The sequence below is a fragment of the Herbaspirillum sp. C9C3 genome (assembly GCF_013359625.1).
Classification (GTDB): Bacteria; Pseudomonadota; Gammaproteobacteria; order Burkholderiales; family Burkholderiaceae_D; genus Herbaspirillum.
The window spans coordinates 228,171-284,703 of record NZ_JABFMQ010000001.1 but is presented as its reverse complement, the minus strand read 5'-3'; the positions used below and the strand labels follow the sequence as shown (position 1 = coordinate 284,703).

General features: G+C 62.8%; 53 protein-coding genes and 1 tRNA gene (2 of these 54 only partly in view). 21 read left to right on the top strand and 33 right to left on the bottom strand.

The features are described 5' to 3' along the window. Positions 1–272, bottom strand: partial view of a ribosomal protein S18-alanine N-acetyltransferase gene (gene rimI, locus HNO82_RS01375; protein WP_299539719.1) — the 5' portion only. Its footprint begins 229 nt before the window's first position; 272 of the gene's 501 nt are visible here — the first part of the coding sequence; the start codon lies at positions 270–272; its stop codon lies off the left edge, out of view. Continuing rightward, complete coding sequence (gene tsaB / locus HNO82_RS01370; protein WP_008328322.1) at positions 269–988, bottom strand: tRNA (adenosine(37)-N6)-threonylcarbamoyltransferase complex dimerization subunit type 1 TsaB; 720 nt, start codon at positions 986–988, stop codon at positions 269–271. The genes rimI and tsaB overlap by 4 nt, the downstream gene beginning before the upstream one ends. Positions 989–1,099: 111 nt before the next feature. Here tsaB and HNO82_RS01365 point away from each other — a divergent pair, with 111 nt between their 5' ends. Continuing rightward, positions 1,100–1,528, top strand: coding sequence for a thioredoxin family protein (locus HNO82_RS01365; protein ID WP_008328321.1), 429 nt, complete (start codon positions 1,100–1,102; stop codon positions 1,526–1,528). Positions 1,529–1,564: 36 nt separating this feature from the next. Here HNO82_RS01365 and HNO82_RS01360 read toward each other — a convergent pair whose 3' ends face one another. Then, the gene (locus HNO82_RS01360; protein ID WP_175342487.1) at positions 1,565–2,476 is read right to left on the bottom strand and encodes a LysR family transcriptional regulator; all 912 of its coding nucleotides are present in this window, start codon (positions 2,474–2,476) and stop codon (positions 1,565–1,567) included. Between the two features lie 251 nt (positions 2,477–2,727). Between HNO82_RS01360 and HNO82_RS01355 the strand changes: the two genes are divergently transcribed. The 3 genes from HNO82_RS01355 (at position 2,728) to HNO82_RS01345 (ending at position 5,023) form a co-directional block, all read left to right on the top strand. After that, positions 2,728–3,006 carry a DUF4148 domain-containing protein gene (locus tag HNO82_RS01355; RefSeq protein WP_175342486.1) on the top strand — a complete coding sequence of 93 codons (279 nt, stop codon included), beginning with the start codon at positions 2,728–2,730 and terminating at the stop codon, positions 3,004–3,006. Positions 3,007–3,532: 526 nt separating this feature from the next. Further along, entirely contained in the window at positions 3,533–4,786 is a 1,254-nt protein-coding gene (locus HNO82_RS01350) for an aspartate kinase (protein WP_034350259.1), read from the top strand. 143 nt (positions 4,787–4,929) lie between these two features. After that, positions 4,930–5,023 (top strand) — tRNA-Ser (locus tag HNO82_RS01345). 328 nt (positions 5,024–5,351) lie between these two features. On the opposite strand, the gene sodC is transcribed toward HNO82_RS01345, so the two are convergent. The 6 genes from sodC to rph all read right to left on the bottom strand — a co-directional run bounded on the left by sodC (position 5,352) and on the right by rph (position 12,290). Next, the gene (gene sodC, locus HNO82_RS01340) at positions 5,352–5,888 is read right to left on the bottom strand and encodes a superoxide dismutase family protein (RefSeq protein ID WP_175342485.1); all 537 of its coding nucleotides are present in this window, start codon (positions 5,886–5,888) and stop codon (positions 5,352–5,354) included. 267 nt (positions 5,889–6,155) lie between these two features. After that, the gene (locus HNO82_RS01335; RefSeq protein WP_034350580.1) at positions 6,156–8,228 is read right to left on the bottom strand and encodes a putative bifunctional diguanylate cyclase/phosphodiesterase; all 2,073 of its coding nucleotides are present in this window, start codon (positions 8,226–8,228) and stop codon (positions 6,156–6,158) included. 5 nt (positions 8,229–8,233) lie between these two features. After that, complete coding sequence (locus HNO82_RS01330; RefSeq protein WP_034350257.1) at positions 8,234–9,433, bottom strand: EAL and HDOD domain-containing protein; 1,200 nt, start codon at positions 9,431–9,433, stop codon at positions 8,234–8,236. Positions 9,434–9,575: 142 nt separating this feature from the next. After that, positions 9,576–10,820 (bottom strand): radical SAM family heme chaperone HemW, encoded by a 1,245-nt coding sequence (gene hemW, locus HNO82_RS01325; protein ID WP_175342484.1) that lies wholly within the window; start codon positions 10,818–10,820, stop codon positions 9,576–9,578. Beyond that, a complete protein-coding gene (rdgB, locus tag HNO82_RS01320; RefSeq protein ID WP_175342483.1) occupies positions 10,817–11,407 on the bottom strand; it encodes an RdgB/HAM1 family non-canonical purine NTP pyrophosphatase in 591 nt (196 codons plus the stop codon). The genes hemW and rdgB overlap by 4 nt, the downstream gene beginning before the upstream one ends. 154 nt (positions 11,408–11,561) lie before the next feature. Continuing rightward, entirely contained in the window at positions 11,562–12,290 is a 729-nt protein-coding gene (gene rph / locus HNO82_RS01315) for a ribonuclease PH (RefSeq protein ID WP_175342482.1), read from the bottom strand. A gap of 347 nt (positions 12,291–12,637) precedes the next feature. Here rph and HNO82_RS01310 point away from each other — a divergent pair, with 347 nt between their 5' ends. From HNO82_RS01310 to HNO82_RS01295, 4 genes are all read left to right on the top strand, one after another. Continuing rightward, the gene (locus HNO82_RS01310) at positions 12,638–13,552 is read left to right on the top strand and encodes a YicC/YloC family endoribonuclease (RefSeq protein ID WP_175342481.1); all 915 of its coding nucleotides are present in this window, start codon (positions 12,638–12,640) and stop codon (positions 13,550–13,552) included. Positions 13,553–13,616: 64 nt separating this feature from the next. After that, entirely contained in the window at positions 13,617–14,255 is a 639-nt protein-coding gene (gene gmk, locus HNO82_RS01305; RefSeq protein ID WP_008328301.1) for a guanylate kinase, read from the top strand. 74 nt (positions 14,256–14,329) lie between these two features. Further along, positions 14,330–14,533 (top strand): DNA-directed RNA polymerase subunit omega, encoded by a 204-nt coding sequence (gene rpoZ / locus HNO82_RS01300; protein WP_008328299.1) that lies wholly within the window; start codon positions 14,330–14,332, stop codon positions 14,531–14,533. A 35-nt stretch (positions 14,534–14,568) separates the two neighbouring features. Further along, positions 14,569–16,830, top strand: a complete 2,262-nt coding sequence (locus HNO82_RS01295) for a RelA/SpoT family protein (protein WP_008328297.1) — start codon at positions 14,569–14,571, stop codon at positions 16,828–16,830. Positions 16,831–16,905: 75 nt separating this feature from the next. On the opposite strand, the gene HNO82_RS01290 is transcribed toward HNO82_RS01295, so the two are convergent. Next, a complete protein-coding gene (locus HNO82_RS01290) occupies positions 16,906–17,877 on the bottom strand; it encodes a LysR family transcriptional regulator (RefSeq protein WP_008328295.1) in 972 nt (323 codons plus the stop codon). A gap of 143 nt (positions 17,878–18,020) precedes the next feature. On the opposite strand from HNO82_RS01290, the gene HNO82_RS01285 reads away from it, so the two are divergent. Beyond that, positions 18,021–18,629: an FMN-dependent NADH-azoreductase gene (locus HNO82_RS01285; protein WP_175342480.1), complete on the top strand. Its 609-nt coding sequence runs from the start codon at positions 18,021–18,023 to the stop codon at positions 18,627–18,629. 72 nt (positions 18,630–18,701) lie between these two features. Here HNO82_RS01285 and HNO82_RS01280 read toward each other — a convergent pair whose 3' ends face one another. Together HNO82_RS01280 and greB are read right to left on the bottom strand one after the other, a co-directional pair. Continuing rightward, positions 18,702–20,042 carry a DUF3422 family protein gene (locus HNO82_RS01280; protein ID WP_008328292.1) on the bottom strand — a complete coding sequence of 447 codons (1,341 nt, stop codon included), beginning with the start codon at positions 20,040–20,042 and terminating at the stop codon, positions 18,702–18,704. Between the two features lie 91 nt (positions 20,043–20,133). After that, complete coding sequence (gene greB, locus HNO82_RS01275) at positions 20,134–20,691, bottom strand: transcription elongation factor GreB (RefSeq protein WP_175342479.1); 558 nt, start codon at positions 20,689–20,691, stop codon at positions 20,134–20,136. Between the two features lie 192 nt (positions 20,692–20,883). Here greB and HNO82_RS01270 point away from each other — a divergent pair, with 192 nt between their 5' ends. Further along, positions 20,884–21,771 carry a methylglyoxal synthase gene (locus tag HNO82_RS01270; protein WP_008328288.1) on the top strand — a complete coding sequence of 296 codons (888 nt, stop codon included), beginning with the start codon at positions 20,884–20,886 and terminating at the stop codon, positions 21,769–21,771. A gap of 7 nt (positions 21,772–21,778) precedes the next feature. Continuing rightward, positions 21,779–22,393, top strand: a complete 615-nt coding sequence (locus HNO82_RS01265; protein WP_175342478.1) for a hypothetical protein — start codon at positions 21,779–21,781, stop codon at positions 22,391–22,393. A gap of 92 nt (positions 22,394–22,485) precedes the next feature. Here the strand turns inward: HNO82_RS01265 and HNO82_RS01260 are convergent, their stop codons facing one another. The 4 genes from HNO82_RS01260 to HNO82_RS01245 form a co-directional block, all read right to left on the bottom strand. Then, the gene (locus HNO82_RS01260; protein ID WP_175342477.1) at positions 22,486–23,844 is read right to left on the bottom strand and encodes an EAL and HDOD domain-containing protein; all 1,359 of its coding nucleotides are present in this window, start codon (positions 23,842–23,844) and stop codon (positions 22,486–22,488) included. 148 nt (positions 23,845–23,992) lie between these two features. Continuing rightward, positions 23,993–24,880, bottom strand: a complete 888-nt coding sequence (locus tag HNO82_RS01255; protein WP_008328283.1) for a 23S rRNA (adenine(2030)-N(6))-methyltransferase RlmJ — start codon at positions 24,878–24,880, stop codon at positions 23,993–23,995. Positions 24,881–25,093: 213 nt separating this feature from the next. After that, entirely contained in the window at positions 25,094–26,830 is a 1,737-nt protein-coding gene (locus HNO82_RS01250; protein WP_175342476.1) for a ClcB-like voltage-gated chloride channel protein, read from the bottom strand. Then, complete coding sequence (locus tag HNO82_RS01245) at positions 26,823–27,224, bottom strand: winged helix-turn-helix domain-containing protein (RefSeq protein ID WP_175342475.1); 402 nt, start codon at positions 27,222–27,224, stop codon at positions 26,823–26,825. The genes HNO82_RS01250 and HNO82_RS01245 overlap by 8 nt, the downstream gene beginning before the upstream one ends. A 145-nt stretch (positions 27,225–27,369) precedes the next feature. On the opposite strand from HNO82_RS01245, the gene modA reads away from it, so the two are divergent. Genes modA through HNO82_RS01230 form a run of 3 tightly spaced genes read left to right on the top strand, consistent with a single transcriptional unit; the run spans position 27,370 to position 29,542 of the window. Beyond that, the gene (gene modA, locus HNO82_RS01240; RefSeq protein WP_175342474.1) at positions 27,370–28,140 is read left to right on the top strand and encodes a molybdate ABC transporter substrate-binding protein; all 771 of its coding nucleotides are present in this window, start codon (positions 27,370–27,372) and stop codon (positions 28,138–28,140) included. A gap of 21 nt (positions 28,141–28,161) precedes the next feature. Beyond that, positions 28,162–28,836: a molybdate ABC transporter permease subunit gene (modB, locus tag HNO82_RS01235; protein ID WP_175342473.1), complete on the top strand. Its 675-nt coding sequence runs from the start codon at positions 28,162–28,164 to the stop codon at positions 28,834–28,836. A gap of 37 nt (positions 28,837–28,873) precedes the next feature. Next, complete coding sequence (locus HNO82_RS01230; protein ID WP_175342472.1) at positions 28,874–29,542, top strand: ABC transporter ATP-binding protein; 669 nt, start codon at positions 28,874–28,876, stop codon at positions 29,540–29,542. 138 nt (positions 29,543–29,680) lie between these two features. Here HNO82_RS01230 and aceA read toward each other — a convergent pair whose 3' ends face one another. Further along, positions 29,681–30,985 carry an isocitrate lyase gene (gene aceA, locus HNO82_RS01225; RefSeq protein WP_034333643.1) on the bottom strand — a complete coding sequence of 435 codons (1,305 nt, stop codon included), beginning with the start codon at positions 30,983–30,985 and terminating at the stop codon, positions 29,681–29,683. Between the two features lie 187 nt (positions 30,986–31,172). Here aceA and HNO82_RS01220 point away from each other — a divergent pair, with 187 nt between their 5' ends. Both HNO82_RS01220 and HNO82_RS01215 read left to right on the top strand, forming a co-directional pair. Then, positions 31,173–31,373 (top strand): hypothetical protein, encoded by a 201-nt coding sequence (locus HNO82_RS01220; RefSeq protein ID WP_175342471.1) that lies wholly within the window; start codon positions 31,173–31,175, stop codon positions 31,371–31,373. 106 nt (positions 31,374–31,479) lie between these two features. Further along, positions 31,480–33,711, top strand: a complete 2,232-nt coding sequence (locus HNO82_RS01215; RefSeq protein ID WP_008328268.1) for an FUSC family membrane protein — start codon at positions 31,480–31,482, stop codon at positions 33,709–33,711. A gap of 75 nt (positions 33,712–33,786) precedes the next feature. Here HNO82_RS01215 and rraA read toward each other — a convergent pair whose 3' ends face one another. The 5 genes from rraA to HNO82_RS01190 form a co-directional block, all read right to left on the bottom strand. Beyond that, entirely contained in the window at positions 33,787–34,287 is a 501-nt protein-coding gene (rraA, locus tag HNO82_RS01210) for a ribonuclease E activity regulator RraA (RefSeq protein WP_008328267.1), read from the bottom strand. 57 nt (positions 34,288–34,344) lie between these two features. After that, complete coding sequence (locus HNO82_RS01205) at positions 34,345–36,093, bottom strand: sensor domain-containing diguanylate cyclase (RefSeq protein WP_175342470.1); 1,749 nt, start codon at positions 36,091–36,093, stop codon at positions 34,345–34,347. A gap of 450 nt (positions 36,094–36,543) precedes the next feature. Next, on the bottom strand, positions 36,544–39,132 hold the full coding sequence (clpB, locus tag HNO82_RS01200; protein WP_175342469.1) for an ATP-dependent chaperone ClpB: 2,589 nt from the start codon (positions 39,130–39,132) through the stop codon (positions 36,544–36,546). A gap of 105 nt (positions 39,133–39,237) precedes the next feature. After that, positions 39,238–39,612 (bottom strand): fluoride efflux transporter CrcB, encoded by a 375-nt coding sequence (gene crcB / locus HNO82_RS01195; RefSeq protein WP_008328263.1) that lies wholly within the window; start codon positions 39,610–39,612, stop codon positions 39,238–39,240. A gap of 19 nt (positions 39,613–39,631) precedes the next feature. Next, complete coding sequence (locus tag HNO82_RS01190) at positions 39,632–40,612, bottom strand: LysR family transcriptional regulator (RefSeq protein WP_008328262.1); 981 nt, start codon at positions 40,610–40,612, stop codon at positions 39,632–39,634. A 212-nt stretch (positions 40,613–40,824) separates the two neighbouring features. Here HNO82_RS01190 and HNO82_RS01185 point away from each other — a divergent pair, with 212 nt between their 5' ends. From HNO82_RS01185 to HNO82_RS01170, 4 genes are all read left to right on the top strand, one after another. Continuing rightward, positions 40,825–42,288, top strand: coding sequence for an efflux transporter outer membrane subunit (locus HNO82_RS01185; RefSeq protein WP_175342468.1), 1,464 nt, complete (start codon positions 40,825–40,827; stop codon positions 42,286–42,288). Beyond that, entirely contained in the window at positions 42,285–44,489 is a 2,205-nt protein-coding gene (locus HNO82_RS01180) for an FUSC family protein (RefSeq protein ID WP_175342467.1), read from the top strand. The genes HNO82_RS01185 and HNO82_RS01180 overlap by 4 nt, the downstream gene beginning before the upstream one ends. Continuing rightward, positions 44,479–44,679: a DUF1656 domain-containing protein gene (locus tag HNO82_RS01175; protein WP_008328259.1), complete on the top strand. Its 201-nt coding sequence runs from the start codon at positions 44,479–44,481 to the stop codon at positions 44,677–44,679. Before HNO82_RS01180 ends, HNO82_RS01175 begins: the two co-directional genes overlap by 11 nt. 64 nt (positions 44,680–44,743) lie before the next feature. After that, positions 44,744–45,718, top strand: coding sequence for an HlyD family secretion protein (locus tag HNO82_RS01170; protein WP_175342466.1), 975 nt, complete (start codon positions 44,744–44,746; stop codon positions 45,716–45,718). A 53-nt stretch (positions 45,719–45,771) separates the two neighbouring features. Here HNO82_RS01170 and HNO82_RS01165 read toward each other — a convergent pair whose 3' ends face one another. From HNO82_RS01165 to thrC, 9 genes are all read right to left on the bottom strand, one after another. Next, entirely contained in the window at positions 45,772–46,059 is a 288-nt protein-coding gene (locus HNO82_RS01165) for a helix-turn-helix domain-containing protein (RefSeq protein WP_008328257.1), read from the bottom strand. Then, positions 46,060–47,349, bottom strand: coding sequence for a type II toxin-antitoxin system HipA family toxin (locus HNO82_RS01160; protein ID WP_175342465.1), 1,290 nt, complete (start codon positions 47,347–47,349; stop codon positions 46,060–46,062). Positions 47,350–47,424: 75 nt separating this feature from the next. Next, entirely contained in the window at positions 47,425–48,771 is a 1,347-nt protein-coding gene (locus HNO82_RS01155; protein ID WP_008328255.1) for an Nramp family divalent metal transporter, read from the bottom strand. 64 nt (positions 48,772–48,835) lie between these two features. Then, positions 48,836–49,288 (bottom strand): molybdopterin synthase catalytic subunit MoaE, encoded by a 453-nt coding sequence (gene moaE / locus HNO82_RS01150; protein WP_175342464.1) that lies wholly within the window; start codon positions 49,286–49,288, stop codon positions 48,836–48,838. Between the two features lie 89 nt (positions 49,289–49,377). Then, entirely contained in the window at positions 49,378–50,031 is a 654-nt protein-coding gene (locus tag HNO82_RS01145) for a class I SAM-dependent methyltransferase (protein WP_175342463.1), read from the bottom strand. Between the two features lies 1 nt (position 50,032). Further along, entirely contained in the window at positions 50,033–50,290 is a 258-nt protein-coding gene (gene moaD / locus HNO82_RS01140) for a molybdopterin converting factor subunit 1 (RefSeq protein WP_008328251.1), read from the bottom strand. 29 nt (positions 50,291–50,319) lie between these two features. Next, positions 50,320–51,162, bottom strand: a complete 843-nt coding sequence (locus tag HNO82_RS01135; protein ID WP_175342462.1) for a DUF817 domain-containing protein — start codon at positions 51,160–51,162, stop codon at positions 50,320–50,322. Between the two features lie 16 nt (positions 51,163–51,178). Further along, positions 51,179–52,468, bottom strand: coding sequence for a molybdopterin molybdotransferase MoeA (locus HNO82_RS01130; RefSeq protein ID WP_175342461.1), 1,290 nt, complete (start codon positions 52,466–52,468; stop codon positions 51,179–51,181). Positions 52,469–52,625: 157 nt separating this feature from the next. Further along, positions 52,626–54,086 carry a threonine synthase gene (thrC, locus tag HNO82_RS01125; protein WP_175342460.1) on the bottom strand — a complete coding sequence of 487 codons (1,461 nt, stop codon included), beginning with the start codon at positions 54,084–54,086 and terminating at the stop codon, positions 52,626–52,628. 331 nt (positions 54,087–54,417) lie between these two features. Between thrC and HNO82_RS01120 the strand changes: the two genes are divergently transcribed. Then, on the top strand, positions 54,418–54,855 hold the full coding sequence (locus HNO82_RS01120; protein WP_175342459.1) for a surface-adhesin E family protein: 438 nt from the start codon (positions 54,418–54,420) through the stop codon (positions 54,853–54,855). A gap of 87 nt (positions 54,856–54,942) precedes the next feature. Here HNO82_RS01120 and HNO82_RS01115 read toward each other — a convergent pair whose 3' ends face one another. Both HNO82_RS01115 and HNO82_RS01110 read right to left on the bottom strand, forming a co-directional pair. Further along, positions 54,943–56,253: a homoserine dehydrogenase gene (locus HNO82_RS01115; RefSeq protein ID WP_175342458.1), complete on the bottom strand. Its 1,311-nt coding sequence runs from the start codon at positions 56,251–56,253 to the stop codon at positions 54,943–54,945. A gap of 72 nt (positions 56,254–56,325) precedes the next feature. Then, positions 56,326–56,533, bottom strand: partial view of a pyridoxal phosphate-dependent aminotransferase gene (locus tag HNO82_RS01110; RefSeq protein ID WP_034350244.1) — the 3' portion only. It continues 1,022 nt past the right edge of the window; the window shows 208 of its 1,230 coding nt (coding positions 1,023–1,230); its start codon lies off the right edge, out of view; its stop codon occupies positions 56,326–56,328.

The window sequence follows — 56,533 nt, the reverse complement described above, 5'->3', positions numbered from 1 at the left end:
GCCACGCTGATGTTGAGCAGGTGGGCCTCATCGACGGCCAGCATGACCAGAAAATAACCCAGCAATTCGCCGTGTACGTCTCGCAAGGTCTGCGCCTGGTAGCCACTGTAGAGCGAATCCTGAAAGTTGCCACGCGTCCAGGGGTGCGAATAGACGGCCTCTTCGATACGCACCACCGCATCCAGGTCGCTGGCGCCCATGGCCGCAAATTGCAGGCGTCCATAGCGCGGATGCGATACGGACCGGGGCAACGCCGGGTCCTCCGGCATCATGCCGCCCCCTTGGCGGCATCGCGCACCTCGCGTTCGGCCGTGGTCAGGGCGACCTTGTTGCGCAGGTAGAGCGGCTGCGCCTGCTGCGCCGGCAAGGCGACGCCCGCGCTGAAATGGACCTGGCCCAGGGTCGCCACCTGGCGCGCATGCGGCATGGCCAGCGGATGCACGCTGGCAAAGGCGGCCTCGCAGAAACCGGTACTGAAATGCGTGGCATGCACCGACAAGCCGTTGCCGCAGGCATGGGGCCGACCCTCCACCGGCACCTGGGCGGCCGATGACAAGGCCGGCGCGGCCAGGACATCCCAGCCGCCATCGGCGCGGGCCCGGTAGCGGGCCCAATAGACCTCCCCCATGCGGGCATCGAGGATGGCCAGCACATCGGCGGCCTCCGGTGTTTCATCGCGGCAGGCCTGGGCCGCCGCTTCCAGGGTGAGCACCGGCACCACCGGACGGTCGCAACCAAAGGACAAGCCCTGCACCACACCGCACGCGGTGCGCACGCCGGTGAAGGAGCCCGGCCCGACGCCAAAGGCCAGCGCATCGCATTGCGACAGCGCCAGGCCGGCATCGGCCAGCAATTGCTGGATCATGGGGAGAATGGCATCGGAATGGGTCTGGGCGCCGGAGGATTGACGCGCAATCAGTTCGCCCCGGTAGAGCAAGGCCGCCGAGGCCAGCTCGGTGGAGGTTTCAATGGCAAGAATCGTGGACATCCCGCTATTTTACCGTGCGGCGCGCAATTGTTCGGTTCGTTCGCATCCATCGTGAGCCTTTGTGCGGCAGCGCAAAACCCTGCGCCGCGAAGGGGGTAAAATAGGCGCGCCATGTCCTACCAGAAATTAGACCAAACCAACCGCCGCCACCTCGCCGAGGCGCTTCGCAACGACACCTGGGTCGTGGCTTGCCTGTGTGCGAACTGGTGTGGCAGCTGCCGTGAATATGAAGCTGCTTTCCAGGCCTGGGCGGCGCGCTATCCGCAACATCATTTCGTCTGGATCGATATCGAGGACCAGGCCGACCTGGTCGGTGATCTCGACATCGACAACTTCCCCACCCTGCTCATCGAACGTGGCGCCACGGTGGCCTTCTTCGGCCCCATGGAGCCAGATACCCGGCTGGCCGAGCGTATCCTGCTGGCCCAGGTCGACAAGAGCGACGCCGATCTGCAGCGCGAAGCCGCCAGCTCCGCCGAACGACGCAGCTGGCAGCAAGACTGCAGCCTGCTGGGCAAGCTGGCCGATGTGATCGGCTAAGCACTTGTGTTGCCTGGAGCGCTCGGCATCGGGGCGTCAGGTCAGCCAGGGATCGGTTTCGGGATGCGGGAAACGGGCGCTGATGAAATCGGCAAAACTGCGCACCTTGGCCGAGAGCAGCCGGCGGCTCGGATAGACCATCGAAATGACCACCTGCCCCATGTCGAAGTCCGGCAGCACCTGCACCAGCTTGCCGCAACGCAGATCATCACCCAGCGAGTAGGAGGGGCGCATCACGATGCCCATGCCCGCCAGCGCCAGGTCGCGCAGCAACACGCCGCTGTTGGAGACCACCTTGCTGACGATGGGCACATCCATCACCCCGGCCTCGGTATTGACATGCCAGTGATGGCGCAAATATTCATGCGAGAAGTTCAGGCAGCTGTGACGCGACAGATCTTCGGGCTGTTCGGGCGCACCGGCGCGGGCCAGGTAAGCAGGTGAAGCACAAAGGATCACCTTGGCCACACCCAGTTGTCGCACGATCATGCTGGCGTCGAACTTTTGCAAGCTGCTGAAGAATCCGATGTCGATGCCCTCCTCCACCAGGTCGATGGAGCGGTCTGACAGATAGATGTCCAGCCCCACCTCGGGATAGCTGCCGCTGTAGGCAGCCAGCATCTCGCCCAATTGCGATTGCCCGAAACCGGCATTGGAGTAGATCGCCAAGGTGCCGGCCGGGCGCTTGGTTTCCATCGATACCAGGGCCTCGGCATCATCGACCTCGGACAGGATCATGCGGACCCGCTCCAGATACGCTTGTCCGGCCTCGGTCAGGGACAGCCGGCGCGTGGAGCGGTTGAGCAGGCGCGTACCCAGGTGCGCCTCAAGATCTGCAATGAAACGGGTCGCCACGGCATTGGAGATGTCCAGCAACTCGGCCGCCCGCACGAAACTACCCTGCTCGACCACCTTCGCAAACACCCGCATTGATTGCAACCGATCCATTTTTCAAGTCCCCGATTGTTCCACAAAGAGAAATAGTCAATTCCGATTAAACCTATTTTTCTTCGTCTTCGCAATATTTACACTTCAGTCATCGGTTGGCGCAACGCAGCAAAGCAACAAGCCCAGCGCCAGCCGACTTCACCTGATCGCCCACGAGTGGGCTTTCCCACAAGGAGAGCATGGCTCGTTCCCACGACTCGTCGGCCTTTGGAGAAGAACAACCACCACTTATCCAGACAGAGGACATTATCATGAACATCAAGAACATCGTCGTTGCCGCCTCCCTGCTCGCCGCCGCCGGCGCCGCCATGGCTGAAGCCCCGTATCCGCCGGAAACCCCGTTCCACTCGACCCGGACCCGCGCCGACGTCAAGGCCGAGCTGCAACGTGCCCAAGCCAGTCACGAGATTGCCCTGCGCAATGAATACCCTGTCATCCGCCAGGCTCCCTCGCAACTGAGCCGCCAGGATGTCGCAAGCCAGGTGCAACAGGCCAGCAGCGCAGCCCAAAATCTGTACAACGGCGCCTGATCGAAGCGATCCGCATCCGCTATCCGGATGAACCGATTCCGTCAGGGCAGTGTTCCGCACCGGCGCATCCCCCGCGTTGTACCTGAATGAACGCGAACGAGTGCCAGCCGCCTGCGTCCGAACCGCCGTGCCAGGATGACGTGACAGCCCAGCAAAGCATCACCAGCAGTACCGCAGTCTCCGTACCGCAGCACCATCTGCCATGCCGCCAGCCTTGAACGGGCGCATGACAGCTGGTGCACCAGACCTCCTCCTTCATCCTGCCCCACCCGCTTTTCTTCACCTGACACGCCCTTGACGCACCTGACGTGCATTGTTGCCGTGTGCGCAAGCGCAATCATGCGCGCCGCAGTGTGTCGATGCACTTTTCTTGCTGCAACGCGTCATGCAAAAATCCCTGCAAAACCGTGTGCAATCGCGCTTTTCCTTGAGATTTTGGCGCACCGCATGTAAAGTCAAGGGTTTGTTCCTTCCGGCCTAGCTCAGGGTTTTCTTGTCAAAGTCGGGCCACCTTTTTTTATCCCCTATGGCTTTATACGTTCACAAATACGGCGGCACCTCGATGGGCTCGATCGAGCGCATCCAGAATGTCGCAAAGCGCGTTGCCAAATGGCACGACGCCGGCCATCAGATCGTTGTCGTGCCTTCGGCGATGTCTGGTGAAACCAACCGCCTCCTGGGCATGGCCAAGGAAATCATGGCCCAGCCCGACGGCCGCGAGCTGGACATGCTGGCCTCGACCGGCGAACAGGTCTCGGTGGCGCTCTTGGCCATTGCCCTGCAGGCGCTGGGCAAGCAGGCTGTCTCCTATGCCGGCTGGCAAGTGCCCATCAAGACGGACTCGGCCTTCACCAAGGCGCGTATCCGCTCCATTGATGACGCCAAGGTGCGCAAGGATCTGAACGCCGGCAAGGTCGTCATCATCACTGGCTTCCAGGGGGTGGACGCCGACGGCAACATCACCACCCTGGGCCGTGGCGGCTCGGACACCTCGGCCGTAGCCGTGGCCGCAGCCATGAAGGCTGCCGAATGCCTGATCTACACCGACGTGGATGGTGTCTACACCACCGACCCGCGCGTGGTGAGCGACGCCCGCCGCCTGAAGACCGTGACCTTCGAGGAGATGCTGGAAATGGCCTCCCTGGGTTCCAAGGTCCTGCAGATCCGCTCCGTGGAATTTGCCGGCAACTACAAGATGCCGACCCGGGTGCTGTCGTCGCTGACCGACCCGCTCACGCCGCTGGCCGAAGAAGCCGCCTCCGGCACCCTGATTTCGTTTGAGGAAGACAAGAACATGGAACAAGCAACCATCACCGGCATCGCCTTCAGCCGCGACGAAGCCAAGATCACCGTGCTGGGCGTGCCCGACCGTCCGGGCATCGCCTACCAGATCCTGGGCCCGGTGGCCGATGCCAACATCGAAGTGGACATGATCATCCAGAACCAGTCGGTGGAAGGCAAGACCGACTTCACCTTCACGGTCCCGCGCGCCGAATACGCCAAGGCCGTGGAAGTGTTGAACAGCAGCGTCAAGGCGCACATCGGTGCGGCTGCCATCAATGGCGACACCAAGGTCTCCAAGGTCTCGGTGGTGGGCGTGGGCATGCGCAGCCATGTGGGTATCGCTTCGCAGATGTTCCGCACCCTGTCCGAAGAAGGCGTGAACATCCAGATGATCTCCACCTCGGAAATCAAGATCTCGGTACTGATCGACGAGAAGTACATGGAGCTGGCCGTGCGCGCTCTGCACAAGGCTTTCGACCTGGACAGCGCCAAGTAAATCAAGCGCCGTTCAAGGCGAAGACCGTAGCGGTGAAAAAACGGTGATTATTTGCAAGACCACTGTTGACCGGATGCAAATGAGAAGATATTATCTCGGTCTTCGCTGAGGCAACGCAGCAATGCGATAACCGCCTTCGGTGTGGAGACGTGGCCGAGTGGTCGAAGGCACTTCCCTGCTAAGGAAGCATACGGGCTTAAACCTGTATCGAGGGTTCGAATCCCTCCGTCTCCGCCAAGCATTACTAAGCCCCTGTTTTTACAGGGGCTTTTTTATTTGGTTTTCGGATGTGGAGTCGTCCGCAGGCCCCCTCCCTTTTTCAGTAAAAGGCCCATGCGAATCCCCAGCGGAATCCATCAATCTCGCCACGGCGCCTATTATTTTCGCCATCGCTTGATCTGGAAGCCAAACCAAGGACTCGGCATTCCTGCAGAAAGCTTGATCAAGCCGCCCAAAGCAATTGCCGCATAGCCAGTCATCGGAAACTACAGCTAGTTATCTTGAAGATTGATGGCAACGCTCCACCTGCTCCCGGCCCCATACTCAGGCCCGGAAGGCCACATCCCTACTGGATCACACCACACGCCAGTCGCGCACCCCCACCACCCAACGCCGCCGGATGATCCGCGTGATTATCCCCGCCCACATGCACCATCAGCGCATGCCCACGGACCTGATCCAGGGTCTTCAGGCGCGGTGCCAGCACCGGATAGTTGGCCTTGCCGTCAGCCGTAACGTAAAGCGCCGGCAAATCGCCCAGATGCCCCTGGCCGTACGGACCTTCATGCTGACCGGTCTGCTGCGGATCCCAGTGACCACCCGCAGCCAGTGCCGCCTCCATCTTTCCATCCTTTTCCTGCGGCGCGCAGGAAGCGTTCTGATGCAGATGGAAGCCGTGCACACCGGCAGGCAAGCCCGACAACGCCGGCTGGAATACCAATCCATAAGGCGTCTGGCTGATGGTCACCTCCCCCGCCGGGGAGACCGCCCCCTGGCCATTGACCAGGTTCAGCGCCACCTTGACAGACTCACCGGCAGCCATGGCGACCGAAGCCGCAGATGCGCCGGCCAACAGGGCCAGCAATGTTATACGTTGTTTCATGGTCATTCTCCTTCGTTGGTTGAAAGGTGAAGAATAAGCACTGACACGGCAGCACACGGAAAACCGGCGAAATCCGCGATGAAATCTGGACAACATTCTCCCCTCAGACCGAAAAAGTTCTAGAGAATGCCCGAAGGTATCAAGTTTCCGGCAACACGCTCCCGCGCTCCCGGACCAGGCCCAGGCAGAGGACAAATCGTCAGTTGAGGAAGACAGCAGGAAGCCGACCAGCGAGAAGGCGCTGCCCGCTCACTGGCATCATTGGCATCATTGGTCAGGAAGACCGGTGGCAGGCGGGATCGTATCCGGTGCGACGTTGAGCTTGCGCCCCTCCAGCAGCATGGCATGGAAGTCCGCAGCAGGAATCGGGCGCGAGAACAGGAAGCCCTGCAATTCATTGCAACCGGCCTCGCGCAGGAAGTTGAACTGTTTTTCAGTCTCCACGCCTTCAGCAATGACCTTGTGGCGCAATTGCTTGGCGATGCCGATGATGGCGCTGGCAATGGCGCAGTCATTGGTATCGTCCGGAATGCCCATGGTGAAGGAACGGTCAATCTTGAGCGTATTGATGGGGAAACGCTTCAGATAGGACAGACTGGAATAGCCGGTGCCGAAATCATCCAGCGAAATCGTGATACCCAGACTACAGATCTTTTCCATGATGGAAATGACGCGATCGGTGCTGTGCATCAGCATGCTTTCGGTGATTTCCAGCTCCAGCCAGTCGCCGCTGAGCGAATGGCGGTTCAGGGCGGCACGCACGCGATCCGGCAGCGAGCGGGTGAATTCACGCGCCGTCACGTTCAGGGCGATGCGGATCGGCGCCAGGCCGGCATCCCGCCATGAACGCGCCTGTCGGCACACGGCATCCAGTACCCAGTCACTGAGCTGGACGATCAGACCCGTTTCTTCAGCAATCGGGATGAATTCGCCCGGCAGCAGCAGTCCGCGCTCCGGATGCTGCCAGCGCACCAGGGCTTCGCCACCGGTGATGGCCAGGGTGTTCATATCCACCTTGGGCTGGTAATACAGCAGCAGTTCGTTGTATTCGAAGGCATGCAGCAGGCCGGTTTCGATGCGCAACAGGTCCAGCGTGTTGCGGTTCATCTCTTCGCTGTAGTAGACGTAGCCGCCTTCATTGTTATCGCCGCCCTGCTTGGCACGATACATGGCGATGTCGGCCAGTCGCAGCAGGGTTTCGGTATCGGTGGCGTCTTCCGGATACATGCTCACGCCAATGCTGGCGCCCACGCGCAGCTCATGGCCGTCGATGAAGAAGGGATCATCAAATACGGCCAGCAGTTTCTGGGCGACGAAGCCGGGGTGATAGTCCTTGTCGATGTCGAACAGCGCCACCGCGAATTCATCAGCCCCCAGGCGCGCCACCACGTCCTGCTCGCGCAAGGCACGACGCAGGCGAATGGCCACTTCCACCAGCAGCATGTCGCCGGCGACGTGACCCAAGGTGTCGTTGATGGGCTTGAAACGGTTCAGGTCGATGAACATCACGCAGCCGTGCATGTCTTCATGACGCGCTTCCGTGAGCGCCTGGTCGACCGTGCGCGTGAGCAAGGTGCGGTTGGGCAGTCCGGTCAGGGCGTCGTAATAGGCCAGGTGATGAATCAGCTTTTCGGCATTCTTGCGTTCGGTGATGTCGTTGAGATAACCGATCAGACCGATCGGATGGCCATTCTGGTCGCGCATGACCGACAGAGACAGACTGGCCCAGAACACCTCGCCGGACTTCTTGCGGCGACGCACTTCCATTTCGCGGCCGCCCTGCTCCAGGAACAGGTCGTGCAGGCAATCCTCTTGCTCTTCGTTCTCATAGAGGAACAGCACATTGCGACCGATGGCCTCCAGCGCACTGTAACCGAAGAGCTGCTCGGCGCCCCGGTTCCAGCTGGTGATGAAACCAGCCGGGTCCATGGTGATGACGGACTCGTGCATCTGATTGAGGATCTGCGCCTGCTGCTCCAGCTTGGCCTCGATCTGGTCCAGCGAGCGGGCGCGCTTGTCGGTCTCGGCGCGACGCTGCATCAGTCGGCCCAGGAAGGCCGCCAGCATGGTCAGGCGGGTGCGCTCCAGCTCGGTGTAAGGACGGGTCAGGGCCGGGAAGACGAAGTAACCGAACTGGGCGCCCTCATGCTCCACCGCCTGGCACAGCCCGTTGGGCGCTTCCATTGGCGGGCTGAGGACATAGCGTCCACCGGGACGCTTGAGAAAACCCGACGCAATCCCTCCGAGTGCGGCATGCAGGGCCATGCCCTGCAGGCTCTGCATGGCGTCCAGCAGTGCCGAACAGCATGCCAGATCGTCAGTGCCCACGGAGGAAATCATCGTCATCACGCCTCAGTACTGACGCGTGTAGCCCAATTGAAGGCCTGGATCAGACAACGGCAATACACCTCGGCATCAAGGCCGGCCGCATCCAGATCCACGTGGCGCAGCGGAATGCGGCCATCTTCGGAGCGCTCGACCACGTCCAGCAGCTTGCCCAGCCGACCGCTGCGATGCACCAGCGCATTGACGATATCCACCGGCAGCTTGAGCGGCTCGATGATGTCGTTGAGCGGCATGCCCAGCAGGATGTCCAGCAGCGAGAACATGCCGGTGATGAAGGCCCGATCCAGTTCTTCCTGGGTGCAGGTGACCTTCTGTGCCATCGCCTCCATCATCGCCGCACGGGCTGCCGCGCGCGGCAGCAGCGGATTGGCCGACTCGTCGCCGGGGAAGCGCGCATACAACAGCAATTGCAGCCAGCGCTGCAGCTGGCGACGGCCCAGCAGGTTGATGGCCTGGGTGAAATTGGTGATATGCGCCGAGAAGCCGAAGGCGGCCGAGCTGACCAGCTTGAAAAGCTGATAGGACAAGGCCGGATCCTGCTTCAACAGGGATTCCAGTTCATTGGCGTCGGCATCGCGCGCCACCAGCTCAAGCAGCTTGAGCAGGCGCGCACGGGAAATGGAATTCTTTTGCGACAGGCGGCTGTCGGGATGCAGGGCGTAGTCGCCCGAGAACCAGCGGAAACCTTCCACCCGGCAGGCATCGAACTGAATCGCATCGCCCACGTTCTCGGCCAGATGCGGACCGCGCAGGCGTTGCAGCCATTGACCCGTTTCAGGCAGGTGGCCGACACCGGCGTCCAGCGCCATCGATTCGACGAAGGGGAAGACACTGGCCCCCTGTGCCGGCAAGCCATCAGCGATGATGGCAAAACCCCGGCTGTAGAGCCAGTCCAGGGCATCGATCTTGCCGGGATCGACGCAATGTTCGACCGGCACGCGCAATGCGAGCTGACCTTGCGGAATCTCGTGCTGGAATTCCGGCGCGAAGACGGCCGGATCACGCACCGGGATGATGCAGCTCAGGCCGCCCAGTGCGTCATGCAGGTCAAATTCATTGAACAGGCGAGACAGCAAGGCATTGTCGTCTTCCACCGCAGGTGAAATGTGCAGCGACAACGCGGTCCAGACGTGATGAACGTCCGCAACGGGCTGCAAAAACACGAGTGGAAATGGAACGCTTTTATCCTGAACAGCCATATTTTTATCGTGGCGCGCCGCATCGATTTGCTGAGACGCTCTGCAATGTTAAAAGAATATTAACAAGTTTCCCAGCAGAATACTTAATTAAAATTAAATTTTTTCTAAATATACCTGATAAAAGCCACCTTGCAACATGGCTTTACTCTGACAAGAAAATTTCCTGCAAATCATTCAGAAAACGACGTCCGAGATCGCTTGGCCGGATCAAAGCGTGATCGCGATACAACATGCCTTTCTGCTCGGCCAGGTCGAGCGCTTTCCCGATCTGGTTCAAGCTCATGCCGGTACGCTCGGCAAAGAGATTCGGTGAGAATCCTTCGGTCAGGCGCAAGGCATTGAGCATGAATTCGAAGCCCAGGGCATCACGACCGATTTCGGCTTCCTCTTGAATGTGGGTACCGGCCCGGACATGGTCCAGATAGGCCTGGGGATGCTTGTACCGCATCTGGCGCACGATGCGATGCGGGAAGGATAGCTTGGAATGCGCCCCCGCACCGATGCCGAGGTAGTCGCCGAACTGCCAGTAATTCAGATTGTGCCGGGCGCGGCGCTTGGGCTGGGCGTAAGCCGAGACTTCATAGTTGGCGTAGCCGGCAGCATTGGTCAGCTCGGCGATCATGTCCTGCATGTCGGCGCTGGTGTCGTCATCCGGCACCGGCGGCGGATACTTCGCAAAGAGCGTGTTGGGCTCCAGCGTCAGGTGGTACAGCGACAGATGCGGCGGTGCAAAGCCGATGGCCGTGGCGATGTCGGTGCGGGCCTCTTCCAGGGTCTGCTGCGGCAGCGCGTACATCAGGTCGAGGTTGAAATTGTCGAAGTTGGCGTGCGCGATCTCCACCGCCTTGCGCGCCTGATCGCCATCATGGATGCGCCCCAGGGCATGCAGATGCCGGCTGTTGAAGCTCTGGATGCCAATGGAGAGGCGGTTGACGCCGCTGTCCCGATAGGAGCGGAACTTGTCAGCCTCGAAGGTCCCCGGATTGGCTTCCATGGTGATCTCGATGTCGTTATCGAAGGGCAGCAAGGTGCGCAGATCGGACAGCAGGCGGTCCAGGCCGGCCGCCGACAGCAGGCTGGGGGTGCCACCACCGATGAAGATGGTGTGGATCTTGCGTCCCCAGATCAGCGGCAGTGACTGCTCCAGATCACTGCGCAGCGCATCCAGATAAGCCTCTTCCGGGAAACTGCCCTTCACTTCATGGGAATTGAAGTCGCAATAAGGGCACTTGCGCACGCACCAGGGGAAATGCACGTAAAGCGACAAAGGCGGCAAGGCCGTCAGCTGCAGGCTGCCCGGCTTCAAAAAGGCCAGCGCGGCCTGGGCCGGGCCGCTGGCCGCTCGGCTGGCCGGGATATCGGCCGGTACCGGCTTGATCGGGATCATGCCAGCTTCCCGACCAGGGCACGCAGGGCTTGCCCACGATGGGAGACGGCATTTTTCTCGGCCGCCGTGAGTTCGGCAGCGGTCTTGCCCAACGCAGGCAGCAGGAAGTACGGGTCATAGCCAAAACCGCCCTGCCCGCGCGGGTGATCGATGATCTCGCCCTTCCAGAGGCCATCGGCGATGACCGGCTGCGGATCGTCGGCATGACGCACATAGACCAGCACACAATAGTAATAGGCGGACTTGTCGGCATGCGCTGCCAGCTCGGCGATGAGCCTGGCGTTGTTGTTGGCGTCCGACTTGGGCTCGCCGGCATAGCGGGCGGAGTATACGCCCGGCGCACCGCCCAGGGCATTGACGCAGACCCCGGAATCATCGGCCAGCGCCGGCAGGCCGGTCAGGCGGGCGGCATGGCGGGCCTTGGCCAGCGCGTTCTCGACGAAGGTGCCGAAGGGCTCCTCCGCCTCGGGTACGTCGAACTCGCCCTGGGGGCGGACGTCCAGTCCGATCTCGCCCAGGAGACTGGCGAATTCCTTCAGTTTGCCGGCGTTGTTGGACGCCATCACGATCTTTTGCTTGGGCTGCATGTCTGGTCCTGATCTCTACGGAGCGCGCGGGATGGGCATCTTCGCCACCGCGTCTCCAATGAAAAACGCCATGTCGGTGTGGCACATGGCGTTTTTGTTCATATCGCTTCTCAACCGCATTGTACGGCGATTTGCGCCGGGACGTGGCCGGGGCTTACAGGCCCAGGGCCTGCTTCTGCAAGCCGTTGAGCGTGGTGATGCCCTGCTGGGCCAGGTCCAGCAGGCTGTTCAAGGTGGCGCGATCGAACGCCACACCTTCGGCGGTGCCCTGCACTTCGACGAAGTGGCCGCCATCGGTCATGACCACATTCATGTCGGTATCACAATCCGAGTCTTCCAGGTAGTCCAGATCCAGCACCGGCACGCCCTGGTAGACGCCCACCGAGATCGCCGCCACGAATTGCTTGACCGGAATGGTCTCGATCAGGCCGCGCGACTTGAGCACGTTGAAAGCGTCATAGGCTGCCACCATGGCACCGGTGATGGCGGCGGTGCGGGTACCGCCATCGGCTTGCAGCACGTCACAGTCCAGTTGCAGGGTGCGCTCGCCAAAAGCTTCCAGGTCGAAGGCGGCGCGCAGGGCGCGGCCGATCAGGCGCTGGATTTCCTGGGTGCGACCGGACTGCTTGCCCTTGGCGGCTTCGCGGTCCATGCGGGTATGGGTGGAGCGCGGCAGCATGCCGTACTCGGCGGTCAGCCAGCCTTGTCCCTTGCCCTTGAGGAAGCCGGGGACCTTTTCCTCGATGGAGGCGGTGCACAGCACGCGCGTATCACCGAACTCTACCAGCACCGAGCCTTCGGCGTGCTTGGTGTACTGGCGGGTCAGGCGCACGTCGCGCAATTGCGAAACGCTGCGGCCGCTGGGGCGGTGGGAAGTGGTCATGGTGTTCCTTGTCTTGGTCTGAGCGTGGCTGGTCCGGTGGCGGGCCGGCCCACGGGCGCACAATGCGGCTTGTCGGGGGCCAATCGCCGCCAAAAACCGGCCGATTGATGTTTTTGATAGCGCGGCGCCGCCAAACTTCATTAAAATGCGGGCTCCGACCGGGTGGCACCCGGGCAGGCCGCAAGCAGCGCCGGAACATTCAAGTCCGGCATTGTAAAGGAACACGATGCCTGCCGTCGCGGCATCGGTCATCGAACATAGTCCCTGCCCCTCGCCCACCCCACCCGCAACACGATCCGCCGGCGCGCCCTGGCTGCGCCGTCCGCCCGCTTTATGGAGTCCCGACCTTGACCATCTACAGCATGACCGGCTATGCCGTCACCACCCGTGAAACCACTGCCGGCACGGTCACCCTGGAAATGAAGAGCGTCAATTCGCGCTTCCTCGACCTGCAATTCCGCATCAACGATGACCTGCGCGCAGTCGAACCCATGCTGCGCGAAGCCATCATGGGCCGGCTGGTGCGTGGCAAGGTGGAATGCCGTCTGTCTTTCGGCCGCAAGGTCGCCAGTGGCAACAGCCAGGCCCTGAACCACACCTTGATAGGCCAGCTGGCCAGCCTGCAAGACCAGCTGCGCGCCCAGTTCCCCGATGCCGCGCCGCTGTCGATCAATGAGCTGCTGCGCTGGCCCGGCGTGATGGAAGAAGCCGAAATCAGCCAGGACACCCTGCAAGCCGACATCCTGTCCACCATGCAGCAGACGCTGGACGCCTTCGTCGAATCGCGCGCCCGTGAAGGTGCTGCCCTGCAAGCCGTGATACTGGCGCGGGTGGATGCGATGGAAGCCATCGTGGCCCGCATCACCCCGCTGGTGCCGCTGCTGGTAGAGCAATTCCAGCAGAAGGCTACCGAACGCATGACCGAAGCCCTGGGTCTGGCCTTGCAGACCCAGAACGGCGCCGCCCCGGTGGCCACCCGTGAAGAGTCGCTGGAACGCATCCGCCAGGAAGTCACCCTCTACGGCATCCGCATCGACATCGCCGAAGAGCTGGCGCGTCTGTCGGCCCACCTGGGCGAAACCCGCCACATCCTCAACAAGGGCGGCCAGGTCGGCAAGCGCCTCGATTTCATGATGCAGGAACTGAACCGCGAGGCCAACACGGTGGGTTCCAAGGCCGCCGTCAAGGAACTGGCCGATGCCTCCATGGAACTGAAGCTGCTCATCGACCAGATGCGCGAGCAGGTGCAGAATCTGGAATGACGCTGCCACGGCCCCATTCCGCCCCGACCTTGATCAGTTAAAAGACATTTTCAGCGAGGACCCCATGCCCGTCCAAAAACCCACTTCCGGTAGCCTCTTCATGGTGGTCGCCCCATCCGGCGCCGGCAAATCCACCCTGGTCAACGCCCTGCTCAAGCAGGAACCGGCCATCAAGCTGTCGATCTCCTACACCACCCGCCCGCCGCGCCCGGGCGAGGAACATGGTCGTGAATATTATTTCACTGATGCCGAAGATTTCCTGAAGCGTCAAGCAGAAGGCGAATTCCTCGAATGGGCCGAGGTGCACGGCAATTACTATGGCACTTCGCGCCTGATGATTGCCGACCAGATCGCCAACGGCACCGATGTGCTGCTGGAAATCGACTGGCAGGGTGCGCAGCAGGTCAAGAAACAGTTTTCCAATGCGATCGGCATCTTCATCCTGCCGCCTTCCATTGCGGCGCTGGAAGAGCGCCTCAAGAAGCGCGGACAGGATGAACCCCACGTCATCACGCGCCGCATCCTGGCCGCGGGCGGCGAAATCGCTCACTCGCCGGAGTTCGAATATGTTATTATCAATCAAGAATTTGCCGTTGCTTTGTCCGAACTGACGGCAATTGTCCAGGCCGCCCGCTGCCGCTTCCCGCAGCAAGCCGCCCGCAATGCCTACCTCTTCACCCAGCTGGGCATCCACGCGAGCTGAGCGGCACGAGGCGAACCAGCCACCGGCGCCGGACCCATCAATCCACAAGCAAGACCGTCATTCAGGAGTATCACATGGCCCGCATTACCATCGAAGATTGCCTCAAGCAGATCCCCAACCGTTTCCAGTTGACCCTGTCGGCCACCTACCGCGCCCGCCAGCTGCTGCAAGGCCACACCCCCAAGGTGGAAGCCAAGGACAAGCCGACCGTGACCGCCCTGCGCGAAATCGCCGCCGGCAAGGTCGGCATCGAGATGCTCAAGAAGGTTCCGGCCTGACCCTGCTCCGTCCATGAAGCTGATAACGGACCAGTATGAGCCTCACCACTACCGACTCCACCTTATCAGCCGCTGCTAGCTCCAAACGTGCCGCCGGTTCCGGCCGCACCGCATCTCTCCCTGAAGTCGCCCCGACCGCCCACAGCGGCGTGGCGACTTTTGCGCATCTGATCCCCAAGCTTGAAGAGTACCTGACCCCTTCCGAACTGAAGAAGGTCAAGGAAGCCTATCGCTTCGCCGATGAGATGCACCTGGGCCAGATGCGCAAGTCCGGCGAGCCCTATATCTCGCATCCGCTGGCGGTGGCCGAGATCTGCGCTGAATGGAAGCTGGACGCCCAGGCCATGATGGCCGCCTTCCTGCACGACGTCATGGAAGACCAGGGCGTCAAGAAGGAAGAGCTGATCGAACGCTTCGGCGCCTCGGTCGCTTCGCTGGTGGATGGCCTGTCCAAGCTGGACAAGATCGAATTCCAGAGCCAGGTCGAAGCGCAGGCGGAGAACTTCCGCAAGATGCTCCTGGCCATGGCGCGCGACGTACGGGTGATCCTGGTCAAGCTGGCCGACCGCCTGCACAACATGCGCACGCTGGGCTCCATGCCTCCCGAGAAGAAGCGCCGTATCTCGCGCGAGACCATGGAAGTCTACGTGCCCATCGCGCACCGTCTGGGCCTGAACAACATCTATCGCGAGTTGCAGGAGCTGTCCTTCTCGCACCTGTATCCGCTGCGCCACCGCACCCTGTCCAAGGCAGTCAAGGCCGCGCGCGGCAACCGCCGCGAAGTGGTGACCAAGATCATGGAATCGGTCACCAGCACCCTGATCGCCGCCGGCATCCCGGCCCAGGTCGATGGCCGCGAAAAGACCCTCTACGGCATCTACCGCAAGATGCGCAACAAGCACCTGAGTTTCTCGCAGGTGCTGGACGTCTACGGTTTCCGCGTGGTGGTGGACAGCTTCGCCAACTGCTATGTGGCGCTGGGTACCCTGCACTCGCTGTTCAAGCCCATGCCGGGCAAGTTCAAGGACTACATCGCCATTCCCAAGCTCAATGGCTACCAGTCGCTGCACACCACCCTGATCGGCCCCTACGGCACGCCGGTCGAGTTCCAGATCCGCACCACCGACATGCACCGCGTGGCCGAGTCCGGCGTGGCCGCCCACTGGCTCTACAAGGACGACGAGGGCAGCCTCACCGACCTGCAGCAGCGCACCCATGCCTGGCTGCAGTCGCTCTTGGACATCCAGAAGCAGACCGGCGATTCGGCCGAGTTCCTGGAGCACGTCAAGGTCGACCTGTTCCCCGATTCGGTCTACGTCTTCACGCCCAAATCGAAGATCATCGCCCTGCCCCGTGGCGCCACGGCGCTCGATTTCGCCTACAGCATCCACACCGACATCGGCGACCAGACCACCTCGGCCATCATCAACCACGAACCGGCCGCGCTGCGCTCGGAGCTGCACAACGGCGACATCGTCGAGATCATCACCTCGCCGACCTCGCGCCCCAGCCCCAACTGGCTGGGCTATGTACGCACCGGCAAGGCGCGTTCGGCCATCCGCCACCGCCTGCGCACGGCCAATCGCGTCGAGTCACAAGCCGTCGGACGCCGCTTGTTGGGCAACGCTCTTCATACGCTGGGCATTGAACCTGAACTTCCTTCCCATATCGTCGAGCGACTGCTCAACGAATCCAGCGCCAAGACCATGGATGACCTGTATGCCGAGATCGGCATCGGCACCCGCATGGCGCCGCTGGTGGCGCGCCACATCATGACCATGATGGATACCGGCGTGAGCGTGCCGCAGCTCGATCCGGAAGGTCACATGCTGCCCAACAAGCCCGATCCGGTGGTGATCACCGGCAGCGAGGGAGCCTCGGCGCAACTGTCCTCCTGCTGCATGCCGATCCCGGGTGATCGCTTGACCGGCTACCTCAAGCCGGACCAGACCCTGATCGTACACACCCAGGAATGCGACACCGCCAAGCGCCTGCACGAGAAGGAACCCGACCGCTGGATCGATCTGGTCTGGGGCCACGACCTGAACCGTCGCTTCGATTGCCGCATCACCATCCTGATCCACAACGAGCGCGGTACGCTGGCGCGCATTGCCGCCGAAATCGGCGAATCGGACGCCAACATCGTGTCGGTGGCCATGGATGACGAAGGGGGCAATGCCTCGATGAAGTATCTGCGCTTCACCATCCAGGTTGAGGATCGCGTCCATCTGGCGCGCCTCATGCGCGGCATCCGCAAGATTGACAGCGTGGCGCGTATCCTGCGCGAACGCGGCTGAGCCGTCTTGCCTGCCCGCCATGACAAACGCCCGCTGACTGCGGGCGTTTGTCATTGAGCCGGGCCAGGCGGTCGTTCAGGCCACCGCCTTGACCGGCACCGAAATGCCCTTGCCCTCGTCTTCCAGAATTTTCTGGCAAGCCTGCGCACCTTTGTCGGCGATGCCGCGCTCGAGCTTGTCGGCGAAGAATTCGATGAGTGCGCTCACCGCGCTGGGCAACTGGCGCCGGTGCACGTACACCGCATAAAAGCCCATGGTGTCGCGCTGGTAATCCGGCAGGATGTTGACCAGGCTACCGCTGCGCAGATCTTCGGAGGCCAGCATGGTCGGCAGCAGCGCAATCCCCAGGCCGGAGCGCGCGGCCCGCAATTGCCCCTGTGCCGTATTGATGCACAGGCGCGGCACCACCCGCACGCTTTCCGGACCGTGCGGCCCTTCCAGCTTCCACACCGTATGCTGCGGGGCCTGCGAGGTCGCCAGGCAGGCATGTCCGACCAGATCGGCCAAGGTCTGCGGCGTGCCCCTGCGTTCCAGATAACGCGGGCTGGCAATCAGGGCCATGTGACTTTGCACCAGCTTCCTCGCCACCAGGCTGGAATCAGGCAGGACACCGCCGCGAAAGGCCAGATCGATACCCTCGGCAATCAGATCGGCACGACCATCGTTGAGCACGAACTCCAACTGCACCTTGGGATACAGATACATGAACTCGTGCATCCACTCGATGGAAAAATTGTCGAAGAAATCCACCGGCGCCGCCACCCGCAGGCTGCCGGAGGGCTCGCCCTGGCTTTCGGTCAGGCTGACGCTGGCGTGTTCGATGTCTTCCAGACCCGGCGCGCAGCGCGCGAAGAATTCGCGTCCCGCCGCGGTCATGTTGAGCTGGCGCGTGGAACGTTGCAGCAGCCGCACCCCCATGGCCGCCTCCAGCGCCTGCAAGCGGCGACTGATGGTATTGGGCGGCATGGACAGCTTGCGCCCGGCCGCTGCAAAGCTGCCGGCGCGCACCACATGGACGAACAGCCAGATGTCGTTGAGGTCTAGCATGGCGATAGTCGATTCCCACCAAAAATGGATCAGTGAAATGCGATTCTCGCATCTATTGGAAGAAATGAAAACTGGGTATCGTTGACCCCAATGCAAACGCCCTCATTGGAGGCGTTGCCCACCGAACAACGAAAGGACATACCATGAGCACTCTCCTGCACATCGACTCCAGCGCTCGCAGCGGCGGTTCCATCTCCCGTCAACTGACCGCTTCCTTCACCCAGCAATGGCAAGCCAAGAACCCCGGCGGCAAGGTGGTGCACCGTGACCTGGCGGCCAATGCCCTGCCGCACCTGAGCGAATCGCTGCTGGGTGCCTATTTCACCCCGGCTGACGCTCGCAGCGCCGAGCAGGCAGAAGTGATCAAGCAGTCCGACGCCCTGGTGGACGAGTTGCTGGCCGCCGACACCATCGTCATCGGCGTACCGATGTACAACTTCGCCCCGCCGTCGACCCTGAAGGCCTGGATCGATCACGTCTTCCGCGCCGGCCGTACCTTCAAGTACACCGAGACCGGCCCGGTCGGCCTGGCCACCGGCAAGAAGGCCGTCATCATCCTCTCGCGCGGCGGCAAGTATTCCGAAGGCCCGATGGAAGCGCTGGACTTCCAGGGCAAGTACCTCAAGGGCGCGCTGGGATTCATCGGCATCACCGATGTGGAACTGGTGGTCGCAGAAGGCGTATCCATGGGTGAAGAAGCCGCCAAGGCAGCCGTGGCCGACGCGCAAGCCAAGATCAACGCTGCGGTCTGATCCTCGCCTGAACAATTCCCTGCAACGGGGCGCGCCGCCAACGCGGTGCGCCCCGTTGGCTTTGGAGCGTCTTCAATGGTTGCCCAGGTCCTTGTGCATGCGCCGCAAGCCCAGCCAGACGCAGGCCGCCACCACCGGCACCACCAGGCCCGTGGCCAGGTCGGGATTGATGGGCAGCCCCGCCGCCTTGGCCGCCTTGCCGGCATAACCCAGCAGGCCGATCACGTAATACGAGATTGCCGCCACCGACAGGCCCTCCACCGCCTGCTGCAGCTTCAGTTGCTGGGCGGCCCGGGCATTCATGGATTCGAGGATCTGGCGGTTCTGGCGCTCCTGCACGATGCCAATGCGGGTACGCAGCAGGTCGTTGGTATGGGCGATGCGCTCGGCCAGTGCTTCCTGGCGACGGGCGATGGCCTGGCAGGTGTTCATGGCCGGGGCCAGGCGACGCTCCATGAATTCGCCGATGGTGGGCACCCCTTCGATGCGCTGCTCGCGCAATTCCTCGATACGCGCCTGCACCAGACGGAAATAGGCCTGCGAGGCCGAGAAGCGATAGCTGTTTTCCAGCGACAGCTTTTCGATCCGCGCAGCCAGCCCGGTGATCCTGCGCAGGATGCGCTCATCTTCGGCCATCTCCTCGGGCGTGCCGCTGGTGGATTGCTCGGACTGCACCATGGCGGCCGTCAGGGCGGCCAGATCACCTTCGATCTCGTTGAGCAAGGGACCGGACTGCTGGGCATGCGGCAAGCCCAGGAGCGCCATCATGCGGTAGGTCTCGATCTCCAGGATGCGTTGTGCCAGACGTCCGCCCTGCAGTTCACGCAGGCCGATGTCACGTACCACGAAACGCGAGAAACCATCCGACTGGATCTGGAAATCGGTCCAGATCTCGCCACCCTGCAAGACCTTGCTGGAACTCATCAGCTTGCCCTCGAAGATGCGCTGCATCTGGCGCGCGGTCGCAGCCGTATCATCGGCGCCCGGCTCGACCACCACGTGGGCGGCCACCATCAGCTTGCCCTTGAGTCCCAGCAACCAATGCTGCGGAATATGCGCCAGCGGCGCGCGGGCGAAGGCCTCATCGGTGCCCAGGTCTTCTTCATGGGCCTGGGCGAAGGTATAGGTGGCGAACTCGGTGTGACATTCCCACTTCAGGCGAAACCGCCCGAAATCGTGATAGAAGTGCTTGGCCTCGCCACCCGGCGCCACCACGCCGAAATGTGCGCACAGCTCGTCCAGCAGGGCATGCTGGGCACTGGCGTGACGGCCGCTGTTACCGTCCTCGCGCACGTAGACGGCCAGGTGCGTGAGGGTTTCCGAGCGCGTGAGCTGCAGAAAGGGGCGCGAATGCACCTCGGCGGCCAGGACGACGCGCTGCGGGTGATTCAGGCTGGCAAAGACGATGGACATGAAGGTTCTCGTGGAGGATTGAAATGGGGTGTCCCCGGCGCCGGGAGCATCGCTGACGGCAGCGGCCTGCCCCATGCAGCGGGCACCGATGCTACTGCGGCGCCGGGTAGGATACTTCCAGGATGCTCAGTTGCTCCACGCCGGACGGGGTCTGCAAGACCACCTCGTCGCCCTCGCGCGCCTTGGTCAGTGCCCGCGCCACCGGCGAGATCCAGCTGATGCGCCCCTTCAGGGGATCGAGTTCATCGATGCCGACGATGGTCACGGTGTGCTCTTCGCCGCGCTGATTTTCGTAGGTCACGGTGGCACCGAAGAAGATCTGGTCGCTGCCATGGTGCACCGAAGGATCGACCACCTCGGCATTGTCCAGCCGCTTGGTCAGGAAGCGGATGCGACGGTCGATCTCGCGCAGCCGCTTCTTGCCGTAGAGGTAGTCGCCGTTTTCGGAACGGTCGCCATTGGAGGCAGCCCAGGACACCACACGTACCACTTCCGGCCGCTCTTCATCGATCAGGTGCAGCAGTTCATCCTTGATGCGCTGATGCCCCTGCGGGGTCATGTAATTCTTGCTGCCGGGCGGAATGGCCGGCAAGGCGATCTCGTCATCGTCGTCGGCACCGTCGGATTCTTTTACAAAAGCCTTGTTCATGCTGGAGTGGAGTTGGTATGCAGGTTTGCGCTTATTGTAGCCGCATGCGGGGGCGTGCAACGGTACAGTTGCGTCCATTAATGCGCGTAGCACTGTGTCAGGCTCGCCCTTTGCGGCGCACTCGGCGATAATCTGCACTCGCGCCTGCGCATGCTCTCCATGCCAGGTCCTCCAACTCGCCTGCTTGCGCCCATGTCTTCCATCGCTCCCCGCTATCGCATCGGTCTCATTGCCAACCGCGCCCATCAGGACGCTTCCGATTCCGCCCTGGTCCAGTTGCTGACCGGCTCGCGCCATCGCATCGAAAGCCTGCAACCTGAACTGATCGTGGTCGGCCGCACGCTCGATGCCATCGGCCAGATGAATCTGCTGCCCGGCTACGAACACCTGGTACGCTTTCCCTATGGTCGTCATGGCGGCCTGATGAAGCTGGTCTCGCGCACCGTCGATCCCGATCCGGAGCGCACCCTCGATGCCGTGATCTACCTGATCGACCCGGTCGATCCCTCCTCCACCTTCCCGGAAGCGGTGGCCCTGAAGCGCCAGTGCGTGATCCACGGCAAGCCCTTCCTCTCGACCCTGGCGGGCGCCCAGGAATGGTTCGAGCTGGAAGCCCTGGCCAACGGTGCGGCACCGGATAGTTTCCTGGATGATCGCTTCCATCTGCAAGACGAAGGGATTGCCCTCATCGCCCACGACGCCATGAAGACGCGCATGTTGGAACTGGCCGAAAAGCACTTCGAGGTGCTCGACCAGTTCGCCTTCCGCTGCGCCACCGGCACCACCGGCGGCCTGCTCAACCAGTTGGCCATGAAGAAGAAGGGTGAAGCGGGCCGCCACTGGGTCAAGCCCTTCCTCTCCGGCCCCCTTGGAGGCGATGCCCAGATCGCCGAACTGATCCTCGAACGTCAGTGCCGCCGCGTACTGTTCCTCGAAGACCCGCACGTAGCCCGCCAGCACGAAGCCGATATCCAGCTGCTGGAACGCGCCGCCCGCACCGTCACCGGCTACGCCTCCTGCATGAGCGACGTGAAATGGGGGGACCGCTGGCTCTCGCTCATCAAGGCGCGCGCCGTCTGATTGCCGGATGACTGACGCCACTGCGCCGCCGCGTCGGCCCTCCCGCTGGCGCCGACGCCTGCTGGCCCCCTTGATCTACACGGCGGCCCTGCTGCTGATGCTGGAAGAATGGCTATGGGAGGCTACCGAGGCCGTACTGGCGCGTATCCCCGACTGGCCCTGGCTGGTCCGCCTGCAGCGCTGGGTGGAACGACGCTCACCCTACGCGGCACTGGCGGTCTTCCTGGCGCCGACCTTGCTGCTGCTGCCGGTGAAGATCCTGGCACTGCTGTCGATCACGCACGGCCACCCTACCCTGGGCCTGATCATCGTGCTGGCCGCCAAGGTGCTGGGCACAGCCCTGGTGGCGCGCATCTATGCACTGACAAAGCGCAGCCTGTTGTCGCTGGCATGGTTCCAGCGCTATCACGACCGACTGCTCGCGCTCAAAGCCAGGCTCACGGCGCAATTGCAAGCCACGGCGCTGTGGCAGCGGGTGCAGCGCCTGCTGCGGGCGGTGAAGACCTCCATCGCCACCCTCAGACACACACTGGCGGCCCGCATGACCACCGCGCCTACAGCGCCGTCAGCCCGGCTGTTGCGGCTGCTGCGCCGGCTGGTGGCCCGCATGCGTAGCAAGTAGATTCAGGTTTCTGATCGCAGAAATGAAGCGGGCTGCAAAAATGCAGCCCGGATTTTCATGGCGATATGGGTTCTCCGTCGGCAACGGCGGGCTCAGTCATCGTCGTCATCGTCATCGATGTAGCCTTCCGGAGGGGCAGCCATCTGCATGGTGGCATGCTGACCGATGTTGTTGTTGGCGATACTGTTGCCCCACTCAAAGGCCTGTTTTTCGGCGGCAAAGAAATCGTCCGCCGACAGATGCAGCTCTTCCAACAGGCGCTGCATCTCGGCCTGGTCGGGGGCGCGCAGCTCGGTGCACTCCACCAGGCGCAGCACGGTGCCATAGAAGCCGGTGCGGCGCAGCAGCGCTTCGCGGATCTCGGTGCTGACGGTAATCTGGCGCAGCACGGCCTCCATGCTCATGCCGAAGAGTGCATCGACCAGTGACATGATGCCGACCGTGAAGGCCATCTCCGACATCTTGCGACGACCCGGGCGAATCCTGGCGGTGATCAGTTCGAGCATCTTGCCGCGCGTGGCCGCCAGGATCATCAGCGGCGACATGGCATGGGCGCGATCCTTGTCGGTATTGGCAAACAGCAGGATCTGCAGCCAGCGCTTGAGCTGTCGGCGACCCAGCACGATCAGCGCCTGGCCCAACGAATCGATGAATTTCTGAAAACCGTAGACGGGCGTGTTCACCAGCCGCAGCAGCGTCAGCGACAAGGCCACGTCGCGCTTGATGTAACGCACGATCTCGGCATTGTCGACATTGCGCACCAGAAGGGTCAAGAGGTGCATGATGATCATCTTCGAGGCTTCCAGCTTCTTGCCCTGGAGGATCATCGGCTTGGCGAAGTAATATCCCTGGAAGTAGTCGAAACCGAAGGTCATGCAGTCATTGAACACTTGCAGGCTCTCGACCTTCTCGGCCAGCAGTTCCTTCTGCGCCCGCTTGAAGTGCACCGACAGCTTGAGCAGCTTGCTGGGATCGACTTCCATGACATCGATCTTGATGATCTTCACCAGCGGCAGCAGCTCTTCGATCTCCTGCGATTCGGCCACCACGTCGTCCAGCGCAAAGACGTAACCGGCCGCCACCAGTTCACGCACCCGCATCACCAGCTCGGGCGTCACGCGCACTGTCTCCAGGATCTCCAGCACCACCTTGTCGGCCGGCAGGAAATAGATGAAGTCGCTCATCAGCACAGCTGCATCGACATTGATGAAGCCGTGCAGATTGCCGATCACGTTCGACAGCCCCAGCTCGGACGCATGGGCAATCACGGCTGCGGTGGCCGTGACGTCATCCTTCACATTGGCCGGACCAAAGGCGGCACTGCGAAACAGCAGTTCGTAGCCGATCAGGTCTTGCTCACGGCTCAGGATGGGCTGGCGCGCCAGGAAGAAATCCAGGGCCTGGTGTGCGGGAAGGGGCGATGCGGTTGGGTCGGCGGACTGGTCTGACATGGTTGTTCTTCTACGGGCCCCTGGTGTTGCGATCTATCTTGACGTGCAGCAATCCGCTTATTGTATGCCGATTTGGCATGGTTTCAGCGACATTGCCGCCACTCCCGGTGAAAAAATCACGAATATTCACACGCCAGACCTGCATGGCTCAGTTTTCGCCCGATTCGAGCAGATACTCTGCGCTGTCGTCCACGCCCAGCACCTCGATCAGGTAGGGCATGACTTCCTTCAACTGCGCCTCCAGGGTCCAGGGCGGGTTGAGGATGAACATGCCGCTGTTGTGCAGGCCGAAGCCATCCGGCGCCGGGCCATGGATGGCCAGGGTGACATTGAGCCAGCTTTTGGCGCCCAGGCGCTTGAGACGCTCGGGCAACTGACGTGATTCATTGCGTTGCAGGACCGGGTACCAGACCGCGTAGGTGCCGGTGGGGAAGCGGGTGAGCGCATCGGCCAGTACCTGGGCCACATGGGTGTAGTCACGCTTGTCTTCATAGGGCGGGTCGATGAGCACCAGGCCGCGCCGCGAGGGCGGCGGCAACAGCGCCTTGAGCCCCTGGAAACCGTCTCCCCGATGCACCATCACCCGCTTGCCGCGCGCGGACGGACGCTGGCCCTGGGCGGCGGCGTGGGCTTCGAGCTTGCGGAAGTTGTCTTCCAGCACCTTCACTTCGCTGGGGTGCATTTCGAACAGGCGCAGGCGATCCTGCTCGCGCATGGTCTTCTCGGCGCAGTAGGGCGAACCGGGGTAATAGCGCATCTTGCCGCTGGGATTGAGCGACCTGACCAGATCGACATATTCCTTCACCACCGCCGGCAGGTCCTTGCGGTCCCACAGCTTGGCGATGCCGGTTTCATATTCGGCGTTCTTGCTGGCGTAATCTCCATCGAGCGCGTAGACGCCCGCGCCGGCATGGGTGTCGATGACCATGTAGGCAGTGTCTTTCTGCCCGAGATAGCGCATCAACTGGATGATCACCATATGCTTCAGGACATCGGCATGGTTGCCGGCGTGAAAAGCGTGGCGATAACTCAGCATGGAAAATTCACTTCTAGGATGGGGGTTGAAATCGGATGACGCACGGATGCGAATGCAGTTTGCGCCAAGACCACCGATAAGGCGGAAACGTTTCGCATTTTATCAAGGATAAGTGAGCAGTTGTCGGACTACTCTGTCATTGTTACAAACAACGCCTGCCGCAGCGCTCCGCCCTGCACTGGTGCGGGTCGCTGCGGATGCGCGCCGACATCCTCAGTTGCCGGCGCGATCAAGGCGGAAATAGGCATCCAGCAGCGAGGTCTTGAAGACCACGCCCAGCAGGCGCGGATCGTCGGCGCTGGCGATCACCGGCAGGCGCTCGCCCTGGTGATCGAGGAACAACTGCAGCGCTTCGCCCAGGGACATGTCAGGCGTGACCTCATGCAGGAAATGCGGCCGCAGGAAATCGCGCGCCACGCGGCCTGTCGCTTCCTTCTTGTCCAGCAGCCAGGAGGTGATGTCCTGCAAGGCCACCACACCCTGGTAGCGCTCTTGCGCATCGACGATATAGACATACTTGACCGGATACTTCAGGAACAGCGCGCTGAGCTCTTGCAGACTGGCCGTCTCGGGCAGTACCGTCTCCGCCGGCCGGATCAGCTCGCTCATCTGGGTGCCGCGCAGGCGCAGTCGCTCCTCGTTGTCATGGTGGCGCTTGAGGGTGATCTCGTACATCGAGCGACCATCGACGCTGCGCGCCACCACATAGGCCACCACGCAGGACAGCATGAGCGGCAGCACGACCTGATAGCTCAGGGTCATCTCGAAGATCATCAGGATGGCCATCAGCGGCGCATAGGACGCCGCCGCCAGGAAGGCTCCCATGCCCACCATGGCATAGGCGAAGGGCTGCGACATGTGGAAGGGCAGCAAGGCCTGCGCGGCATCGCCGAACAGGTAGCCCACCGCCGCACCGACGAAGAGCGTGGGCGTAAAGATACCGCCGACCGCCCCCGATCCGACCGTGATGGCCGTGGCCAGCACCTTGACCACCAGCACCACCAGCACTGCCTGCCACAGCCAGGTGGTATGCAGCAGCGAATTGACCAGGCTGTAGCCATTGCCCCAGACCTCCGGCACCTCAACGGAGATCAGCCCCACCAGCAGGCCACCCACGCCCAGTCGCACCGGCAGCGGCAGCCTGAACCTGGCGAAGCCCTGCTTGCCCAGTTCGAGCACGCGCAGGAACTGCGGCGCCAGAATCCCGGCCAGCACGCCCAGCACCAGAAACAGCAGCACTTCCCAGCCGCCGATCTCGGGGAAATACGGCATCTGGTAGCTGGCACGGTAGCCGGGCAGTTCGCGCATGGTGATGTTGGCCACCACCGAGGCCACCACGACAGGGCCGAAGCTTTCCATGACCAGCGAACCGAGCACAATCTCCGTAATGAAGAAAGCGCCCGCGATGGGCGCGTTATAGGCCGAGGTAATGCCCGCTGCGGCCCCGCAGGCCACCAGCAGGCGCAGGCGAGATGAAGGAAAATGCGAAAACTTGCCCATCAGCGACGCACACAGTGCCGACAGCTGCACCATGGGACCTTCGCGGCCGATGGAGCCTCCCGAGGCAATCGAGGCCAGCGAGGAAATGCTGCGCAAGAGCGTATTGCGCACGGGGATGGCGCCATCGCCGATGGCCACCGCTTCCATGTAGTCGCCGCCGTTACCGGCCGGCGTGCGCTTGGCCCAGACCAGGAACAATCCGGCGACCACCCCGCCACAGGCCGGCAGCAGCAGGCGCACCGGCCAGGACAAGCTCTTGGCGATATCGACGAAGCTGCCATCGTGACCGGTCAGCCAGATCTGCAGCAGCGCAATACATTCGCGGAAGGCAATCGTGGCCAGCGCACCGACGAAGCCGGCCAGCGCGCCCCACAGCAGCATGGAATGGTTTTCTGACACGCGGCAGGCATTCAAGACGCGCAGCCGGGACTTGATCCAGAGTTCACGCATCGTGACCGTCACCCTCTTCATCGCGCGCTGCATGGCCGGCGTCGTCAGGGGCGCGCATGAGCCCCTGCAGATGCGCGAGATCGGCGGCGATGCTGGCCGCCGCCTTTTTCTGCATGCGGCGATAGCGCGCCAGCACTTCCTGCCCCAGCTCGGTCACCGCCGCCCCGCCCCCGCGTGCGCCCCCGGTGGCGGTGGCCACCAGCGCACTGGCAAAACAGCGGTTCATCTCCTCCACCAGCAGCCAGGCACGCCGATAGGACATCTGCATCTCGCGCGCCGCCGCGGAAATCGAACCGGTCTGCGCGATCGCCTGCAGCAGGTCGGCCTTCCCCGGGCCGAAGGCAATGGTCTGCCCCTGCATCACGCGCACTCTTAGGGTCTTGGAATCATTCATGCGCGTGATTGTACTAGCGGGCAGACAAAGCGGCGAGGCAGCTGCACGCAATTGACGTTCGTTATATCCTTGCGTATATTTCGCCGACTTGACTTGCTTCGCTTTTCTGCCTTTTTCTTCAGTTGTCACGACCAAGGACTGCATCATGTTGAAAACCGCCCGCCTCAAGGCCGCCCTGGGCGCCGCCTGCGCCGCCACGCTGCTGCTGGCTACTACCAGCGCGCACGCCACCGACCTGGTGGTGTCGGCGGCAGCCAGCCTGACCAATGCCTTCAAGGAACTGGCACAGAGCTTCGAACAGCAGCATCCCGGCGTGAAGGTCATTACCAACTTCGGCGCCTCCGACATCCTCATGCAGCAGATCGTGCGCGGCGCTCCGGCTGACGTCTTCGCCTCGGCCGACCAGACCGCCATGGACAAGGCCGTTGCCGCAAAGGCCGTGGACCCGGCCACGCGCAAGACCTTTGCCGCCAACCAGATCGTGCTCATCGTCCCGCACGACGCCAGGGAGCAACCGGCCACGCTGGCCGACCTGACCGGCACGGCCTACCAGCGCATTGCCCTGGGCAATCCGGCCTCCGTCCCCTTCGGCCGCTACACCAAGGCAGCGCTGGAGCAGGCCGGACTGTGGACGCAAGTACAGGCCAAGGGTGTGCTGGCCGAAAACGTGCGCACCAGCCTGGACTACGTGGCGCGTGGCGAGGTCGATGCCGGCTTCGTCTTTGCCACCGATGCGGCCATCATGCCCGACAAGGTCAAGGTCGCCCTGCGCATCCCGTCCACCACCCCGGCCACCTATCCAATCGCCGTGACCACCGGTAGCCGGCAACAGGCGCTGGCGGCGCAGTTCGTGGCCCATGTGCTGTCGGCCAACGGACAGGCGGTGCTGATGCGCTACGGTTTCCAGAAACCCTGAAGCCCCGACGCGGCGCGCCTGATGCACCCGGTCTGGATACCCCTGCTGCTCTCGCTGAAGGTCGCGGGACTGGCCACCCTGCTCAATCTGGTCCTGGGCGTGGCGGCGGCCTTCGGCCTCTCGCGCTGGCGTTCGCCGCTGCGCGACTTCATCGATTCGGTATTGACCCTGCCGCTGGTGCTGCCGCCGACCGTACTGGGCTATTACCTGCTGGTGCTGTTCGGCCGCCGTGGCGCGCTGGGCGCCTGGCTGGAGCAATGGGGCATCGAGCTGGTCTTCACCTGGCAGGGGGCGGTGCTGGCCTCCACCGTCGTGGCCTTTCCGCTGGTACTCAAGGCGGCGCGGGCGGCCTTCGAGAGCGTGGATCACCAACTGGAGGATGCCGCCCGCGTACTGGGCGTGTCCGAAGCGGGCGTGTTTTTCCGCGTCAGCCTGCCGCTGGCTGCGCGCGGCATCACGGCCGGCGTGCTGCTGGCCTTCGCGCGCGCGCTGGGCGAGTTCGGTGCCACGCTGATGGTGGCGGGCAACCTGCCGGGGCGCACGCAAACCCTGTCGGTCGCCATCTACGAAGCCGTGCAGGCCGGTGACGACGGCACGGCCACCTTCCTGGTCGTGGTGACCTCGCTCACCTGCATCGTGCTGTTGATGCTGGCCGGGCGTCTGATGCCGGACCGCGCGCGGCTGCCGCTCCGTTAAGATTCTTCCTCTTTTCTCCTGTTACCTGAACGATCACGTGAGCGTCGACCTCCACCTCCAGAAGCAACTGCGCGCCGCCGACCGGGTCTTTTCGCTCGATATCACCCTCGCCTCGGACAGTCAGCGCATCGTGCTCTACGGTCCCTCGGGCTCGGGCAAGAGCCTCACGCTCAAGGCCATCGCCGGACTCATGCGGCCTGACAGCGGCCACATCCGCGTGCAGGGACGCTCGCTCTTCGACAGCGCGCAAGGCATCGATGTACCGGTGCAGGAGCGCAACGTCGCCTATCTGTTCCAGGATTACGCCCTCTTCCCGCATCTGACGGTGGCGCAGAACATCGCCTTCGGCCTGGCGCGCGGCAGTTTCAACCTGCGCCTCCCGGCGCAACATCCCAAGGTGCGCCAGTGGCTGCAGGCGTTTGAACTGGAAGCCATCGCCCACAGCCGCCCGGCCCAGATCTCCGGCGGCCAGCGCCAGCGGGTGGCACTGGCGCGGGCGCTGGTGGCCGAACCGGACATGCTGCTGCTGGACGAACCCTTCTCGGCCCTGGATCTGTCGCTGCGCCAGCGCATGCGCAGCGAGCTGGCCGAGCTGCAAACCCGGCTGCAGGTGCCGATGCTGCTGATCACGCACGATCCGGCCGATGTACAAGCGCTGGGGCAGACCGTCTTCGAACTGCGCGACGGTCGCCTGCATCACGGCTGATCGCCCCAACAGGGACGAAAAAAAGCCGCACTCTTGTGGAGTACGGCATCAAGTTCGGGGATCACCCCACCGGCCCGCGCAAGGATGCGGGCCGGTTTTCCTCACACACATTCACTCAGGACTCGGAACTGTCTCGCTTCAGGCCGCCTTCTTGGCCTTGTCATCGAAGAATTGTTCATCTTCGGTCGAACCGTGCAGCGCCGTGGTCGACGACTGGCCTTGCTGGATGGCCTGGGTCACGGCGTCGAAGTAGCCGGTGCCGACTTCGCGCTGGTGCTTCACCGCGGTAAAGCCCTTGGAGGCGGCAGCGAATTCGGCTTCCTGCAGTTCCACGAAGGCCGACATCTGGTTGCGGGCATAGCCATGGGCCAGATTGAACATCGAGTAGTTCAGCGCATGGAAACCGGCCAGCGTGATGAACTGGAACTTGTAGCCCATGGCGCCCAGCTCGCGCTGGAACTTGGCGATGGTGGCATCGTCCAGGTTCTTCTTCCAGTTGAAGGACGGCGAGCAGTTGTAGGCCAGCAGCTTGCCCGGGAACTTGGCATGGATGGCTTCAGCGAAGGTCTTGGCGAAAGCCAGGTCGGGCTTGCCGGTTTCACACCAGACCATGTCCGCATACTCGGCATAAGCCAGGCCACGCGAGATCGCCTGATCAATGCCCGGATGGGTCTTGAAGAAACCTTCGACGGTGCGCTCGCCCGACAGGAAGGGCTTGTCGTTGGCATCCACGTCGGAAGTCAGCAGGTCGGCGGCTTCGGCATCGGTACGGGCGATCACCAGGGTCTTGGTGCCCATGACGTCAGCGGCCAGACGGGCAGCGTTGAGCTTCTCACAGGCTTCGCGGGTCGGCACCAGCACCTTGCCACCCATGTGGCCGCACTTCTTGACCGAGGCCAGCTGGTCTTCGAAGTGCACGCCGGCGGCACCGGCTTCGATCATCGACTTCATCAGTTCGAAGGCATTCAACACGCCACCGAAACCGGCTTCGGCATCGGCCACGATGGGCGCGAAGAAGTCGATGTCATCACGGCCTTCGGACCACTGGATCTGGTCGGCGCGGGCGAAGGTGTTGTTGATGCGCTTGACCACCATCGGCACCGAGTTGGCCGGGTACAGCGACTGGTCGGGATACATTTCACCGGCCAGGTTGGCGTCGCCGGCCACTTGCCAGCCAGACAGGTAGATCGCCTTCAGACCGGCCTTCACCTGCTGCATGGCCTGGTTGCCGGTCAGCGCGCCCAGGGCGTTGACGAAGGGTTCGTTGTGGACCAGGTTCCAGAGCTTGTCGGCACCGCGCTTGGCCAGGGTGTGCTCGATCTGCAGCGAGCCGCGCAGGCGGACCACGTCGGCAGCGCTGTAGTTGCGCTTGATGCCCTTCCAGCGCGGGTTCTCTGCCCAATCGCGTTCCAGGGCCTGGATTTGCTGTTCACGTGTGCTCATGTGGATCTCCTTGTTGGTCAATATGAAGTGGCTTGAAACCGGATGAAATCGTTGATTCCATGACTTCATAGTAGGCCTGGCGGCGCGGAGCAACAATGTCTTATATAAGATATCTGTAAAATTTTTATACCAATTAAATCAATAACTTAAACACTCTATTTTGCGATACGAAACGAAAATCCGGAGAATGAAAAAGAATTTTGATGCAGCGCACTCGAGCTTTTCACAATACGAAATGGCGATTTCGTATCGTAAAAAAGACGCCGATATGAAACCTCTTGCACGCGTATTGTTCATAGCAACGCGATCATTGATGATGCTTTTTACCGATCCGGGCCGCCAAGGCGGTACGAAATCAGCTTTTTTGTTCATCTTGCCGCTTGTTTAACTGTCTTTCTTCACCCGATGCACTCGGGTTGTCTAATTGGAAAAGAAGGCAGAGAATAAGCCCCTGACTCATTCTAGAAACGGCGATGCAACGCCGCCCTGTCTACATGCACTACGCCCTGGACATTCGCACCTTCCTCTTCAGTCATTATTTCTATACGGGTGTGCGGATCGCGATCGGGGTGGTCGGCCTGACCCTGCTGGTGTTCAACGTGGCCGACATGCCGACCACGATGACGGTCTTCCTCGGTGCACTCTGTACCAGCCTGATGGACCTGCCCAGCCCGCTGCGCCACAAGTTCAACGAAATGCTGGCCGGGGTGCTGCTCTGTACCGTGGTCATGCTGGTCATCAGCCTGTGCGCGCCGGTGCCCTGGCTGGTCAGCGCCATGATGGTGGTGGTGAGCTTCTTCGCCAGCATGATGGTGGTCTATGGCAAGAAGACCATGCCGCTGCAGTTCGCCGCGCTCATGGTGATGACCCTGTCGATGGAAAACCAGGTGCCCATCACCGATGCCTTCCTGCATGCGGCCCTGTTTCTGGGCGGCGGGCTGGGTTACCTGGCCTATTCGATGACGGTGTCGTGGTTCCTGCGCCGCCGCATCAAGCAGCAGGTACTGGCCGAGGCGCTCTTCGAGCTGGCGCGCTACCTGCGCATCAAGGCCGACTTCTACGATGTCAGGCACGACCTGGCCAGCCAGTTCAACCAGCTGGTGCGCCAGCAGATCGTGGTGGCCGACAAGCAGCAAGCCTCGCGCGACCTGATCCTGCGTGATCTGCATACCAAGCAGGATGGCCTGCTGGTGCAGGTGCACCTGTCGATGCTGGAGCTCTATGAACAGGTGCTCTCGACCCACGCCGACTATGCCTTGCTGCGCCAGCACTTCGGCGAGTCCGACGTGATGATCTTCCTGCGCGACCTGGCGACCAAGGCGGCGCAGGATATCGAATCGATCGCCTATGCGATTACCCGCAAGAAAGCTTCCGAACCCAGCGTGAACTACAAGGCCGAACTGCGCGCCGTGCAGTTCGAGATGCAGGAACTGGCCCAGCCCGGGCCGCGCCAGGCATCCCGGGAAGCCCTGACCCTGCTGCGGGTGACCTACAACAAGATCGGCGACATCATTGAATTCATCGGCCAGTTGCACCAGGCCACGCAGAACCCGGTGGATCCCTTGCCCATCCTGCCGGGCTCGGACATGACGCCCTTCCTGACCCAGCAGAAATTCAAGTTCAACATGCTGCTGGTGAACCTGCGCTGGCAGTCGCCGATCTTCCGCTTTGCCATCCGCGTGGCGCTGGCGGTGACCACGGGCCTGTGGATCGCCGACCACCTGCCCTACATGTCGCACGGCTACTGGATCGTACTGACCATCGTCATCATCCTCAAACCCAATTTCAGCGCCACCAAGCAGCGCATGTCGGACCGCCTGATCGGCACCATCATCGGCTGCCTGATCACCATGCTGATCCTGCGCTTCGTGCACAATCCGCTGGGCCAGCTGGCGGTCCTGTTTGCCGCCAGCGTGGCCGCGCCCGCTTTCACCTACATCAAGTACCGTTACACCGCCATTGCCGCCTCGGTGCAGATCCTGATGCTGCTCAACCTGCTGGTGCCGGCCGGGCATCAGGGCGTCATCGGCGAGCGGCTCATCGATACCATCATCGGGGTGCTCATCGCCACGGTCTTCAGCTACGTGCTGCCGGCCTGGGAGTACCGCGACCTGCCCAAGCTGCTGCGCAACGTGCTCAAGGCCAGCCAGCGCTATCTGACGGCCAGCCGCGACCTGCTGGAAGGCAAGGTCAAGGATGACTTCTTCTACCGGGTCTGCCGCAAGGGCTTCATGGACAGCCTGGCCGCGCTCATCTCGGCCCTGGTGCGCATGATGGACGAACCGGCCACCAAACAGCGCGCCGTACGCGAACTGAACCGCTTCATCGTGCAGAACTACCTGGTGGCGGCCCACATCGCCGCCTTGCGCCTGATGCTGCGGCGTCATCAGGAGAACATGCCGCACAGCGCAGTGACCCGGCTGATCGAAGAAACCTACCTCGAAGCCAGCCAGCACCTGGCCGAAGCCCAGCGCCTGCTGGCGCCCCAGCCGAGAAAGCGCGGCGGTGCCGTGGTGGTGGCGCCCGAGGCCGCCGAGGACAAGGCCCTGTCGGGCAAGATCGAACTGATCGGCCCGGTCGCGCCGGAACCGGTGCCGGTCGAAGCCAGCGCCTGGTCAGGCTGGGACAACCTGCGCCGCCGTACCAGCCTGCTGAATCAGGATCTGAAGGAAATTGTCAGCCAGACTGCGGCCATCGATCAGGTACTGCGCAAGGCGCCGGACTGAGCGGCTGCGCGGGCAGGAACAAAAGCCCGCGCGTGGCGGGCTTGCGGGTGTACCAGGGAAACTGAAGAAAAACGCTCAAAGTTGGCTGCGCGACACCAGCACTCCATCCACATCGGCATAGATCCAGTCGCCGGGATGCACGGCCACGCCGGCGATGCCGACCTTGATATCGGCATCCCCTGCCCCCTTGCGGAAACTGCGCTGCGGATGGGTGGCCAGTGCCCGGATACCGACCTCGCAGGCATTGAGTTCAGCCGCATCGCGCACACAGCCATTGACCAGGATGCCGGCCCAACCGTTGTCCTGGGCCAGTTGCGCCAGGTTGCCACCGACCAGCGCGCAGCGCAGACTGCCGCCGCCATCGACCACCAGCACCTGACCATTGCCCGGGGTCTCCAGGGTTTTGCGCACCAGCACGTTGTCCTCGAAGACCTTGAGCGTCCTTGCCGGACCGGCGAAGACCTGCCTGCGGCCGAAGGAGGCAAAGATCGGTGGCAATACGTGCAGCGTCCCGGCGGCCAGCTTGTCTTCGTTGGCGTCGCACAGGTCGCAGGTGGCAAAGCTGGCAAGGGTCATGAATTTCTCCGGAACGTTCGATGGGATGGATGGGATGGTCGGGAGCTGCGGCTGCGGTTACACCGACAGGATGCGATGCAGGCGCTTCTGGTCGAACATACGTGAATCGGCCACCCGCAGCAAGGTTTCCACATCCAGGCCGTCGTCCGGGTAGAGCGACACGCCCACCGACGCGTCCACGGTGTAGCGCTGGCCATCGCGTCCCTCGATGGGCTTGTTGACGGCGTGGCGGATCTTGTCGGCAATGCTGCGCGCCACTTCCATCTCGGTCACGCCATGCAGGTAGACGACGAATTCATCACCGCCGAAGCGCGCCACCGAATCATCATGGCGCAGGCTATGCTGCAAACGATCGGCGATGGCGATGAGGACCTTGTCGCCCTCGTCGTGGCCGTATTCATCGTTGACCGCCTTGAAGCGGTCGAGATCGATGAAGAGCAAGGCGAAATGCAGTGGTACGGCCTGCGAGCTGTTGCGACGGCGGAAATCGATCTGGGCGATCAGCGAATCGCGATTGAGGACGTTGGTGAGGCGGTCGGTGCGCAGGTTGCGCTCCATTTCCACGAAGCTTTGGGCGAGCTGGCCGATTTCATCGTTGCGGTCGATGTTGAGCGCCGGGAAGGGGCTGCCGTTGCCGATGCTCTTGGCCGCCAGGGTCAGCTTGCGGATGTCGCGCAGCACCCAGCGCAATAGCAGGAAACCGATCACGAAGGTCAGGCAGACCGCCATCAGGCCCAGGACCAGGGTCTGATAGACACCGCTGGTCACCGATCCCAGGAAGTCCGAGCGCGGTGCCGCGCTGATGGCAAGCCATGCCAGCCCGGCCGGATCGCGCACCAGGCGGAACGCCACCTCGATCTTGCTGCCCTGGCTACGTGCGCCCAGCAGGACCAGCCTGTCGGGCTCGCCCGGGTGCACGCTCAGGTAGCGCCGCACCTCCTCATAGGCTTGCCGAACCAGCAGCGAGCTGCTCTGGCTGGCATTGAGCCGCAAGGGTTCGCCGCCACCCTCGCCGGCCTGGTAGATCGGTTCATCCAGGGAGGTGGCCACCATATCTCCCTTCAACTCGGTAACAAAGGCGACCCCCTGCGCGCTCAGCGGTACCTGGCGCAACAGATCGGTCAGCTGCTGCAGGCCGATGCTGCTGTTGGCCACGCCCAGCAGGCTGCCGTCCTCGGCGTAGATCGGCTTGGACAGGTTGATGCCGACAATGGCCTTGTTACGGTAATCCACATAGACCGGTGACCAGGTCTCCCGCCCTTGCTGCACTGCCTGCAGATACCAGGGCCGCTTGCGTGGTTCGTAGTCCTGCACGGCGGTGAGCTTCATCTCGGTGCCGGGACCACGCAGGTAATACACGAAATTCTTCTCGCCCGGCTCGCGCACGCTGTACATGAACAGCGAAGGCTGCTCCTGCTTGATCCCCAGGAAACTCCCGTCGGCGCCGCCGAAATAGACGTAGCTGGGCGCGTCGAAGAGCGAATTGGCCAACCACAGGCGGTCTTCCAGCTCCTTGCGACTCTTGGGGAAAGGCAGCGCAGCGGGCGCCTGCCCGGCCTCGGCCGGCGGTACCGGCGGCGGTGCGATCACGTTGAGGGTTTCGCGGGCACCCATGGTCTGCCGGGTGATGGCCTGGCTCACGCGCCCCATCACTTCGGTGAGCGCATTGCGCGCCAGGACCTCGGTGGCGTCATCGCCGGCCCGATACAGAAACCAGCCGATGGTCAGCATCAGGCAGACCATCAGGAAGATGAACGGCAAGATGAACAGCCGCTGCAGGGACGATCGCTTCAGAATCGCCCCCATACGCCGGTGCTGCTGACGTGACCGCAATTGACGGATATGACCATGAATTCCTTGCTGCCAGCATGGCAAACCGACCCGGCCGCAGCCGCGCTGGCTTGCATCTTTCATCGATGGCGCACCGGTCTCGATAATTCAGGCGCGTCCCCCTAAGACTGAAGTAAATATCACATTCCCCCTCTCTCGGGGAGGTTTTTTTGCAATGCGGCGTAATAAAGCACGACCGTCAACCTCGCCAGGACCCGCACTGGGCGCGGAGGAATGGAAATTCACCTGGCATTCTAAATGTATTACAACTTTCGGGAACGCCTGTCCAACACCAGGACTTGTCCTTGCACCTTTATTGCCACAAGCGTCATAAAAAAGCGGCGGGACATGAACATGTACCCGCCGCTTCTGCCCCTGCCGGCGCAGGGGCCTTCACCTCGATGACGCAGGCCCGGGCCTGCTCCTTCAAGCCTTGCTGAAGACCAACTGGCCGTTTTGCACCGCCACGTGGACCACGTCCTTGGGACCGAACTGGCCGGCCAGGATCTGCTTGGACAGCGGGTTCTCGATCTCCTGCTGAATGGCGCGCTTGAGCGGTCGGGCACCGTAGACCGGATCGAAGCCGGCCTCGGCGATCTTCTGCAGGCCGGCCTCGCTGATCTCCAGGCCGATCTCCAGCTTGGCCAGGCGCTGCTCCAGGATGCGCAGCTGGATCTTGGCGATGGCGCCGATATTCTTGGCGTCCAGGGCGTGGAAGACCACGATCTCGTCCACCCGGTTGATGAATTCCGGACGGAAGTGCGTACGCACCTCGGCCATCACTGCCAGCTTGACCAGCGCCGGATCGCTGTCTTCCATGCTCTGGATCTTGTGCGAACCCAGGTTGGAAGTCATGACGATCACGGTGTTCTTGAAGTCCACGGTGCGGCCCTGGCCATCGGTCATGCGGCCATCATCGAGCACCTGCAGCAGCACGTTGAAGACATCCGGGTGCGCCTTCTCGATTTCATCGAGCAGGATCACGCTGTAGGGCTTGCGCCGCACCGCTTCGGTCAGGTAGCCGCCCTCCTCGTAGCCGACATAGCCAGGCGGCGCGCCGATGAGACGGGCCACGGAATGCTTCTCCATGAATTCGCTCATGTCGATGCGGATCATGGCTTCCTCGGTATCGAAGAGGTAGGAGGCCAGGGCCTTGCACAGCTCGGTCTTGCCCACGCCGGTGGGGCCCAGGAACATGAAGGAACCGTAGGGCTTGCTGGGATCGCCCAGACCCGCGCGGGAACGGCGAATGGCGTCGGAGACGGCCACGATGGCCTCATCCTGGCCGACCACGCGTTCATGCAGCACGTCTTCCATATGCAGCAATTTTTCACGTTCGCCCTGCATCATGCGTGAGACCGGAATACCGGTGGCGCGCGCGACGATCTCGGCGATTTCTTCGGCGCCCACTTGCGTACGGACCAGCTTGGGCTTCTCGTTCTTGACGCCTGCCGCATCCTTCTTGTTCTGCACTTCCAGGGCGGCTTCCAGCTCGGCCAGCTTGCCGTACTTCAGTTCGGAGACCTTCTGCCAGTCGCTCTTGCGGGTGGCCTCTTCCATCTGCAGGCGCACCTTCTCGATTTCTTCCTTCAGTTGCTGGCCGCCCTGGGCAGTCGATTTCTCGGCCTTCCAGATTTCTTCCAGGTCGGCATATTCGCGCTCGAGCTTCTCGATCTCTTCCTCGATCAGTTGCAGGCGCTTCTGCGAGGCTTCGTCCTTCTCGCGCTTGACGGCTTCGCGCTCGATCTTCAGCTGGATCAGGCGACGGTCGAGCTTGTCCATGACTTCCGGCTTGGAGTCGATTTCGATCTTGATCTTGGAAGCGGCTTCGTCGATCAGGTCGATGGCCTTGTCCGGCAGGAAGCGGTCGGTGATGTAGCGATGCGACAGCTCGGCGGCCGCCACGATGGCCGGGTCGGTGATGTCCACGCCATGGTGTACCTCGTATTTTTCCTGCAGGCCGCGCAGGATGGCGATGGTGGCTTCCACGCTGGGCTCGTCCACCAGGATCTTCTGGAAGCGGCGTTCCAGCGCGGCATCCTTCTCGATGTACTGGCGGTATTCATCCAGGGTGGTGGCGCCTACGCAGTGCAGTTCGCCGCGCGCCAGGGCAGGCTTCAACATGTTGCCGGCATCCATGGCGCCTTCGGCCTTGCCGGCACCGACCATGGTGTGCAGCTCATCGATGAAGACGATGGTCTGACCTTCGTCCTGGGCGATTTCCTTCAGGACCGCCTTCAGACGCTCTTCGAATTCGCCACGATACTTGGCGCCGGCCAGCAGGGCCGCCATGTCCAGCGACAGCACGCGCTTGGACTTGAGGCTGTCCGGCACCTCGCCATTGACGATGCGCTGGGCCAGGCCCTCGACGATGGCGGTCTTGCCCACGCCGGGTTCGCCGATGAGTACCGGATTGTTCTTGCTGCGCCGTTGCAGCACCTGGATGGCGCGGCGGATTTCATCGTCGCGACCGATCACCGGGTCGAGCTTGCCGGCGCGGGCGCGCTCGGTCAGGTCCAGGGTGTACTTCTTGAGAGCTTCGCGCTGGCCTTCGTCCTGTTGCGAGGACACCGAGGCACCGCCGCGCACGGCCTTGATGGCGGCTTCCAGCGACTTGCGGGTCAGGCCGTTCTCGCGGGCGGCACGGCCGGCCTCGGACTTGTCGTCCGCCAGGCCCAGCAGCACCATTTCGCTGGCGACGAACTGGTCGCCATGCTTTTGCGCTTCCTTGTCGGCCAGGTTGAGCAAGGCCACCAGCTCGCGGCCGACCTGCACTTCGCCGCCGTTTCCGGACACCTGCGGCAGGCGCTTGACGGCCGCCTGCAAGGCCGTGGTCAGGCCATTGACGTTCACCCCGGCGCGCTGCAGCAGCGAGCGGGCGCCGCCGTCATCCTGGTTCAGCAGTGCCAGGATGAGGTGAACGGGTTCGATGTATTGATTGTCGTGGCCGACTGCCTGGGATTGCGCATCGGCCAGCGCTTCCTGCAATTTGGTGGTGAGTTTGTCGAGACGCATGGTTCGCTCCAATTTTTCAATGAGATGAAAGTTGGGCCTGCGCCTGCGATTTTCAAGCAATGATCGTGCCGTCCGTTTTGATCTGCATCAGGTCGCGCGGAGTGATCATCCGGCCAATGCACGATAGCTTGCAAACCCGGCAACACAGAGCACGATGGAACCCAGCAGATGCAGTCCGGAGTGGCCGATGGCCCACAGGTAATCACCGCGCTGCAACAGGATCATGGATTCGGCCGTGAAGGTCGAGAAGGTGGTCAGTCCGCCCAGCACCCCGGTGACGGCAAATAGCCGCCATTCGGGCGCCAGCGCCGGATGCTGCTCGAAATAGGCCACCAGGAAGCCGATCACGTAGGCGCCGATCCAGTTGGCCGCCAGCGTGCCCAGCGGCACGAAGTGACCGTCGACGTTCCAGACGACCGAAATACGCCAGCGCAGCCAGGCGCCCAGTGCCGCTCCCATTCCCACAGCCAGCCATCCCATGGCGCTCTCCCTTGATTGATCAGGCCAGCTGGCCGCCGCGCAGCGCCAGGCCCTGCATTTCCTCGCGCAGGCTGCCCAGGCGTTCCAGGGCCTGATGATCTTCCTGCAAGGTCTTGTCCACCGTTTCGTGCATCCAGTCCACCCAGGTGCTGATCTTGGCATCCAGATACTGACGGGAAGGATACAGTGCATAGACGCCCATGTCCTGCAGGCGATGCTGCGGCAGCACCCGTACGATGGTGCCGGCGCGCAGGGCGTCCACCGCCGAATAGATGGGCAGCACGCCAATGCCCATGCCTTCGCGGATGGCGGTGAGCATGGCCTCGGCCACGTTGACCTGGAAATTGCTCTTGACGGCAATCACCGCCCCGCCTTCCGGCCCTTCCAGCACCCACTCGTCCAGCGGCGAGATGGGGCTCACCAGTTGCAGGCAGGCATGATTGAGCAGATCGGCCGGCTGCTGCGGCACACCGTATTTATCCAGATAGGCCGGTGCAGCGCACAGCATGCTGAAGGTGGTACCAAGCTGGCGGTAAATCAGGCCGGAATCGGGCAATTCGCGCGCCAGCACCAGCGAGACGTCATAGCCCTCTTCGAGCATGTCCGGAATGCGCTGGGCCAGCGTCAGCTCTACCGCCACGTCCGGATAGCGTTTGTGGTAGCCCGAGATCGACGGGATCACGTAGCGCTGCCCGAAGCTGGTCATGGCATGGATGCGCAGGCGCCCGGAGGGCTTGACGTAGGCCGCACTGGCCTCGGCCTCGGCTTCGTCGACATAGGCCATGATCTGCTGGCAGCGCAGCAGATAGCGTTCGCCCGCTTCGGTCAGGGCGATGCGCCGGGTGGTTCGGTTCATCAGGCGCGTGCGCAGATGACGCTCCAGATCGGCCACCGCCCGCGAGACATGGGCCGTAGTCAAACCCATCTGCTGGGCCGCCTGGGTGAAGCTGCCAGCCTCGACCACGCGCGCGAACACGCGCATGTTTTGCAGGGTATCCATCGTTTTCCTATCACTGTACAAGGCGCAGGCATGCACAGACACAACACTGCCGGCAAAAAGACGCACTACGCCACGGCAGCATTGTTACTCAGAATGGAGCAATCATTATTGCTGTATTCGATATAAACCTTTGCCAAATAGCGGATTTTTTCTGAGATATTTACAAAATAGAATACGTAACTTCTGATATTTGCATATTTTTGGATAATTCCATGACACGTATCGCCTTCTCCAAGCTGCCCGCGCTGAGCGTCATTGCGCTTTCGCTGACAATGGCCGGCTGTGCCGACCAGGGCGGCATCCAGCCACAGGCCCAGGTGCGGGACGTGGCCGTGCTCGATGTCGGCCAGGCCATCAGCCGGGCCACCAGCGAGGCCGGTTGGCCGCAGCGCGCCTGGTGGCAGGCCTACGGCGATGCGCAACTCGATGCGCTGGTGCTCCGCGCGGTGGCGGGCAATCCCGGCATGGCGGTGGCCGCAGCCCGTGTGCGCCAGGCGCAGTCGATGGCCGTGGTGGCGCATGCCGGTGAACTGCCCGGCGCCCAACTGGATGTGGCGGTCGGCCGCAAGGACTGGTCCGACAACGTCTATTACGGTGCAGCCTTCCGCGACAAGCTGACCTGGAACAACACGGCGACCCTGGGCCTGTCCTACAACGTCGACCTGTGGGACCGCAACAAGAACACCACCCTGCGCGCCCAGGATGAAATGCACGCCGTGGCCGCTGATGCACGCGCCGCCCAGTTGGACCTGGAAGGCAATGTGGTGCGCACCTATGTGCAACTGGCACTGCAATACGGGCTGCTGGAAAACACCGAAGCCATGCTCAAGCAAGAGCAGAATATCCTCGACCTGGCCCGGCGCCGCTTCACGGGTGGCCTTGGCACCCAGCTGGAGATCACCCAGGCCGAAGCGCCGCTGCCGGAAACCCGTCGTCAGATCGAAGCCCTGCAGGAAAACATCGCCCTGATCCGCAATCAACTGGCCGCGCTGCTGGGCGCCGGCCCCGGTGCCGCCGACGGCATCACCCGTCCGACCCTGCAGTTGCACAGCGCCCTCAGCCTGCCCAGCGTGCTGCCGGCTGATCTGGTGGGTCGCCGTCCGGACATCAGTGCCGCCCGCTGGCGCGTGGAGGCGGCGGCCAAGGGCATCTCGGTGGCCAAGGCGGCCTTCTATCCCAATATCAACCTGCTGGCCGGCATCGGCCCGGCGGCGGCCGGCGGCGGACTGTTCTCCTTCCTCTCCGCGCCCAATCTGCAGACCACCTACGGCCCGGCCATCTCCCTGCCGATCTTCGAGGGCGGGCGCCTGCGCGGCCAGCTCGGCGCCGCCAGTGCCGGGTATGACATTGCGGTGGAGCACTACAACGGCCTGCTGTCGCAGGCCTTGAAAGGGATCTCCGACCAGGTCGTGACCCTGCAATCGGTAGTGCGCCAGCAGAAGCAGGCGCAGGAATCAGTGCGGGCCGCACAGAAGAACGTGGACATCGCCACCCGTGCCTACCAGCGCGGCCTGACCGACTACCTCAACGTGCTGCATGCGCAAACCCAATGGCTGCGTCAGCAGCAGATCGTGCAGCAATTGCAGGCACAGCGACTGGCCGCCTTTGCGGCCCTGCAGACGGCGCTGGGGGGCGGCATCGACGATGAAGCACCAGCCAGGGTGGCGGCGCAATGAATACCCCTGCCCTTTCCCTGAAGGCCCAGTTGCGCGAGGCTGCCACCGACTGGTGGCGCAGCGATGCAGCCACCTGGGTCTATGTCTTCAAGATGGTCTTCGCCGGCCTGCTGGCACTGGGCATCGGCTATGGGCTGGACCTGGAATCGCCGCGCTCGGCGCTCATCACCGTGTTCATCGTCATGCAGCCGCAAAGCGGCATGATCCTGGCCAAGAGCTTTTATCGGGTCATCGGCACCCTGGTCGGCTCGGCAGCCATCGTGGTCTTCGTCGATCTGTTTGCACAGACACCGGAACTGTTCCTGCTGGCCTCGGCGCTGTGGATCGGTCTGTGTACCGTGGGCTCGGCCCATAACCGGAATTTTCGTTCATATGGCTTCGTGCTCTCGGGCTATACGGTCGCCCTGATCGGCCTGCCCTCGGCCCTGCATCCGGCCATCACTTTCGATTCGGTGATGACGCGCGTCAGCGAGATCATGGTCGGCATCGTCTGTGTCGGCCTGGTCAGCGCACTGGTGTTCCCGCAGGCCAGCGCACCGGGGCTGGTACGCGTCATCCGTGGCCGCTTCACGGCCTTCGTCGATCTGATCAGCGCCACGCTCGGCGGCAGCGCTGACCGCAAGCAGCTCGAAGCCGCCAATGCCCGCTTCGTGGGCGACATCATCGGGCTGGAGGCCATGCGCAGTTCGGCCATCTTCGAGGATCCCGAAGTACGTCTGCGCAGTGGCCGTCTCACACGCATGAACAGCGAGTTCATGGCCCTGTCCACCCGCATGCACGCATTGCACCAGTTGATGAACCGCTTGCACGCCAACCCGGCACCCGGCGCACAGGTGGTGATCGACGCCCTCTCTCCCTACTACCGCGAAGTACAGCCCCTGCTCACCCGCGCCAGCGGGGAGCCGGTCATGAGTGCGCTGGACGCCGCCGATGCGGCCCTGAAGCTGGACGCCTACAAGCGCGAGCTGCCGCGCCGCGTGCGTGCCACCCGCAACACGCTGTCCGAACAGTGCCAGAGCGACAGCGCCATGCTGGACTTCGATACGGCCTCCGAGCTGCTCTATCGCGTCATCGAGGAACTGCACGCCTACACGCTGACCTATGCCTCCCTGACCCAGCGCCACCACGAGCGCGAGCAGTGGGAACATTCGTATGCCCCCAAGACCAGCATGACCACCGCCCTCATTGCCGGTGCCCGTGCGGCCATCGTGATGCTGGCCCTGGCCGGATTCTGGATCGCCAGCGGCTGGCCCAGCGGTGACGTGGCCGTGCTCAACGCCGCCGCCTTCTGCGCCATCACCTCGGCTGCGCCCGATCCGGCCAAGGCCACCCGGACGGTTGCCATCGGTGTGCTGTTTGCCGCCGTGGCCGGTTACGTCTACACCTTCCATATCCTGCCGCGCCTGGATGGGTACTGGATGCTGGCCAGCGCCTTGATGCCGGTACTGATGCTGGCCGTCTACCTGACCACCCGTCCCGCTTATGCAGGTTACGGCCTGGGGATCTGCATTTTCTTCCCCTTCCTGGCGGTGCCGGACAACTTTGCGCACTTCAATGCGGCGGCTTATCTGAACGAATCGGTGGCGCTGGTGATCTCCCTGCTGGTCACGGCCGCGGCCTTCATGGTGCTGCTGCCGCCGACCACTGACTGGACCGTGCGCGTGCTGGAGAGACAGTTGCGCAAGCAGGTGGTCGATGCCTGCTTCGGCAAGCTCGCTCATCTGGCCCTGAAGTTCGAGAGCGGCACCCGCGACCTGATGCACCAGATCACCATGTTCACCAGCAGCCGTCCGCTGCTGCGCCAGAAGGCGCTGGGCTGGATGTTCGCTACGCTGGAAGTGGGCCACGCCATCATCGAACTGCGTAACGAGCTGCAAGGCATTCGTACGGAAGCACCGGATCTGCTGCCGGCCTCTGCCTATGCTGCCCTGAACCGCCTGCGCGAAGCCATCCCGGCGCTGTTCGCCCGGCCCTCGGCGGCGAGCCTGGCCACCGCCCTGGCCGCCAACGATGCCACCATCGCCGAAGTCCAGGCCGCCATTGGCCCGCATTACCGCGAACGCAGCCAACGCCATCGTCTGCAACGCACCTTGAGCTATCTGCATTTCATCCGTACCGCCCTGCTCGACGAGCAATCGCCGCTGCACACCATGCGCGCCGGGGCTGCGCACAATACAACGGGAGCCCGCCATGCCACGTGAGATTTCCTTCTTCGACGCCTACATTCCGACCGTCCTGCTGCTGGCCGTGGTGGCCGCCGTGCTGGCCATGCTGGCCGACCGCGTGCTGGTGCGCCTGGGCTTCTACGAGCTGACCTGGCATCCGGCGCTGTTCCGGGTGAGCCTGTTCGTCTGCCTGGCGGCCTTGCTGGGGCTGGCGGTATACCGCTAGCCAGGCGCCCCTGACGCACGCATCCCTTACGAAAAGATAAAGAAACAAACAGGAGTAGTTCACCATGTCGGTCAAATCGATTTTCCGCGTTCTCATCACCTCGGCCATCTTCCTGCTGGCCATCCTGCTGGCCTGGAGCCTGTGGCAGCATTACATGCACTCGCCCTGGACGCGCGACGGTCGCGTCCGTGCCGAGGTCGTCAACGTCGCTCCGGATGTCTCCGGCCAGATCGTGGCATTGCCGGTCCGTGACAACCAGTTGGTCAAGAAAGGTGACCTGCTGATGGAGATCGACCCGGCTCGCTACACGCTGGCGCTGCAGCAGGCCGACGCCGCCGTCACCGCCCGCAAGGCCGAGCTGGAGGTGCGCAAGGCAGAAGTGGACGCTCGCCGCGCCGAGCTCAACATGCGCCGTGCGCAAGCCCGCCGCCGCGCCGATGTGGACGCCCTGGTGGTCTCGCGTGAAGCCCGCGAGGATGCCGGCAGTCAGGTCACCGCCTCGCAAGCCCAGCTGGAAGCGGCCCAGGCCCAGCTGCAAGGTGCCCAGGCGCAATACCAGGCAGCCTTGTCGCAACGCGATACCGCCAAGCTGAACCTGGAGCGCACCAAGGTCTTCTCACCGGTGGATGGCTACATCACCAACCTGAACGTGCGGCGGGGGGACTATGCCGCCGCCGGTGCGGCCAAGATCGCGCTGATCGACAGCCATTCCTTCTGGGTCTATGCCTACTTCGAGGAAACCAAGCTGCCACTGCTGTCCATCGGTGACCGTGCGAAGATCCAGCTGATCAACGGCGCCTCCATGGAAGGCCACGTGGACAGCATCGCCCGCGGCATCTATGACCGCGACAACCCGCAGAGCCGCGAACTGACGGCCGACATCAACCCGACCTTCAACTGGGTCCGCCTGGCCCAGCGCATCCCGGTGCGCATTCACCTGGACAAGGTGCCTGAAAACGTCTTGCTGGCCTCGGGACTGACCTGCACGGTGGTGCTGGAGCCGGGCAGCGGCAAGCAGCAGCCGGTAGCGAAGAATTGATGACCTTGCAGTGAGATGAACCGATGAGGCGACCTGGCGACGGGTCGCCTTTTTCATGGGCGCTTGCGCATCACGGCCCCGACGCACATGCCGACCGGCTTGAGCAGCTTGTCGGCCGTGGCCAGGGTGGGACTGGATTCACCGCGTTCAATGTCCTGCAGGGTACGGGCCGATACGCCGCACACCTTGGCATATTCGGCGATGGTCAGGCGCAAGGTGGTGCGAATCTTGCGAACCACGGCCGGTACCGGCAAGGTGGGATCGGCGGCCAGTTCATCGAAGAGTGCGCGGCGCTCTTCCATCTGCTCGATGGCGCTCAGGGGTTTGAAGCGCTTGTCCATTCAGAGCGCCTCCAACTGTGCCCGTACCTGGTCCACGGTAGCCGCCAGCGGATCGAGGAAAGTGCCTTCGATCCCCAGGCTGCGGCCATATTGCAGCAAGTCCGCCAACGGCAATGCCATCTCACGCACGGCCGACCTGACCGGTAACTGTTCGATCTGCGCGGCTTCGCAGGCCTGCGTGATGACGCTGGCCCACTGCGGTGAGCCCCCATCGTCACGCTCCCAGCGCATGCGCCGTGCAATGCCATCCGGATGCAGCCACATCGGGGCAAAGTCGAACAGCGGCGTGAGGCCGATCCGCCCCTGCGCATCGCGCCGGATGGCGGTATTGCGGGCGTGATTGTCCTTGTTGCGCAGGACGATGTTGGCGATGTCGCGCTTCAGGTATTCGATGATCTCGGGGAGCGGATCGGTGGCGACTTCACCCAGCCTGGCGCAGACAGCATTGTGTGTGGGAATGGCCGCAAAGCCCGTCACGCCGCACAGGGAAGCAATGCTTTCCTGGGCGTGGCGCACGACTGAGGTCCCGCGCACTTCGCGGTCAAAACGGGGGATGAACAAGGCCTTGCCATGCAGTTCCAGCGCGCCGTGGACCTTCAGGCCCAAGTGCATCGCCAGCTGCATGTAGGGTGCCTCCAGACGCAGGATGTGCGCCAGATCCGGGTCGGGCCCGCGTCCGAACTTGACGATGTAATGGCGCTCGGCTTGCTCATCGGGCAAGGCGTGGTCGAGGTAGAACAAGCCATCACGGGCACGTGTGAGCAGGATCTTGGGCCATTCGCCCTGTACCCCCGACGAGCCCGCCAGGAACAGGCCATGCTGGGCGAGGTATTCATTGAAGTCTTCGGAGCGTGCAGCGATGTCCTCCATCGCAAAGCCGCGCAGCTGCGGTCCGCTGCGCGCCTGCGCCCACTCCCAGGCTTCCTGCACGCGCAAGTTGCCGATGGGATTGCCTGCGCCAGCACACAGCAGCGGCCAGTCGGCGCTGGCTTCGGCGCGCTCATCCAGCCCCAGCTGGCGCAACAGTTCGCCACGACCGTAACCTTGCGGCAGCAGATCGATCAGGCAAGCTGGCCAGCGCGCCTCACCAAGGCTCTCCAACCCCACCGGCACGTTCACCGACAAGGCCGCAGCATCGCGCCTGCCCATGTAATCGATGGCGTGCACGGCGTCATAGCTGAAGTAAGTCGAGGCCGCCATGCCCAGCTCGACCGGCGCAGTCAACGACAACGCACCGGCCTGCCGCCAGGCCCCGTCGATATGAACTTGAAGTGTGCAGGAAGTCTTCATATACACATCATACTATCATCATTGAGCCGAAAATCCATGCCAATCGTGATAGTTTGATGTGCAAATGGCCTTTTACTACTCCGCAAACACCTGCCACACCAACCATACATTGGCCGCCGAAATGGTCACAAAGAGCAGCCAGGCCACCGCGCTCACCCACCAGCGATTGACCAGGTCGCCCATCAGATCCCGGCGGCTGGTGAGGCGGATCAGCGGATACATGGCAAAGGGCAGCTGCAGCGACAGCACGACCTGGCTGGCGACCAGCAGCTTGCCTACCGAATGCGGTCCCAGGGTGAGCACGCCGATCAACGCGGGCACCAGGGCCAGCGCGCGGGTAATGACGCGGCGCTGCCAGCAGGGAATCTTGAGCTTGAGAAAGCCCTCCATGATGACCTGCCCGGCAATGGTGCCGGTGAAGGTCGAACTCTGTCCGGAAGCGAACAAGCCTACGCCAAACAGAATGGCGGCCATGGCCGACCCGGTGATGGGGTCCAGCAGGTGATAGGCCTCATCCAGCTCGGCGACCTGCGTATTGCCGCTCTTGTGGAAGGCCGCTGCCGCCAGGATCAGAATGGTGGCGTTGATGACCATGGCGATCAACAGCGAGACCGTGGTATCGACCCGCGTGTAGCGTACCGCCTCCAGCAGCGACGCCGGATCACGCTGCACGCTGCGGGTCTGAACGATGGAGGAATGCAGGTAGAGATTGTGCGGCATCACCGTGGCACCGATGATGCCGATGGCCAGGTACAGCGGTTCGCGGCTGGAGATGGCCTGCAGCGAGGGGACGAAGCCCTGCATCACCTCATGCCAGTCCGCCTTGACGAAGGCCAACTGCGCCAGCAGGCAGGCGGCGATGGTGATGACCAGGCCCAGGATGATGGCCTCGACCTGGCGGAATCCCCTGCCCTTCAACCCCAGCACGATGAGCGTGTCCAGCGCCGTCAGCAGCACGCCCACCGGCAGCGACACTCCCAACAGCAGGTTGAAGGCCAGCGCGCAGCCCAGCACCTCGGCCAGATCGCAGGCGATGATGGAGAGCTCGGCCAGCACCCACATGCCCTTGCCCACGGCCGGCGGATAGTGCTCGCGCGAATGCACTGCCAGGTCCTTGCCGGTAGCGATGCCCAGCCGCGCGCACAGGCATTGCAGCACGATGGCGGCCAGGCTGGAGAGCATCACCACGAACAGCAGCTGGTAACCGAACTGTGAACCTGCCTGGATCGATGTCGCCCAGTTGCCGGGGTCCATGTAGCCGATCGAGACCAGCAGGCCCGGCCCCACGTAGATGCGCAGCTTCTGCCAGACCGAAGCACCGCGCGGTACGTTGACGGTACCGGCGACTTCGGAAGGGCAGAACGGAGCCGTGGCCGTCGTGGGCAAACCCGGGATGCGGGGAAAGCGGAAAGTGAATGGCAAGACGAAAATCCCCTTTTGTGCCGTTGATGGCGTCGCCGGGATCAACGTCCCGGGCGATGCTGCCTTATTGCGCCCACTTGGCCAGCGCCGTGTCGTCGCTCTCGCGGGCGTCGACCCAGCGTGCGCCGTCCGGCGTCTGTTCTTTCTTCCAGAACGGGGCCTGGGTCTTGAGGTAATCCATGATGAATTCGCAGGCGGCAAAGGCTTCGCCGCGATGCGGTGAAGTGACCGCCACCAGCACGATCTGCTCGCGCGGCTGCATGGGACCGACGCGATGGATCACCAGCGCATCGAAGATCGGCCAGCGTGCCTTGGCTTGCTCCACGATCTGTTCCAGGGCGCGCTCGGTCATGGCCGGATAATGTTCCAGCTCCATTTCGGACACCGCCGCACCGTCGTTGAGATCACGCACCGTGCCTACGAAACTGACCACGGCACCGACGCGCGGATTGGACAGGCGCAGCTGCGCCACTTCAGTGGAAAGATCGAAATCGGCAGTCTGGACACGGACGGGCATGGCGGCAGAGGAAATGAATGCAGGCTGCGATTCTACCAGCGTCTGGATCACCGACCAGGTCGCCTAAGTATGGCCTGAGCAGTTGGGGATCAGCCCGCAGCGCCGGAGTCTTCGGTCTTCTGCCAGACGCTGGCCAGCCACGGCTGCTGCTCGCGCGGCAAGCCGTCGGGGCGGTAATAATGCCGCAATTCAACGAAGCCCGCTGGCACCACATAGCGCCGCCAGCCTTCCAGGCTATGCCAGACCCCATAGCGCGGACCGCTCCAGCCTTCCAGATCATTGCCGCGCGGATTGGAACTGAAGAGGATGCCACCCGGCTTCAGGCTGGCATGCAGCTGTCCCAGCACGCGCGGCAGCTCGGTGGACGGCACGTGAAACAGCGAGGCATTGGCAAAGATGCCGTCAAAGCGTGCCAGCGGCAGATCCAGCTGCAGGAAATCCTGATGCAGGACTTCACAGCCGCTGGCCGCGCGCGCCATCTCGACGAATTCGGCCGTGCCGTCCAGCCCCACGGCCACATGGCCACGCCGGGTGAATTCGATCAGGTCTCGTCCCGGACCACAGCCGAGGTCCAGGATCGTGAACGGCCCCTGCCCGGCTGGCCCCGACCTGGCGTGCAGGGCATCGAGCAGGGCCGCCATGTTCTGGCTGACGTCATGATCCCAGGTCCCCTCGCGGAAACTTTGCGCGTTGCTGCTGTAGTGCGCAATCGTGCCCACTACCGGATCGCGACCGGTGCTCATGTCAGCCCCCGGTGACGGGCGGGAAGAAGGCCACCTCGCCACCATCGACGATCTCGGTATCGGCCTCAGTCATTTCATGGTCGTAGGCCATGCGCAGGTTCTTTTCCGGTCCCAGCACTTCGGCCCAGATGCCGCCCCGGCCCATCAGGAAGGCGCGCACGTCGCCGACGGTCTTGACGCTGTCGGGCAGCTCGATGATTTCCTGCGAGGTCTGCAGGGCTTCGCGCACGCTGGCGAAGAAACGGAGTTCGATTTTCATGGGATGTCCTTGATGATGGCAGCAGACCCTCAGTGGGCGATATGAATCTTGCTGCGAATATGCTTGAGATGAACCACGATGGTAAAGGTCATCATCACCAGCAACGACCAGGCACTCCATTTGCCCAGGTGCACGGTGGACCAGGCCCCCATCTGGTTGGGATAGCGCCAGATGCCGAAGAAGGTACTGATGTTCTCGGCCAGCCAGATGAAGAACCCGATCAGCAGGAACGCCAGCAGCAGCGGCATCTTGCGGTCCCGGTCCAGCGGACGGAACAGCACCGTGGAGCGGGCATACAGACCCAGTGCGCAAGCCGCCAGATACCAGCGGTAGTCGCCGATGTAATGATGCGTGAAGAAATTGACGTAAATCAGCAAGGCGATCAGGGTCGCCATCCAGTACGGGGGATGATGCTGGATACGCAGGTCGAACAGGCGCCAGGCCTGGATGATGTAGCTGCCCACGGCGGCATACATGAATCCGGAAAACAGCGGCACCCCGAACAGCTTGGTATAGGCGAAGTCAGGATAACTCCAGGACTGGATCGCCCCCGAGGTCTTGAACACCTCCAGCGCAAAACCGACCACGTGGAAGACGCTGATGGCCTTGAGTTCGGCCATGGTTTCGATCCGGGTCGAGACCATCCATGCCTGCACCAGCAAGGCGAAGAGCAGCAAGGCATCATAGCGGGGAAGGCCGAGCAGTCCAGCGCGCGGCATCAGGAAAACGGCGGCGAAGAAGAGGCCCGCAAACAGGCAACAGCGCGCTTCCTTGATGCCGAACATGAGAAATTCCAGCACGAAGCGACGCCAGCCGGTGGCCTCGCTGGGAATGCTGCTGCTCAGGTAGTGATCGATGTCAGCCAGTCTCATCGGAGCTCCGTTGGCTTCAGTTCAGCAGCGCATCGAACGCCAGAAACTGCACCGTATCGCCGGCAGCGATGGTTTGTCCGGGCGGATTGTCAATCAGACCATCGGCCCAGACGGTCGAGGTCAGCACCGCCGACCCCTGACTGGGGAAAAGATCCAGCCCGCCCTGGGCGTTGCGACGTACCCGCAGGAATTCCCGGCGGCGGTCGGCGCGCGGCCAGTCGAAGTCGGCCCGCATGACCACCGGTCGCGGCAGCACGGCCTCCTGCGGCAGCCCTTGCAGGCGCAGGATGAAGGGCCTTACGAACAGCAGGAAGGTCACAAAGGACGACACCGGATTGCCCGGCAATCCCAGGAAGAAAGCTTCACTTCCCTCTTCACCCACCTCTGTTCCGCGCCGCACCTGGCCAAAGGCCAGCGGCTTGCCAGGCTTCATGGCGATCTGCCACATGTTGATACGGCCCTCAGCTTCGACAGCGGGCTTCACATGGTCTTCTTCCCCCACCGAGACGCCGCCGCTGGTGATGATGAGGTCGTGCTCGCGAGCGGCCTCGCGCAGGGTCAGGCGGGTCGCCTCCAGACTGTCGGGCACGATGCCGAAGTCGCTCACCTCGCAGCCCAGTTTCTGCAACAGGCCACGCAGCAGAAAGCGATTGGAATTGTAGATGCCGCCCGGCTTCAATGGCTGGCCGGGCATGGTCAGTTCATCGCCAGTGAAGAACACCGCCACACGCACCGGCCGCAGCACCTGCAGCCGCGCCTGACCGATGGAGGCCGCCAACCCCAGTTCCTGCGGGCGCAGGCGGGTGCCGGCCGCGAGGATGGTGCTGCCCTGGCGGATGTCTTCACCGATCATGCGCACCCATTCACCGCTCTTGGGGACATGGCGGATCACCACGTAGTCGCCCTCGGTCTCGCAGGCTTCCTGCATGACGACGGCGTCAGCGCCCTGCGGCATCATCGCACCGGTAAAGATGCGCGCCGCCGTAGCCGGTTCCAGCGGCTGGCCCACGTGGCCCGCCGGAATGCGCTGCGACACGCGCAGGCGGGCCTGGCCCGATGCGCAATCGGCCGCACGCACGGCGTAGCCATCCATTTGTGAATTGACCATGCCGGGCACGTCGATGCAGGCCGTGACCGGCTCGGCCAGCACGCGGCCACCAGCCTCCAGGACATCAACGCTCTCGTGTTCCAGCACCGGCACGGCAGCCGCCAGCAAGGTGTCGAGCGCCTGGCTGACGTCCTGCATGGGAGCACGGGGCGGCTGGTCGGATGAGGGGGCGACGGTGGGAGTGGTCGTGGCGGACATGGCAAGCCTGAGGGAGAAGATCGGATGACGGGTGAGCGTTGTTTTCTGGTCGATACAGCGACCCGACATTCTAATGCAATCAGCGCCCCGCCGCGCTCCATGAAAAACGCCGTCCGGGCGCTGGGCGCGGACGGCGTTGCAATGACGACTGCGCGGCTTACAGGCCGGTATGCTCGGCTACGTAAGCCTTCACGCGGGCGGCATCGGCCGGCATCACCTCGAAGCGCTGCGGCAGTGCCTCGATGTTCTCGAAGCCCGCCGGACGGTTGGCATCGCGGCCCAGGGCTTCGCGGATGGTTTCATTGAACTTGGCCGGCAAGGCGGTTTCCAGCACGATCATGGTCACGCCTGGTACCAGATGTTCGCGGGCCACCTTGATGCCGTCGGCAGTGTGGGTGTCGACGGTAATGCCATAGGCCTTCTCGGCGAAGCGGATGGTCTCCAGACGGTCGGCGTGGGTCGACTTGCCGGAGGCAAAACCGTACTGCATGACGCTGGCGAATTCATTGCCGTCGCTGCCGGCCTGGCCGCTGAGGTCAAAGCCGCCCTCGGTCTCGACCTTGTGGAACAGGGCTTTCACGCGGGCGCTGTCGCGGCCCAGCAAATCATAGACGAAGCGCTCGAAGTTGGAGGCCTTGCTGATGTCCATGCTGGGGCTGCTGGTGTGGTAGGTCTCGGCCGACTTGCGCACGCGGTAGTGGCCGGTGCGGAAGAATTCGTCCAGCACGTCGTTCTCGTTGGTGGCCACCACCAGCTTGTCGATGGGCAAGCCCATCATGCGGGCGATGTGGCCGGCGCAGATGTTGCCGAAGTTGCCCGAAGGGACGGTGAAGGACACCTTCTGCTCATTGCTGGTGGTCGCGGCCAGGTAGCCCCGGAAGTAGTACACCACCTGGGCCACCACGCGTGCCCAGTTGATCGAGTTGACGGTACCGATCTTCTTGGTGGCCTTGTACTCCAGGTCGTTGGAGATGGCTTTGACGATGTCCTGGCAGTCGTCGAAGACGCCTTCGACCGCCAGGTTGAAGATGTTGGGGTCTTGCAGGCTGAACATCTGGGCGGTCTGGAAGGCGCTCATCTTCTTGTGCGGCGACAGCATGAAGACGCGGATGCCCTTCTTGCCACGCATGGCGTATTCGGCAGCGCTGCCGGTGTCGCCGGAGGTGGCACCGACGATGTTCAATTCCGCGCCCTTTTTGGCCAGCGCATATTCGAACAGATTGCCCAGCAATTGCATCGCCATGTCCTTGAAGGCCAGCGTGGGGCCGTTGGACAGGCTTTGCAGCACCAGCTTCTTGCCTTGCTCGTCCTGCAGGGTACGCAGCGGGGTGATCTGGCTGGCATCTTCGCCGACGCGGGTGTTGCGGTAGACGTCGGCGGTATAGGTCTTGTGGGCCAGCGCCTTGAGGTCCGCTTCCGGAATGTCGGTGGCGAATTTCTTGAGGACTTCGAAGGCCAGGTCGGCATACGACAGCGTGCGCCACTGATCCAGTTCGGCGCCGCTGACCTGCGGATACGCTGCCGGCAGGTACAGGCCGCCGTCAGGGGCCAGGCCGCCCAGCAGGATGTCAGAAAAGGAAGGAGTTGCAGCGTGACCGCGGGTGGAAACGTAGTGCATGTCGATAGGATGCGCCGGCAGGCGGCGAGAGCGTGGAGTGGGAGGAAAGTCCTCGATTATACGGCCAGCGGGCGCTGCACAAAAGCGCGGCATGGAAGAAAGCTGCACCGGGATGCCGTGCCATGGCCAACGATGCTGGTCGTGCGCGGCCAATGTTGCACCGAATCATCATGACATGGAGGGCAGCTGAAATAAAACGTTACCGCCCTTGAAAGCCGCGCATGGCCGGGCTATGCTGCGCCACTTCGTGCAGCACCGCCGGGATGGCGGGAATGTTTGCGCGCTGGCCACATCAAAGACGCATTTCACACTCAAAAGGATGGAAAACGGCATGAACCACAAGATCAAGACCCTGCTGGCCACGGCCGGCCTGTTCGGCGCCCTGCTGGCGAGCCTGCCGGCGCATGCCGAGAACTGGCAATCGCTGGGCGGCACGGATAGCTCAGAGCTGCTGGTGGACACCGACTCCATCATCGAATCCGGCGGCATCCGCGAGGCCTGGTCGATGTGGAACTTCAAGCAAGCCCGCCCCAACACCGGCGACCAGAGCTTCCCGACCCTGAAGTCCTACAAGGACTTGCACCAGTACAACTGCAAGGCCGGCTCCATGAAGCTGGTGCGTGAAATCATCTTCGCCGAGAACGATGGCAAGGGCGACAAGCGTGACCACAGCGATGCCCTGAAGGGACAAGAGTTCAACAAGCCCAAACCGATGTCGGTGGGCGACGCCATGCTGCAGGCGGTCTGCAATTTCGAACTGAAGAAATGATCATAGGGGGCCTTGCCCCCCCCTTCCTCGATTTAATGAAAAACGGAGCCCGCGGGCTCCGTTTTTCATTGCTGCCTTGAGCGCTGATCAGCCCAGTTCTTCCAGGCGGATCTTGGTGACCTGACCAACCACGGTCGCCAGGGATTCGATCTTGGCGATGGCGGCCTCGATGTTCTTTTCCTGGGTCTGGTGGGTCAGCATGATGATGTCGGTCTGCTGCTCGCCTTCGGCCGGCTCCTTCTGCAGCATGGCATCGATGGAAATGGTCGAATCAGCCAGGATGCGCGTCACATCGGCCAGCACGCCAGCCTGGTCGGCCACGCGGATGCGCAGGTAGTAGCTGGTCACCACTTCGCTCATCGGCAGCACCGGGGTATCGGCCATGGCATTGAGCTGGAAGGCCAGCGAAGGCACGTGGTGTTCGGGGTCGGCAGTCGCCAGGCGGGTAATGTCGACCAGGTCGGCGATGACCGCTGAGGCGGTCGGCTCGGAACCGGCACCCTTGCCGTAGTACAACGCTTCGCCCACGGCGTCGCCGCGCACCACCACGGCATTCATCGCGCCCTCGACATTGGCGATCAGGCGCGAGGCCGGGATCAGCGTCGGGTGCACGCGCAGCTCGATGCCCTTCTCGGTCTGGCGGGTAATGCCCAGGAGCTTGATGCGATAGCCCAGCTTCTCGGCGTAGGTGATGTCGCTGGCCTGCAGCTTGGTGATGCCTTCCACATGGGCCTTGTCGAACTGCACCGGGATGCCGAACGCGATCGAGGCCATGATGGTCAGCTTGTGGGCCGCGTCCACGCCTTCGATGTCGAAGGTCGGGTCGGCTTCGGCATAGCCCAGGCGTTGCGCTTCCTTGAGCACCACGTCGAAGTCCAGTCCCTTGTCGCGCATCTCGGAGAGGATGAAGTTGGTGGTGCCGTTGATGATGCCGGCGACCCACTGGATGCGGTTGGCGGTGAGACCTTCGCGCAGCGCCTTGATGATGGGGATGCCACCGGCCACGGCGGCCTCGAAGGCCACCATGACGCCCTTTTCCTGCGCCGCCTTGAAGATTTCATTGCCGTGCTTGGCGATCAGGGCCTTGTTGGCCGTGACCACGTGCTTGCCGTTGGCGATGGCCTTGAGCACGAGGTCGCGGGCGATGTCATCGCCGCCGATCAGCTCCACGACGATATCGATCTCGGGATCGTTCACCACCAGGTTGCCGTCGTTGACGACCTTGACTTTTCCCTGGGTCAGTTCGGTCGCGCGGGCAGTATTGCGAGCGGCGACCATGGTAATTTCAATGCCCCGGCCAGCACGGCGTGCAATCTCTTGCTGGTTGCGCTGGAGAACATTGAAAGTACCGGAACCCACGGTGCCGATGCCGAGCAAACCTACTTTGATGGATTTCATATTGTCTTCGTGGTTGATGAAAAATGACCGTCACGCCGCTGGCCGCAGCATGACGGGGACTGCAGAAACGGATCAGGCCGTACCGTGACGACGGCGGTAGCCTTCCAGGAAGTGCGCAATGCGCCCCATGGACTCGGTCAGGTCGTCGGTGTTGGGCAGGAACACCACGCGGAAGTGGTCCGGCGTGGGGCAATTGAAGCCGGTGCCCTGCACGATCAACACCTTTTCCTCGGCCAGCAGCTCGTAGGCGAATTCCTGATCGTCCTTGATCGGATAGATC

Bases quoted from the DNA above. Each gene is read 5' to 3' on its own strand.
- thrC (WP_175342460.1), bottom strand. From the start codon at position 54,086: ATGCACTACGTTTCCACCCGCGGTCACGCTGCAACTCCTTCCTTTTCT.
- HNO82_RS01130 (WP_175342461.1), bottom strand. From the start codon at position 52,468: ATGTCCGCCACGACCACTCCCACCGTCGCCCCCTCATCCGACCAGCCG.
- HNO82_RS01335 (WP_034350580.1), bottom strand. From the start codon at position 8,228: ATGATTTCCTCCGTGGGCACTGACGATCTGGCATGCTGTTCGGCACTG.
- HNO82_RS01330 (WP_034350257.1), bottom strand. From the start codon at position 9,433: ATGGCTGTTCAGGATAAAAGCGTTCCATTTCCACTCGTGTTTTTGCAG.
- rraA (WP_008328267.1), bottom strand. From the start codon at position 34,287: ATGACCCTTGCCAGCTTTGCCACCTGCGACCTGTGCGACGCCAACGAA.
- hemW (WP_175342484.1), bottom strand. From the start codon at position 10,820: ATGATCCCGATCAAGCCGGTACCGGCCGATATCCCGGCCAGCCGAGCG.
- HNO82_RS01165 (WP_008328257.1), bottom strand. From the start codon at position 46,059: ATGGACAAGCGCTTCAAACCCCTGAGCGCCATCGAGCAGATGGAAGAG.
- moaD (WP_008328251.1), bottom strand. From the start codon at position 50,290: ATGAAAATCGAACTCCGTTTCTTCGCCAGCGTGCGCGAAGCCCTGCAG.
- HNO82_RS01215 (WP_008328268.1), top strand. From the start codon at position 31,480: ATGCACTACGCCCTGGACATTCGCACCTTCCTCTTCAGTCATTATTTC.
- clpB (WP_175342469.1), bottom strand. From the start codon at position 39,132: ATGCGTCTCGACAAACTCACCACCAAATTGCAGGAAGCGCTGGCCGAT.
- crcB (WP_008328263.1), bottom strand. From the start codon at position 39,612: ATGGGATGGCTGGCTGTGGGAATGGGAGCGGCACTGGGCGCCTGGCTG.
- rph (WP_175342482.1), bottom strand. From the start codon at position 12,290: ATGACCACTTCCCACCGCCCCAGCGGCCGCAGCGTTTCGCAATTGCGC.
- HNO82_RS01135 (WP_175342462.1), bottom strand. From the start codon at position 51,162: ATGAGACTGGCTGACATCGATCACTACCTGAGCAGCAGCATTCCCAGC.
- HNO82_RS01115 (WP_175342458.1), bottom strand. From the start codon at position 56,253: ATGAAATCCATCAAAGTAGGTTTGCTCGGCATCGGCACCGTGGGTTCC.
- HNO82_RS01190 (WP_008328262.1), bottom strand. From the start codon at position 40,612: ATGGATACCCTGCAAAACATGCGCGTGTTCGCGCGCGTGGTCGAGGCT.
- HNO82_RS01250 (WP_175342476.1), bottom strand. From the start codon at position 26,830: ATGCGTGAACTCTGGATCAAGTCCCGGCTGCGCGTCTTGAATGCCTGC.
- aceA (WP_034333643.1), bottom strand. From the start codon at position 30,985: ATGAGCACACGTGAACAGCAAATCCAGGCCCTGGAACGCGATTGGGCA.
- HNO82_RS01290 (WP_008328295.1), bottom strand. From the start codon at position 17,877: ATGCTAGACCTCAACGACATCTGGCTGTTCGTCCATGTGGTGCGCGCC.
- HNO82_RS01205 (WP_175342470.1), bottom strand. From the start codon at position 36,093: ATGGGGGCGATTCTGAAGCGATCGTCCCTGCAGCGGCTGTTCATCTTG.
- HNO82_RS01295 (WP_008328297.1), top strand. From the start codon at position 14,569: ATGAGCCTCACCACTACCGACTCCACCTTATCAGCCGCTGCTAGCTCC.
- moaE (WP_175342464.1), bottom strand. From the start codon at position 49,288: ATGCCCGTCCGTGTCCAGACTGCCGATTTCGATCTTTCCACTGAAGTG.
- gmk (WP_008328301.1), top strand. From the start codon at position 13,617: ATGCCCGTCCAAAAACCCACTTCCGGTAGCCTCTTCATGGTGGTCGCC.
- rdgB (WP_175342483.1), bottom strand. From the start codon at position 11,407: ATGCAGCCCAAGCAAAAGATCGTGATGGCGTCCAACAACGCCGGCAAA.
- HNO82_RS01255 (WP_008328283.1), bottom strand. From the start codon at position 24,880: ATGCTGAGTTATCGCCACGCTTTTCACGCCGGCAACCATGCCGATGTC.
- tsaB (WP_008328322.1), bottom strand. From the start codon at position 988: ATGTCCACGATTCTTGCCATTGAAACCTCCACCGAGCTGGCCTCGGCG.
- HNO82_RS01360 (WP_175342487.1), bottom strand. From the start codon at position 2,476: ATGGATCGGTTGCAATCAATGCGGGTGTTTGCGAAGGTGGTCGAGCAG.
- HNO82_RS01280 (WP_008328292.1), bottom strand. From the start codon at position 20,042: ATGTCCATCGTCTTTGCCAGCCTGAATCACCCGCAGCGCGTCGTCCTG.
- HNO82_RS01365 (WP_008328321.1), top strand. From the start codon at position 1,100: ATGTCCTACCAGAAATTAGACCAAACCAACCGCCGCCACCTCGCCGAG.
- rpoZ (WP_008328299.1), top strand. From the start codon at position 14,330: ATGGCCCGCATTACCATCGAAGATTGCCTCAAGCAGATCCCCAACCGT.
- HNO82_RS01265 (WP_175342478.1), top strand. From the start codon at position 21,779: ATGACTGACGCCACTGCGCCGCCGCGTCGGCCCTCCCGCTGGCGCCGA.
- sodC (WP_175342485.1), bottom strand. From the start codon at position 5,888: ATGAAACAACGTATAACATTGCTGGCCCTGTTGGCCGGCGCATCTGCG.
- HNO82_RS01220 (WP_175342471.1), top strand. From the start codon at position 31,173: ATGAAAAAGAATTTTGATGCAGCGCACTCGAGCTTTTCACAATACGAA.
- modA (WP_175342474.1), top strand. From the start codon at position 27,370: ATGTTGAAAACCGCCCGCCTCAAGGCCGCCCTGGGCGCCGCCTGCGCC.
- HNO82_RS01170 (WP_175342466.1), top strand. From the start codon at position 44,744: ATGTCGGTCAAATCGATTTTCCGCGTTCTCATCACCTCGGCCATCTTC.
- HNO82_RS01180 (WP_175342467.1), top strand. From the start codon at position 42,285: ATGAATACCCCTGCCCTTTCCCTGAAGGCCCAGTTGCGCGAGGCTGCC.
- HNO82_RS01175 (WP_008328259.1), top strand. From the start codon at position 44,479: ATGCCACGTGAGATTTCCTTCTTCGACGCCTACATTCCGACCGTCCTG.
- HNO82_RS01355 (WP_175342486.1), top strand. From the start codon at position 2,728: ATGAACATCAAGAACATCGTCGTTGCCGCCTCCCTGCTCGCCGCCGCC.
- HNO82_RS01285 (WP_175342480.1), top strand. From the start codon at position 18,021: ATGAGCACTCTCCTGCACATCGACTCCAGCGCTCGCAGCGGCGGTTCC.
- HNO82_RS01270 (WP_008328288.1), top strand. From the start codon at position 20,884: ATGTCTTCCATCGCTCCCCGCTATCGCATCGGTCTCATTGCCAACCGC.
- HNO82_RS01185 (WP_175342468.1), top strand. From the start codon at position 40,825: ATGACACGTATCGCCTTCTCCAAGCTGCCCGCGCTGAGCGTCATTGCG.
- HNO82_RS01120 (WP_175342459.1), top strand. From the start codon at position 54,418: ATGAACCACAAGATCAAGACCCTGCTGGCCACGGCCGGCCTGTTCGGC.
- HNO82_RS01350 (WP_034350259.1), top strand. From the start codon at position 3,533: ATGGCTTTATACGTTCACAAATACGGCGGCACCTCGATGGGCTCGATC.
- HNO82_RS01245 (WP_175342475.1), bottom strand. From the start codon at position 27,224: ATGAATGATTCCAAGACCCTAAGAGTGCGCGTGATGCAGGGGCAGACC.
- HNO82_RS01260 (WP_175342477.1), bottom strand. From the start codon at position 23,844: ATGTCAGACCAGTCCGCCGACCCAACCGCATCGCCCCTTCCCGCACAC.
- modB (WP_175342473.1), top strand. From the start codon at position 28,162: ATGCACCCGGTCTGGATACCCCTGCTGCTCTCGCTGAAGGTCGCGGGA.
- greB (WP_175342479.1), bottom strand. From the start codon at position 20,691: ATGAACAAGGCTTTTGTAAAAGAATCCGACGGTGCCGACGACGATGAC.
- HNO82_RS01160 (WP_175342465.1), bottom strand. From the start codon at position 47,349: ATGAAGACTTCCTGCACACTTCAAGTTCATATCGACGGGGCCTGGCGG.
- HNO82_RS01145 (WP_175342463.1), bottom strand. From the start codon at position 50,031: ATGAGCACCGGTCGCGATCCGGTAGTGGGCACGATTGCGCACTACAGC.